The following is a 56360-nucleotide window of genomic DNA, read 5'->3' as shown; positions in this document are numbered from 1 at the left end:
CCCGACGGCAGTCTGCTCACCCCGCTGACCGGCTCGCGGTGAGGCGCGGGACGTAGCCCCGATCGCGTGGCCCGCATGTGATGCGACCACAGGTCGTCGCGACAAGATCCACACTCTCCAGACCGGATCTGGCGGCCTCCCGTCCCTCCGGTGACTTCAGCGGGAGGTTACATACCGTAAACAATGCTCTTGAAAGTAGAGCTTGAGCGCAGCACATTGTTCTGTGGAGCAATGAGGGGCACCGAGACGACGAGCCCATCGGCTTCAACGAGACGTCGTGTGCCGATCGTCGGCCGGGCGGGCACCTCAGTTCGCGCAGGATCTGGTGCGATGATACCGGGCATCGATTTCGGCGAGTTCCAGGAAGCGCTTGTCGCAGCGTTCAATCCTAGAGAATTGGAGATGATGGTCCGCGTTCGATTAAACGAACGGCTGGAAGACATTGTTACACCCGGTCCGAACAACTACGTGGCGTTTCAACTGATCGACTGGGCGGAGCGAAAGGGCGCGACGATCGTCGTCGATTTGGCTCGCGCTGCGTATCTTACGAAGCCTGACCACGAGAAGATACGACGCCTTTACGAGAAATTCGGCATGGCGCCGACGATGTCGGTACAGAACGCGGGCAAGTCCGTCACCGCGGCACCCGAGCGTGCCACCGCAAGCGGCCTCGAAGCGATCGTGCGTCCGCGACTTAAGACCTTCGATATGGGCGTGTGGCGGGGATGCATGGCACAGATCGAGGGCCAAGTTTGCCGCATTGAGTTTGACGGCAACGCGATGGGGACCGGCTTCTTGATCGGACCGGATCTCATCCTGACCAACTATCACGTGCTCGAGTCCGCGATCGAGGGGACGGCACGTCCGGCCGCGATCGCCTGCCATTTTGATTACAAGGTTCTCACCGATGGCTCGCGCTCGGAAGGAGTTGTCGTGCCGCTGCACGATTCAGATTGGCGCATCGACTTCGCGCGTTACAGCCAGGCCGAGGCCGAAGGTCAGCCGGACCGAGATCTTCCAGCGGTCGACGAACTCGATTTCGTACTCGCCCGCTTGGCGCGATCCATCGGCAACGAACCGATCGACAAGAACGCCGGCTCCGGTGCCCCGCGACGGCGCTGGATCGCAATGCCCAAGACACAGCCGCCACTTGAGATCGACATGCCGCTGCTGATAGCCCAACATCCGGACGGGAGCCCTTTGAAGCTCGCCGTGGACACGCAAGCTGTGCTCGGCGTGAACGGCAACGGCACACGGGTTCGCTATGCCACTAACAGCGACCGAGGCTCATCGGGGTCCCCGTGCTTCAATATGGAATGGTCGCTGGTTGCGATGCATCACATGGGCGACCCTGCCTGGGGCTCGCCGAAATTCAATCAGGGCATTCCGATTGGAATGATCCGCCAGCGGCTTGCAGGCAAGATCGAGTTCGAGGCGCCATGATGCGCTGGGTCCGCTTCGCTTCAAGTGAAAGGGCGTAGAGGCCATGGTCGAGACAGACGCTGCCGGCTCCGCGAAAGGGGCGGACTCTCTCTTGGACAAGAAGCTGCTCCATGGCATCTGCGATGCGTTCAACATGAACGATCTGAAGATCCTGGTTCGCACGACGATGGGCAAAGTCGTTTTCAATCGACTGTCCTGGGATCAGCCGAAACCGAACATCGTCCTCGATCTCCTGGATATGGTCGAAGGGGACGGCCGGCTTCTCGACCTGCTCAATGGCATCAAGAACTGGGAGGATCAACAGTCCAACGAGGCCCTTCAGAGGGTTGTCGACGAGCACCTCGATCGCATTTCCACCCCGGCCAGCGTCAAGACACTCAACACCGGGATCAATAGCCTGCGTCGGGAAGTCGAGGAGGACGCCGGGATACGCTCCGTCGTCGCCGCCTCGCGCAAAACGCTCGACCAGGTCAGCAGCAGAATCGACGCTCTTTTTCATTACAAGGAGCTGCACGATTGCCTGCACGACATCCAATTGCGACATTACCGCGAGATCATCGATTGTGCCAAGGAACTGGGGCGCGATCCGCAAGCATCGTTCGGGCTCCAACAACACGTCATCGACCTCGCGAAAATCTGCAGCCGCGTGCGCGAGGCGGCCGAACTGCTCCCGGAGGTCGGCGCCGATAGGACGCATGTGCGGGGCTGGATAGAGGAGCTCGAATCGGCGATTCCGAAATTGCGGAAGGCCGTTCGCGACGAGGATACGCACGATGTGATCACTGCGGTGTTCCCGTTTCGGAGCGTGATCGTCTCCGAACAGAGCAGGGTCAATGCATCGCTCAACCGATATGCCGAAGAACTCCCGTTGCGAGAGCTGAGCGAAATCCTCGCCAATGCTGTCGCCGCCAAGCCGGCAGGGGATGCGTCGGCTGCCGACCTTCAAGAGGCGATCGCATCTTTGAGGAACATCAAGTCGCAACTGAGTAGCCGGGTTGCGGAACACGACAAATGGCAGAGAATCGAGAAGGATTTCTGGGAGGCCGAAGACAACATCGAAAAGAACACACCGGAATCGCTCGACCTGTTCAAGGAATTCTGGCCGGCGATCAAGTCGCGCGTCGACGAGATCGCATCCACGCAGGCTGAAGCGGACTGGGCGAAGGATGCGAAGGAGTACGCCAGCCGGGTCGACGAGACGATCGCCAGCCACGTTACCAATTTCGGCACGCTGCGCAGAAATTTCAAACTATTCCGCGATACGGCGCTTCTTCACTTCTTCAATGTCGATCGAGATCTCAAGGCGCAGTGTGGAGACATCCTGAAGATCCGTGAGCCTTTGCGAGAACTGTCTGACAAGGTGTGAGTCATGTCGAAAGATCACCAAGTTGCGCCGGAAGCCTCAGGACCGGTGCCGTCAACATTCACCTCGCTAACCGAATTGCGCGCCGAACACATCGCGTTGATGCGCGCGGCCCGCGATCGAGAGAACGACCAAGATCTGCTTGCCGACGTCCATAAGTTCGTCGATCGGGCGCAGGCGGCGGGACGATGGATAGATTCGCCGGCCGACCGCGAGGCTGCCCAGAACATCATTACCTACTGGACGTCGTATCAGTTTTCGGCCGGCGATCGGGAGGCTCTCTCTGCCACGCTGCCCGCCCTCGCCCCCTTCGACCCATCGCACGCCCCGGACCTCACCAGCGCCGCTAATCCCTACATAGGGTTGAACCCGTTCGATGAAGGCGACGCAGGGCGCTTTTTCGGGCGCGAGGAGGCTGTCCGAAGACTTCTGGAGCAGCTTCGCGAACAGCGAACAGTGCTCGTCACCGGCCCGATGGGAAGCGGCAAGACATCGATTGTAATGGCCGGCGCCATCCCAAGGATGAAGTCGCAGATTGCCGGGGAAGGCAAGAGCCCGCTCGTTCTGGTCGTAGTTCCGAGAGCAGATCCGTTCGCCGCGTTGCTCACGAGCATATATGAGGCGGCTGCCAATCCCGCATTACCCAAACTCGAAACATGGATCACCGAGCAGAAGCAGAAGCTCGAACGTTCGCCAGAGCTTTTTGGCGCCTTGCTCGACGGCGTATTTCCGGGGCGCCCCGTTATCATGGTTGTCGATCAGCTCGAGCAGATCTTTACGATCTGCTCGGACGAGAAGACGAGGGAGGGCTTTGTTCAGGCACTGGTCGGAGCGCGTGGCCAGCCGGACCGGACCATCCTCATTATCGAGGAGCGGTACCAGCAACCGGCGCTTCAGCTCGCCGCGCTCAAGTCACTCGGGGAGAACCCGGCCGCGCGCTTCTCGCTTGCGCCGCCCAACGTTGCCGAAGTGCAGCACATCATCGAGAGCGCGGCCACCACGGTCGGGCTCAAGTTCGACGAGGGAATCGTCGAGGACCTCGCCAAGAGTGTTGCCGGCGATGCGGGCGCGCTGGCCATGCTGCAATTTGCCCTTGGAAGGCTGTGGGACCAGCGCGAGCGTAACCGCATCACCTGGGAAGCCTATCATAAGGTGGGCAAGCCGCGAGACGCTCTGATCCGTACGGCAGAAGCGATTTACGCCGGTCTGACGTCTGACGACCAGGCGGCCGCGAGGTGCGTCTTCCTGCAACTGGTGCAGCCCGATGTGGAGGGGTTCATCCGCCGCCGAGTGCGGCGGGACGTTCTGGTGCAGATCGCGCCTGCCGGTCGCGTCGACCATGTTCTGGAGCGATATGTGGATGCCGAGCTCATCCGGCGTAGTCCAGGCGTCGGCTGGGACGACGATCGCTTCGATCTGGCCCACAGCGCGCTGATCGACGGCTGGCCGCGATTGCGCGACTGGCTGCAGGACGAGCGGAACCGCTCCAAGGCGAAGCTGCAGCTCATCGCGACGGCGCAGCGCTGGCAGGCATCCGGCTTCGACGCCGGTTATCTGCTCTCCGGCGCCGCTCTGGACGACGCGGCGTCCTACATGGAGGGCGCGCCGGAGCTCAAGGAGCTCGTGGCGGCCAGTCGGGCCCACAACGAGCTGCAGGCGCGACGATATTCCCGCGCCAGGAACGCGGCGCTGATTGTCATGGCGACCTTGCTCGTTTTTGCGGTGTGGGAATGGCGAAAGGCGGATTTGGAGGAGCAATCCGCGCTGCGGAGCGCGAAAAGTGCATTTTCCGTCGTCGGGAGCGTGCTCGATGTAATTCAGGATCAGCTCAATACCGGCGCAATCCAGGTTTCGAGTGCTGAACGGCTGCTGCGCGGCGCCGAGAAGATCTTCGGTGCCGTCGAGAATCGGCCGGAAGTCATGGAGTATCGCGCCAAGCTGCTGACGAAGTTCTCGGATGTGTACCTGCTGGTTGGAGCACATGACGCTGCCTTAACACAAATCGAAGAGGCCAAAGACCTCGCTGACCAGCTCCTCGAGAACGACGCCGAGAACGACGAGTGGAAGAAGCTGCGTTATGAGGTTGCGTTCCGACTCGGAGACGCCTTCGAGGGCCGTGACCTGAAGCGATCCGCAGCGGAACTTGATTACGCGCTACGGATTGCGCAGCGGCTGGCTGACAGGAACCCCGCGGACGGCGCAGCGCGCCCAAGAATCGCATTCGTCGAGAACAAGATTGCGGACAGCCTCCTGAATACGGACTGGAAGGGGGCTCTGGATTGGTACCGGAAATCCCTTGCGATTGGCACCGCTCTCCTGGCTCAGGACCCGAACGATCCGGATGCCCAGAAGGCCGTGGCGGATGCTCGGACCCGGATCGGCGATGTCCTTGCTGCGCACGATCGTCCGAAGGAAGCTTTGGCGGAATACGAGCAGGCAATGACGATACGGGAAGCCCTGGTCCGCAGGGAGCCGAAAAACAACATCTATCGATCCAATTTGTCGAGGATCTACGAGCAGATCGGCCGAGTGCACAGGATGCAAGACCAGCTCGACGACGCACTGAAGTACTTCCAGATGGCAGTCGACCTCTCAGCCGGCCTCGCCCGCGACGATCCCGACAAGGTCGACTGGAAAATTCGCCTCGCCCGGCAATACGTCATCATCGGCGATTCGGTGGCAGAGCAGGACCCGGCGGGCGCGATTGAAAGATACCGCAGTGCTCTGGCAATTCGCGAGGAGATCACCGCAAAGGACCTCAATAAAGTGGCATGGACGCGCGACGTAGCCGACACGCACGATAGGCTTGGGGGCGCCTGGCGAAGGCAGCACGACTTCGTAAACGCGCTCAAGGAATATGATGCCGGTCTGCAAATCCGGCTGCAGCTCGCGGGAAGGTTTCCCGACGATAGCAGGCGTCAACTTGAGCTGGCGGAAGGCTACGAGCGCATCGGTGACGCCGCGCGCGAGCAGAGCGAGCCGGGAAAAGATGACCGCTCCCTGCAAGACGCCGTCGACGCCTATCGCAAGGGCCTCGTCGTCGTCAACGCACTCATAGCCAAAGACCCGAAGAGCGGGGCAGAGAAGGTGCGCGAAAGGTTCCAGGCGAAACTCTCGGCCCTTACAACAATCCGCTAGCGGTCACGCAATTGGAGGATTTGCGGTTGCTTCTGCACAGAAGTCCTAACTACGCGCGCCGCGGTCAGCGCAGGCCCTCATACACCATCAAGCCGCGGGCGAGCGCGAGCTTGCGCAGCGCGCGCGGCACGATCGGCTCGGCCGGCGGATGGATGTAGCGCCATGACACCATCTCCAGCGGTCCGAGCGCGCCTCGCGGCGTCTCGAACGGGGCGAGCAGGCCGGTCAGGCTGATCGGCTCGTGCGCGCGCGTCGCGAACGGCAGCAGCAGCAGCTCGAAATGCGCCGTCGTGCGATCCGGTCCCTGCGCCTTGACGCCGGCGATCGCCGGCAGCGTCTCCTCGCACACGACCATCGTGATCTCTTCGATCTCGCGGCGGCTGGCGGGCGCGAACTGCGCCGGGAAGCTCCTGTCCTTGACGTCGCCGCCGAGCAGGGCGCACAGCCGCGTGCCGGCCATGCGGAACGGAAAGCCGCTGTCGGCGTCGCAGGACAAGACGAAGATGTCGCCGAGCAGCTCGCGCACGGCCGACGGCTCGAAGTCGCAGCGCTCTGGCGCCTTGGCATGGCCGCGCCTGTCGTTCCAATAGGCGAAGAGCTCGCGATTGGACGGATGTTTCATCTCGGTGATCCCTCGCGCCCTCGACGTCACGGAGGACATTGCTGTCCCGCTTTCGTCCAGGCGCCTCCCTGGTTTGTTTTCGCAGGAGGGGCGGTGCAGCGTCCATGCCGATGGTGCGATCGTGCCGGCTTTCCCCCGGCCTTCCGCGCGTTAAGGTTAAATTAACGATGAGCTTGGCGGCCGCCGAGCGATCGTTAACAATGCGTTCATCAGATCGCGGCCGGACGGTGGAAGGTCCGCCGCGATACGGTGAGGTACACGCAGGCGGCGTCAAACAAGTCTGGTCGTCGCGACGGGGCGGGGTGGGGAAAACAACCTCGGGCGCTCCGGACGCGGCAAAGGCCGGCAAGTCTCGGAGGGAGGGTTTTCTCAGGACCCTCCCTCGTTCTTTTTGCGGATCCGCCGCCCTTTCTCCACCGCTGCCACCGCGCCGCACATCAACTCTGCCGCCGTGCGCTTGCACAGGCAGGCCAAAGCCGCCTATCTGACGGATCTGTTCCTCTCGTCGAAGGCGTGCGTTCCGTTGGATTCCTCCTCGTCAGACCTCACGCAGGATCCGCCGCTCCAGCAGGCGCGGGAGCCGATCCTCAATCTGCCGGGCGCACTGACCGCCTACATCCTGCTGATCGCGGTGATCCATCTGCGCGTGCTGTTGCCGGACGAGTGGAACGGCTGGATCATCGACCTGTTCGCCTTCGTCCCGAAACGATACGACCAGACCCTGATGGACGGGGCGTTTCCCGGCGGCACGCCGGCCAAGATCTGGACCTTCGTCAGCTATTCGCTGCTGCACGCCAATCTGGCGCATATCGGCTTCAACGTGCTGTGGCTGCTGCCATTCGGCAGCGCGCTCGCGCGCCGCTTCGGGGCGGCCCGGTTCTATCTGTTCATGGCGGTGACGGCGGCGGCCGGTGCGCTGGCGCATCTGCTCACCCACGAGCACGCGCTGGCGCCGATGATCGGCGCCTCGGCCTCGGTGTCCGGCACCATGGCGGCCGCGATGCGCTTTGCCTTCGTGAGCGGCAGCTTCCTGTCGTTCACTCGCGGCGATGCCGAGGCGGCGGCCAGGGTTCCGGCGTTGTCGCTGTCGCGTTCGCTGCGCAATCCGCGCGTCCTCGGCTTTCTGGCAGTGTGGTTCGGCGTCAACATCGTGTTCGGCATCGGCGGCATCACGCCCGGCGCCGAGGGCGCCGACGTCGCCTGGCAGGCTCATATCGGCGGCTTCATCGCCGGCCTGATCCTGTTTGCGCTGTTCGATCCCACCCCGCATGTGCGCGACGATGCTGCGCCTGCGTTACCGTCCGACGTGGTCGACCGTTAGTTGCCGCAATCCTGCGCTTGCGAGCGCGGGTGATTTCATTCATCATTTGCGTCCACTGCAACCGGAGCACGATTCCGGATGAACGAAAGCAGGCCATTTTGTGCCGCGCAGGCCAGCCTGCCGAGTGCAATGCAACCAAAGCGTGATCGGGAGGATTGGATCCGTTGCGTTGCCAGACTGTTGATTGAAGACTCGCTTGACTGACGATCGCTGGAAGCATCGGCCGCAACGACGCCTCGCTCAAGAAGGCACACCGGCCCCTGAAGGAGACGAGCAATGACAGTACGTGCGATCCTCGACATCAAGGGCCATCAGGTCGAGAGCGTCGAGTCCCAGACCACACTCGCCGAAGCCGCCAAGCGGCTCGCTGACCGCAAGATCGGCGCTGTGCTGGTGATGTCGGGCTCCCGGATGGAGGGCATCCTATCCGAGCGCGACATCGTCCGCGCGCTCGGCGAGCGCGGCGCCTCGGCGCTGACCGAGCCGGTGTCGAACGTGATGACGCGGCGGGTGGTGAGCTGCAAGCCGGCGGATACCGTCGCCTCGATCATGGAAGTGATGACGAACGGCAAGTTCCGCCATCTGCCGGTGATCGAGGGCGGCGTCGTCGTCGGCCTGATCTCGATCGGCGACGTCGTGAAGTGGCGCGTCCAGGAATACGAGACCGAGCAGGAAGCCCTGCGTCAGTACATCAAGACGGCGTAGTCGTCGCTCCGCCGCCGGTCGGCGTCACCGCGCCGGTCGCCTGGCCGATGGTCTCCTGGATCGAATCCAGCGCACGTTCGGCCGCCCTGGTGCCGAACGCGATGAGGTCGGCCGCGCGGTGGAAGTCGAACCAGCCGATCTGGCCGACGCGCGGCGAGATCAGAAGGTCCGGCGGATCGCCGGCGAGACGTGCGCGGGTGATGCGGTCCTGCATGATGTTGAAGGCATCGACCATCACCGATGAGATGCCCGGCCGGCCGCCGCCGCCGAAGAACTGCCGCTTCACCGCGCGCTCCGGCGAGAACAGCCTGCCGAAGCGGCGCTTGGGCGGCGCGCTCTCCATCACCGTCTCCGGCACCTCGACCGGCTGGCCATGCGAGTAGATCGTCGTCGAATGCGTGAACACGTCGCTGGACAGGTTGGCGGCGATCACGATCTCGGCGCCGAGCGCGCGCGCCGCCGACACCGGCACCGGGTTCACCATGGCGCCGTCGACCAGCCAGCGGTCGCCGATCAGGACCGGCGCGAAGATGCCGGGCAGGGCGTAGGAGGCGCGCATCGCATCGACCAGGCTGCCATGGGTCAGCCAGATCTCGTGACCGGTGCGGATTTCGGTCGCTACGGTTGCGACCTTCATCGGCAGCTCCTCGATGGTGACGCGGCCGAGCGAGGCTTCGAGCTGGGCGGCGAGCTTCTCGCCGCCGATCAGGCCGGAGCCGTTGAGGCGGATGTCGAGATAGCCGAGGATGTTGCGCATCTGCAGGCTGCGCGCCCATTCCTCCAGGGTATCGAGCTGGCCGGCCGCATAGGCACCGCCGACCACGGCCCCGATCGAGGTGCCGACCACGACGTCGGGCACGATGCCGTGCGCCATCAGGGTTCGGAGCACGCCGATATGGGCAAAGCCGCGCGCCGCACCGCCGCCGAGTGCCAAGCCGATGACCGGCTTGCGGATCGTCCCAAGACCGACATCGGAACCTTCGGTTCCGCTCGCACGGCGTCCTTTCAGAATATCCAGCACCGAGATCTCCACGCCTACGCATACTGTGTGCAATGAGTCGGCAACGGACTCATGACGCATGACAGTCTAGCACCAGCCTACCAGAAGCATCCTTTATGCCGGGTCGACGGAAGCATCGGATGCCGCTGATGTGAACGCTCTCCTGGACGGAACTGCGCGCTCCGGCCGCTCACCGCCGGAGAATGCGACCAAGTCGCGCGCCGCTCATGCGGTTCCTCGGGGACAGTTGAGTAGAGGCTTGAATTTGCCGCGTTTTCGGTCAAAAGCAGGACGATGACGACAGGTCGCGGGTTCACCAGATTCCGGCGCAGCGGGCGGCTATGGCTTGTGCTTGCCTTGTCGTGCCCGCTGACCGGACTCTCAATGTCGCCGGCCGCAGCGCAACTGTTCAGCGACAGGCCGCCGCCGGTTCCGCCGGCCTCGGTGCCCGATCCCGGGGCAGCGGTCAGCCTGGCACCACCCTCCGGCCCCATTCCGCCGCCGGCACCCCAGGCGCTGCCGGGACCGCCGGTCGCCGCGATTCCACCCGGCGCGCCGGCTGCGATCCCCCCGGTTGCCGCCCCGCCGGCCGCAGCCCCCAATCAGGGCGTGCTGTCGCTGTCGGCGCGGTTCGGCAAGGACCTGCCGAACATCAATGGCGGGCTGGTCTGGCGCGTGTTCGCCGACCGGCCGGACGAATCCGGCGCCTTCAAGATGCTGCGCGAGGATCGCGGCGCGACGCCGAACATCGTGCTGCCGCCCGGTACCTATGTCGTTCATGTCGCGCTCGGCCTCGTCAGCGCGGTCAGGTCGGTGAACCTGAAGCCGGAGACCGATCGCGAATCCTTCGTGCTGCCGGCCGGGGGCCTGCGTCTCGAGGGCAGGGTCGGCACCAGCAAGATCCCGCAGAACCAGATCTCGTTTGCCATCTACAAGGGCAGCCAGTTCGACGGCCGCGAGCGGGCGCCGCTGGTGCCGAACGTCGCCGCCGGCGACATGCTGATGCTGCCGGAGGGGACCTATTATATCGTCTCCAACTATGGCGACGCCAACTCGGTGGTGCGCTCCGACATCCGCGTCCAGGCCGGCAAGCTCACCGATGTCACGGTGACGCATCGCGCCGCGGTCATCACCTTGAAGCTCGTCTCCGACAAGGGCGGCGAGGCGCTCGCCAACACGGCCTGGTCGGTCATCAACCCCGGCGGCGACGTGATCAAGGAATCGATCGGCGCCTTCCCCAAGGTCGTGCTGTCCGAAGGCGACTACCGCGCCATCGCCAAGAACGAAGGCAAGGTGTTCGAGCGCTCCTTCAGCGTCGTCAACGGCGTCGACGGCGAGGTCGAGGTGCTGGCGCGGTAAGCGGCTCGCACGCGAAATGGCCCCGCAGAAGGACACCGACTCTCCCCGCCATCTATGAGAGCCAGTCTCCGGGAGAGCCGCATGCAGATATCCGACGTCATCCGCCATGCCATCGAGATCGGCGAGCGCAAGGGCTGGATCACGTTCGACGAGCTGAACGCACTTTGCCCGGGTAACACAGTCGAACCCGAGGACATCGAGCGGATCATGCAGGCGCTGAGCGACGCTGGCATCCGTTTGGAGGAGGAGTGATGCAAGAACAGCGTTTTTGGCAGGAGCGCGCCTGACCACGGGTGTCGTCCCGGCGAACGCCGGGACCCATACCGCGGATGCTATCGGGGGATGTCGCTGTCAGTGGCCCGCATCACCGCGGCCGGTGGCTATGGGGCCCGGCTCAAGGCCGGGACGACAGCGGTGATTGTCGAAGCAGTGGTGCGCGACACGACTCGCTAAGTCGTGCCGCATCTGCCCGTCGGGTTACTTTGTCGCAGTTATTAGTTCTTGTGTCGTCGGGCAAATCAGGTCGATCTTTCCGCGCATCCCGCCTCGAGATGAGGGGCGTATCGCGGTCGTCACGAGACGCGAGGCGGGGAGCGGTGGGCGTGGTGGATTGCAGCGCGAGTCTCTCGCGCCGACGAACAATTCGCTGCGCACGGTCAAGTCGCGCGGTCCTGATATCCCGATGCTGATATCAACTCACGTTGAGGCTTCGCTTCGCGTGGGGATGGTGGCCAGAAAGCCCGGCGCACCAGGGAGAACGCGAAGCAGCCGTTCAGCCATCGCGCAGGGAGGGCCGGGTTTCCGGCTGACCCGTGGTACCTGCCGCCTGCATTTTTTTCGCAGGCGGGCCACGGACCTCAGTCGAGGTCCGGCTCTCCCTGCGCCCTCTGTTCGAAGAGGGCGGTTCGATCAGCAAAACTCGGGCAGATATTGTCGCGAGATCGCAGGTTCACATCCGCATCTATGCCGTATCGGTATCGACCTCGCCGTTGCGACATAGGCGACGAACGTGAAGCGATGCTGTCACAGTCGCTAATGCGCGATAACCATGGAACCACTTAAAACTGTCACAATCGCTGCGCGCCACGCGCGAAGCCAATGCATTTACAGCTCGTTAAAGCCGCGTCTGCTTCAGATACCGCCGGGACCGACAGGGTGGCGATTGAGTGGGAATGATGAGTGCCGCGACGACCAAGGCGTTGACGACGATCAGCAGCGATCTGTTTGACGACATCCCGGTGCTCAGGCGCAAATGGCAGGCCGCGTTGAAGCCCGGCCAGCGCCTGCCGCGCTACGAGGACGTCATGCTGGGCAGCCTCGGCCGTCTCGCCGATCATATCGCGGTGCTCAACAATCGGGACGGCGGCCTGCAGATTTCGCGCAGCGGCCGCTATGTCCAGCAATGGCTGCAGGACGAACGCTGGGACGTCGCGGTCGAGGCCGTGTCGCCGGATTGCGCCACCGTGCTGGTGGAGGCCGCCAACTGCGCGCTCGCCAGCGGCCAGCCCTATCTCGCCCATGCGCATTGCGTGCGCGACGGCATGGTTCGCAGCTATGACGTCCTGGCGCTGCCGACCAACTCGCGGTGGGGCAGCACGCTGGTCGGGACCTATGTCAACGAGCGCGACGCGCAATATAATCTGCTCGATGCGATCTTCTCGACGACGGATGACGGCGTGGTCTCGCTCGCAACCATCCGCGACAGCGTCGGCATGCCCTGCGATTTTCAGGTCGTCCATCACAATCGCGCGGCGGCCGAGCTGCTCAGGCTGCCATCGGCGACGCTGCAATGGCATCGCCTGAAGCAGGGCGGCAACATGCTGTGCACGCCCGAGGTGATGGCGCGGCTGTTCGATGTCGTCACGCAGGGGCGAAGCGACCAGTTCGAGCTCGACAGCGAAGCCCGCAGTCTCAGGCTCGGCGCCCACGCCTTTGGCGACATCATCTCATTGACCATTGCCGATGTGACCGCGCTGAAGCGGCGCGAGGCGTCGTTCCGGCTGCTGTTCGACGCCAATCCGGTGCCGATGTGCATTCTCGACGCGAAGACCGCGCAGATCCTCAATGTCAACGATGCGATGGTCGGCCACTACGGCTACGGCCGGGCGGACCTCCTTTGCATGAACGTCTGGGATCTCTGGCCGCCGGGCGAATGGGAAAGCCTGGATGACGCGCTGTTGCGGCTTGCCGACGGTGACCTGTTTCATCGCGACTGGCGCCATCGCAAGGCCGATGGCAGCGAGATCGAGGTGCTGACCTATGGCCGAGAGATCACCTTCGATGGCCGCGACGGCGTGCTGGTCGCGATCGTCGATATCACCGAGCGCCGTCGCGCCGAGGCGCGCATCGCCTACATGGCGCACCATGACGGGCTGACCGGCCTGCCGAACCGCGAGTTCTTCCAGCAGCGCCTCACGCAGGAGCTCGACGGCGCCGGCGCGGCCGACCGGCGCATCGCGGTGATGTGCATCGACCTCGACCTGTTCAAGACCGTCAACGACTCCTTCGGTCATCCGATGGGCGACCGGCTGCTGCAGGCGGTCGCCGGCCGCCTGACGCAGCAGATGCATGGCGGCAAGCTGGCGGCGCGGCTCGGCGGCGACGAGTTCGCGGTGATCATCAGCCAGAGCAGCGCCAGCGACGCAAGCGAGTGCGCCGCCTGCCTGATCGCGGCGCTCGGCGCGCCCTATGACATCGACGGCAATGAGCTCGTGATCGGCGCCTCCATCGGCATCGCGCTGTCGCCGGGCGACGGCGCGAGCTGCGAGGAGCTGATGAAGAACGCCGACATGGCGCTGTATCGCGCCAAGCAGGACGGCGGCCGCGTGCATCGCTTCTTCGAAAAGGAGATGGACCGCCAGGCGCAGAAGCGGCGCGACATGGAGCACGATCTGCGCCGCGCCTTCGCGCATGGCGAGTTCGAGCTGCACTACCAGCCGCTGGTCGATGTCGCGACCAACGCCATCTCTGCCTTCGAATGCCTGCTGCGCTGGCGTCATCCCGACAAGGGCATGATCTCGCCGGCCGACTTCATCCCTGTGGCTGAGGACATTGGCCTGATCGTGCCGCTCGGCGAATGGGTGCTGCGCGAGGCCTGCCACGAGGCGGCACGATGGCCCGATGGCATCAAGGTGGCGGTGAACCTCTCCGCCGTGCAGTTCCGCAGCCGCAACCTGGTGCAGGTCGTGGTCCAGGCGCTGGCGCAGTCGGCGCTGGCGCCGGAGCGGCTCGAGCTGGAGATCACCGAGTCGATCCTGCTCGCGGAGACCGAGGCCAATCTGGCGACGCTGCATCAGCTGCGCCAGCTCGGCATCCGCATCTCGATGGATGATTTCGGCACCGGCTATTCCAGCCTGAGCTATCTGCGCAGCTTCCCGTTCGACAAGATCAAGATCGACCGCTCCTTCGTGAAGGATCTCGCGCAGCGCTCCGACTGCCTCGCCATCGTCCGGGCCATCTCCGGCCTCGGCAAGAGCCTCAACATCATCACCACCGCCGAGGGCGTCGAGACATCGGATCAGCTCGACTGGCTGCGCGCCGAAGGCTGCAACCAGGTCCAGGGCTTTCTGTTCAGCGCCGCAAAGCCGGCATCGGAGATCGCGGCGTTGCTGGCGCAGTTCGGCGCGCGGTCGTCGAAGGCAGCGTGATGGTTGACGAGTGCGCGGCGCGTAGCCCGGGCGAGCGGAGCGTCTCCGGGGAACACCGTCCCCGCATGTCGCTTCGCTCATGCGGGCTACGGACTGCGGGCTGCGTTGTCAGAACCGCGTCACGATCTCCGCCAGCGCCGGGCGTGGCCGGTCCTCGCTCGGCTTGGTCGGCTTGCCGATATGAATGAGCCCGGCGAGCTTCTCCTGCGGCTTCAGGCCGAGCCCGTTCATCACATCGCGATCGAACATGAACCAGCCGGACAGCCAGCAGCCGCCATAGCCGAGCGCGGTGGCCGCGGTCAGGATGTTCATCGCGCTGGCGCCGGCGGAGAGCTCCTGCTCATAGGCCGGCACCTTGGGATGCGGCCGGGTGAAGCTGACGAGGCCGATCACCAGCGGCGCCTCCATCAGGCGGTTCTTCTCGACCTCAAGCTCGGCCGCGCTCGCCTGCGGGTTGTTCTTGGCGAAGACGGACGCGATGACCTCACCGGCGCGGCGGCGGCCGTCGCCCTCGAACACGATGAAGCGCCACGGCGCGAGCTTGCCATGGTCGGGCACGCGGGCGCCGATGGTCAGGATGGTGTCGAGCTCGGCGGGCGAGGGGCCGGGGCCGCTCATCTCGCGCGGCTTCACGGAGCGGCGGGTCTTCAGCAGTTCAATCGCATCGGTCACGTCGTGATGTCTCGTTGGTTGCACGCGGGACAGATAGCATGCGCCTTCGCCTGCAACGAGACCACGGAACGGCGTTTTGATCGGTTCTACCGCGTGTTGCCGCAGCCGCAGGCGGCGCGCGCTCTGCTCAAGCTGCCGTGCAGCCGTGACGTGAATCCTGCAATCTTTCGCCTCACACGGCGGCCCCGGCCTGGTTGGCTGCGGCCATCGGTCCGCCGCCAGCCTCGGCCGTGGCAATTGTGGAAATTTGGGTGGATCGGTAAAAAGATGACGCTGGAGACCGCAGCTCGCGGCCGGCCGGGGCAGCAGACTTGCGGTGGGAATGACAGCGCTGACACCTTCAGTTGATGCCGTCGTGCGGCTGCGCCGCGAACCGGGTTTCGCCGCGGCGATGCGGGCGTCGACCGAGGCTGCCGTCAGGCTCTACCGGGGCGACCGCATCCTCAATGCGCTGCTGAGCGACCGGGCGCGGGCGCTGTTTCCACATGTCGCGCTGTACCTGCACTTCGCCGAGCAGCGCGATGGCGAGCTCGGCCTCACCGTCGGCGCCATGAAGGAGATGTGCGTCAGGCTCGGCCTGTGCAGCCGCGGCCGCTGCGAGGCGATGCTGGCGCTGATGCGCGCGGCCGGGCTGGTCGCGTCCGCCTCCAATCTCGACCGACGCCGGCGTCCGCTGGTGCCGACCGACCAGCTCATCGCGCTGCATCGCGAGCGGTGGGGCGTGCAGTTCGACGCGATGAGCGCGGTGCTGCCGGCCGCCGTGGCTTATCGGGCGGCGCTGAACGATCCGGCCTTCGTGAAGACCTTCGTGCTCGAGCTCGGCCGCCGCTTCATCGCCGGTGTGCGGGTGCTCGATGGCGCGCCGGAGCTGGAGCCGTTTGCCGAGCGCACCGCCGGCATGGTGATCCTGTTCAGCCTGGCCCAAGGGGGCGGGCCGGACCAGCCGTTCCCGCCCGATGGTCCCGTGCCGCTCTCCATCAATGGACTGGCGACGCGTTTTTCGGTGTCACGCAAGCACGTGCTGACCTTGCTGCGGGATGCGGAGGAGAAGGGCCTGCTCGTCCGCGGCACCGAGGCCATCACCATCCTGCCAAGGGGACGCGAGGCGATCGAGCGGATGCTCGCGACGATGTTCCTCTACATGGCCGAATGCGCCGAGGTGGCGCGGCAGGCGGCGGGCCGGGATGGGAGTGCGACGGATGCCGTGGCCACCCTGTCGGCATAGCAGCGCCCGTAGCCCGGGTGAGCGCAAGCGACACCCGGGGAAACCGTTCCCGCCTGTCGCTGCGCTCATGCGGGCTACGAACCGGGACAGCTCACGCCGCCTCGCGCTGACGGCGCCGCACGTCCGGCGGCGTCGCCTCGTCGACCAAAGCGGCGATCGCTTCCGCGGTCGGCATCACGGTCTGGCCGTCGCGGCCGAGCCGGCGGACGGAGACCGAATGCGTCTCGGCCTCCTTCTTGCCGACGACGAGCAGGGCCGGGATCTTCTGCAGCGAGTGCTCGCGGACCTTGTAGTTGATCTTCTCGTTGCGCAGGTCGATCTCGGCCCGCAGACCCGCGCGCCGCAACGCCGCCAGCACCTGCTTGGCGTATTCGTCGCCTTCCGAGGTGATGGTGGTGACGACCACCTGCGTCGGCGCCAGCCACAGCGGGAAGCTGCCGGCATAGTGCTCGATCAAGATGCCGATGAAGCGCTCCATCGAGCCGCAGATGGCGCGGTGGACCATCACCGGCGCCTTCTTGGCGCCGTCGGCATCGATGTAGAACGCGCCGAACCGCTCCGGCAGGTTGAAGTCGACCTGCGTGGTGCCGCACTGCCAGTCGCGGCCGATGGCATCGCGCAGCACATACTCGAACTTCGGCCCGTAGAACGCGCCTTCGCCCGGATTGATCTCGGTGCGGATGTGGTTGCTCTGCGCCTTGATCTCGTTCAGCACGGTCGCCATCACGCGCTCGGCGTGATCCCACATCTCGTCGGTGCCGACGCGCTTGTCCGGCCGGGTCGAGAGCTTCACCGTCAATTCGCCCTCGAAGCCGAAGTCCGAGTAGGTCGACAGGATCAGGTCGTTGATCTTCAGGCACTCGTCCGCGAGCTGGTCCTCGGTGCAGAACACATGCGCATCGTCCTGGGTGAAGCCGCGCACGCGCATCAGGCCGTGCATGGCGCCGGAGGCCTCGTAGCGATGCACGACGCCGAACTCGGCGAGCCGCAGCGGCAGGTCGCGGTAGCTCTTCAGGCCGTGCTTGAAGATCTGCACGTGACCCGGGCAGTTCATCGGCTTGAGCGCGAACCAGCGCTTGTCCTCGGCCTCGTCGCCGGCGGACTGCGCTGCGAACATGTTCTCGCGATACCAGTTCCAGTGACCGGAGGTCTCCCACAGCGACTTGTCGAGGATCTGCGGCGCGTTGACCTCGTCATACTCGCCGGCGAGACGCCGGCGCATATAGGCGATCAGCGCCTGGAAGATGCTCCAGCCTTTGGGATGCCAGAACACGACGCCCGGACCTTCCTCCTGGAAATGAAACAGGTCGAGCTCGCGGCCGAGCTTGCGGTGGTCGCGCTTCTCGGCCTCCTCGATCTGCTTGAGGTAGGCGTCGAGCTGCTCCTGCTTGGCGAAGGCGGTGCCGTAGATGCGGGTCAGCATCGGGTTGTTGGAATCGCCGCGCCAATACGCGCCCGCCACCTTCATCAATTTGAAGGCGTTGCCGATCTTCCCCGTCGAGGTCATGTGCGGACCACGGCACAGGTCGAACCAGTCGCCCTGGTAGTAGATCTTGATCGGCTCGTTGCCCGGAATGGCGTCGACCAGCTCGACCTTGAACGCCTCGCCCTTGTCGCGGAACACCTGCTTGGTCTTCTCGCGGTCCCACACCTCCTTGGTGAAGGGTTTGTCGCGGCCGATGATCTCGCGCATCTTCTTCTCGATCGCGGCGAAGTCTTCGGGCGTGAACGGCTCGTTGCGGAAGAAGTCGTAATAGAAGCCGTTCTCGATCACCGGACCGATCGTGACCTGGGTGCCCGGCCACAGCGATTGCACGGCCTCGGCGAGCACGTGCGCGCAATCGTGCCGGATCAATTCCAGCGCGCGCGGGTCGTCGCGGTCGACGAGCTCGAGCTTGGCGTCCTCGGTGATGGGATCGTCGAGGTCGACGAGGTCGCCGTTCAGCGCCATCGCGACGGTGCGCTTGGCGAGCGAGGGCGAGATGCCTTTGGCAATGTCGAGACCGGTGGTGCCCCTGGGATATTCACGCCGGGCGCCGTCTGGGAAGCTGATGGTGATCTTCTCGACCGGGGTGGCGGGCTTCAGGTTGCTGAGGCTGTATTGGAAATTGGACTTTTGCTGGTCGGACTTGGAATCAGGCGATTTCGGATCGGACATGGGTCACTCCTTGAGCTCACTCCTGCGAACGAGCGCAGGTAAGCGGGAGCAAGGGGTATAGCAGGGGATTTTCAGGCTGCAACCGGGAGAGGGACGGGAAAACCGCCCAATTGCGGCCGGTGGGGCGATGCGGAGATTGCCGCCGCGGGCCGGTATGATACAACTTCAAGTGTTCGGGGCGTGGGGACGCGTTTGGCGATGGAGTCTGCAGGGGAGGCGCCGCTCTCCGTTTGTCGGCGCGGCGGCATTCATGTTGGGGCCGCACTGATCATGTGCGTGCTGTCGAGCCTGTCGTCGCTCGCGGCCGTTCCGGCGGCAACAAGGCCCGCGGACCAGTCCAGATCCATGATCCAGCCGAGGCCTCCTTCGCAGCAAAAGGCTTTGCAGCCGAAGCCGGCGGCGCAGCCTAGGCCCCCGGCCAGACCTGCAACGGAGTCCAGGCCGGCCGCGCGCCGCGCCCCGTCGCCGCGGATCGCAGATGGCTCGGCGCCGATTGCGTTCGCGCTCGTCAAGGGCTCCTCGGACGCCTGTGGACATGGCTGTGACAGCTGGATCGCCGCCGAAGGCAAGATCGACGGCGGCGCCGCCGCGCGCTTCCGCAAGTTCATGAAGCAGATCGGCGAGCGCAGATTGCCGATCTACTTCAATTCTCCAGGCGGCAATCTGCAGCAGGCGCTCGCCATCGGCGACATGCTGCGCGAGCGCAAGGCCGCCGTGCGGGTGGGACGTACCACCTTGCGCGAGTGCGGCTTCGAGCCTCAGGAGGGCGAAGCTTGTAGCAAGCTGAAGCTGTCCGGACGCGAGCTGCATGGCGAGGTCTGGACGCGGGGGGCGACGTGCAATTCGGCCTGTCCCTACCTGCTGCTCGGCGCGCCCACGCGTGACATCGCAGCGGATGCGACGCTCGCGGTGCATTCGCCGCGCGTCATCCTGAACTTCACCGGCGGCGTGCCGACCCGCGAGATGCGGGCGCAGGCGATGCAGCAGGCGATGGCGCGGGCCGACAAGATGGTGCTCGACTACATCACCAAGCTCGGCGCGGATCCCGGTCTGCTGACGGTGGCGCGGTCTGTCCCGTTCGAGAGCATGCGCATCCTGACGCGGGAGGAGATTGCGCGGTTTGCGCTCGACAGGCGGCAGCGGGTCGAAAGTCCCTGGATGTTCGAGACCGCCAGCCGTGGGATTGCCTACAAGACCATTCTCGCCCGCAAGGACGGTGAGAGCACGTTCCAGACGACGCGCTTGCAGATGGTCTGCTTCGATCAGGACCGCTTCGAGCTCGACGTCGAGCGCATCGCGCCGTCCGGCTCGCCGCCAGGTCCGCTGGCGATGGCGAGCGGAGATCTGCGGCTCAATTTCCTCTCGCCGCCCCGGCGGTCGGGCGATCGCGAGACCTGGGGCGTGTTCCTGAATGCAAGCCAGGTGAAAACGCTGGCCTTGATGCCGTCGGCCGAGCTGAGCGATGCCCTGTTGACTGTCGCGCGTCGCAATGTCTCGACATTTCCGGTGAGCAGCGAAGGCCTGCAATCTGCCCTGAAGATGCTGACCGAGAGCTGCCCGCCGTCCAAGGCCACCGTCCGTCCGACGGGGACGCCGGTTCCGTGGACGCAGATTCCCTCGCCGCAGGCCTCGGCGGCGCAGCCCGTCCCCGCGCCCTGACGAGAATGGCGGCCAGGACGAAGGAGGCAGGACGAGAGAAAGTCATGGACGGCATGAGACATTTTCATGCAAATGCATGAAATTCTCTGCTATTGAGGCGCGATGACATCCACATCCGCTCCCGGGCGCTTTGCGCCGACCGCGCTCATGCTCGGCAATCTCGTCACCGGCTGCTCGGTGCTCGCGCCCGCCGGCCTGCTGCCGGAGCTCGCCTCGGATCTTGCTGTCGGCGTTCAGACGGCGGGGCTCCTGATCACCTTCGGCGCGGTGGTGCTCTGCATCTGCTCGCCCTTGACCGCCTGGCTGACGAGCCGCTTCGACCGCCGCCGTCTGCTCGCAGCGACGCTCTTGGTGCTCACGCTCGGCAATCTCGGCTCGGCGTTTGCGCCCGATTATGCGAGCCTGCTCGCGCTGCGCCTCGTGATGCTCGCGGTCGGCGCTCTCTATACCCCGCAGGCCGCCGGAACGGCGGCGCTGATCAGCCCGGTCGAGAGACGCGGCAGCACCATCGCCTATGTCTTCCTGGGCTGGTCGCTGGCGGCCGCCGTGGGGCTGCCCATGATCACCTTCATCGGCAGTCATTCCGGTTGGCGAGCCGCCTATCTCGCGGTCGGTGCGGCCGGCGCGGTCAGCTTCGTGCTGCTGACGTGGCGCCTGCCATCCGGCCTGAAGGGCGCGCCGGTCGCGTTGAAGACCTGGACCGAACTCGGCCGCAACCGCCTGGTGGTCCTGCTGCTCCTGGTCACGACCCTGCAGATGTCGGGACAGTTCGTGATCTTCACCTTCATGGGACCGCTGCTGAAGCGCCTGACTGGCGCCGACTCCAACCAGATCGGCCTGGTGTTCGCGATCTACGGCGCCTGCGGCTTTCTCGGCGTCGTCATCGCAACCCGGATCGTCGATGGCTGGGGAGCCTACCGGACGTCGCTCTTGTTCACCTGCCTGATGTTCGCCGGCGTGTCGGCCTGGACGCTGGCGGCAGGCACCTACGGCCTCATGGCGGTGGCGGTCGCCATCTGGGGGTTGGGGTTTGCGTCCACCAATTCGATGCAGCAGGTTCGGCTGGTGGCAGCCGCGCCGCCGCTCGCCTCGGCTTCGGTGTCGCTCAACACCTCCGTGCTCTATATCGGCCAAGCCATCGGCTCCGCGATCGGCGGCAGCCTGTTCGCGCGCGACCTGCTCGGCGCCGCCGGCTACGTCGCACTGATGTTCCTGACCCTGGCATTGCTGGCAATCCTGGCCAGCCGCCAGCGCGCGCGGATCGCGGTTCCGGCCTGAGCAGCGGGTTGACGCTTGGCAAAGCCGGCCCGACCGGATTAAAGGCCGATGTCGTGGGGGCTGCTGGGGCGTGGATTCTGCCACGGCCGGCGAGTAGCATCGACGGACGTCCTCGCGTGCCCACGGGTCGGATGAGAGAGATATGGCATGAAGAAGATGATGTTGAGCCTGGCTGCAGTGCTGCTGTGCACCCCTGCGCTGGCCCAGAGCGCGCCGATGGTCGGTGACCGACCGCTGGTGCAGGTCAAGCCGAAGGGGACGAAGACCGCCGCCGCAGCGCCGGCCAAGCCGCAATCGGCGGCCGCCAAGCTCCAGGCCTGCCTGGAGATCGATGACGGAACCAAGGAGCGCCTGAACTGCTACGACGCCGTCATTCCGCCAGCCGCCAAGCCGAAGGCGATGAAGGCCAAGGCGGTCGGCGACTGCAAGTTCACCAAGGAAGAGGACGAGCGGCTCGCCTGCTTCAACGGCTTCGTCGAGAAGCTGCCGAAGTCCTGAGGCGTTGCGGCGGCCGCTCTCTCAGCGGCTCGACACGCGGTTCGACATGTCCTGGGCTCCGGCCGCAATCCGGATCGGCGGCTGGGCGGCCGCCATCTTGACCAGCACATCCTTGATCGGGTTGCGAGTCCAGGCCTGCGTGACGTAGTCGCGATGGGTGATGCCCTCGTCGGTCTCGACGAAGACGACGCTGCCCGGGCGCAGCGGCCGGTCCATGTCTTCGGAGACTTCGATGCCGCGATTGCGCAGCATCGCCATCAGTTCCTGATCATGCCGCGCGGTATAGCGCGTGTAGGAGCTGATGAAAAAGCCGGAGCGGCTGCGCTCGATCCAGTTGGCGAACTTGTCGAGCTGGCCGTAGACCGCATCGAGCAGCACGACGCCGCGCACGCGGTCGCTGATGCCGCCGACCTCGAGGCTCCATGCCGTGGGGAGGAAGCCGCCGCTGTAGCCGACGATTACGATGGGCATGCCGGCGAAAGTCTTCGCGCTTGCCGGATCGCCGGTCAGGCGGGCGAGGCTGGCCGCGGCCTCGTCCATGAAGCGCTTGAAGCCGCCGGGCTGCCAGAACTTGCCGGCGCTCGAATCGGCGGCGTCGACGGCCATCTGCGGCGCGAGCAGCACCGCGTTGACGCCGGCCGCGGTGATCTGCTGCGGCACCAACTGGCGGTCGCGCACGTCGCGCTCCAGCGTGGCGCCGTTTCCATGGAAGAACACGACGATCACGCCCGGCTTGCGCACATCGAATTGTTCGGGGACGTGCACCAGCACACGGCTGTCGTTGTAGGTCTGGTCCTGCCAGTAGACGCGGCCGGAGAAGCTGCGGTGGCCGCGGCGCTCACCGCTGCTGACGTTCAGGAACGGTGCGTCGGACGCCGGATTGTTGCCGAAATAGGGAAAGGCCGACGACTTCATGCTGATGAGGGTCGTCAGTTCCTCACGCTGCGGCCGTCCCGGCCGCTGCGGCTCCAGCGATGCGATCTGAGAGGGCGCCGGCTTCGGGGCGAAGTCGGAGGGCGTGTGAAGCCGAAAACTCTCCTGCGCGGACGGGAAACGGTCGCTGAATTCAGGTGCCGGAAAACGATCGTCGAAGGTCAGCCCCTGGGCCGTCGACGCGTTGGCGGCCAACGCCTCGGGATTGGGGGCCTTGCCGCAATGCGTGAACGAAAGGCAGATCGCCAGCGCCAAAGCCGCGCGCCACCAGAGGCACCAACCTCTGCGCACAGACCTCAAGACGTTATGGTCTTCCCCGATCATCCGTCCCCAAAGACGAGTTCGAGCCGCAACACGGCTCTTCAACCAGCGGATCTCGTTCAACCTGCGCCGCCGAAATTGAGGTCGCGTTAAGGATCGTGTCCGGCCAACCCCGGGCGCACCGGGACACACCACGCGAACGTGTCGCGATTGTGGGACGCCTGGCGGCCCAATGCAATGTCGCAGCCCAGCCTGTCCGAAATCGGTTCATAAATACCCTTGATGAAGGTCATATTTAACGCCCGTTAACGATGTTTGAATGCTTCGGCGGGAACCTGGGCTGAAGCAGAGGAAGGGGCGCCGGGCGTCCTTCGACGAGATGGCTGCATCCGAGGCGGACGATCCCGGCCGGGGCCGGACAGACGGCGACCGGGTTCCATCTGTGTCGCTTCCGGTCGCGACTGCTATCGTCATCGCCGACATGATCGGGGTCGGCGTCTTCACCAGCCTCGGCTTCCAAGTCCGGGACATCCCGTCGGGCTTCTCCATTCTGGTGCTGTGGGCGGTCGGGGGATTGGTGTCGATCTGCGGGGCACTGTCCTATGCCGAACTCGGCACGATGTTTCCGCGCTCGAGCGGCGAGTACAATTTTCTCACGCGGGCGTTCCACCCGGCGATCGGCTTCATGGCCGGGTGGGTCTCGGCGACGGTGGGCTTCGCGGCGCCGGTGGCGCTCGCGGCCATGGCGTTCGGAGAATATGGTCGTGCCGTCATCCCGGGCGCTCCGCCGCTGCTGCTCGCCACCGGCGCTGTCTGGCTCGTGACAGCAGTGCAACTCGGCGGCATCAGGCAGTCGAGCCGTTTCCAGCTGTTGTCGACCGTGCTGAAGCTCGGGCTCATCACCGCCTTCCTGATCGCCGGCTACACCATCGCCACCCCGCAACCGGTGACGTTCCTGCCAACCGTGACCGATGTCGGTCACGTGACGAGCGCGGCGTTCGCGACCGGACTGGTGTTCGTGATGTACGCGTTCTCCGGCTGGAACGCGGCGACCTACATCATCGGCGAGTTGCATGCGCCGGAGCGGACCTTGCCGCGCGCGCTGCTGTTGGGCACGGTGATCGTTCTGGTGCTCTACATCGCGCTCAACGCGGTTTTCCTGCGAGCCGCACCGATGGACGCGCTCGCGGGCCAACTCCAGGTCGCGAGCATCGCGGGCAGTCATATCTTCGGCGAGACCGGCGGGCGCTTCGTGGCCGCGATGATCTGCATCGGACTGGTTCCTTCCATTGCCGCGATGATGTGGATCGGCCCGCGCGTGCTGATGACAATGGGCGAGGACATTCCGGCGCTGTCGGTGTTCGCGCGGCGCTCGCGCAACGGGGCGCCGGCATATGCCGTCCTGTTCCAGCTCACGGTGGCCACCCTGATGCTGTTCACGGAGAGCTTCGAGGCGGTGCTGGATCTCGTCCAGTTCTCGCTCTTGTCCTGCTCGTTTCTCGCTGTGCTCGGACTGTTCAAGCTGCGCATCGCGCAGCCCGAACTCACGCGACCCTACCGCGCCTGGGGCTATCCGGTCACGCCGTTGATCTTCCTCAGCGTGACCTTCTTCATGATGTACTATCTCGTCGCGACGCGGCCGTTGCAGGCAGGGCTCGGCGCAGGCGCAATGGCGTCGGGATTGCTGATCTATTGGCTCGCTCACGCGCGATCGCGCCGTATCACCGCAACGCTCGCATCGGGTTCGGATTGAAATGCTGTTGGCCTCGAGAGTCTGGTTCGCCGTCGCATGTCTGATCCTTGCCATGAGCTTCGAGGCTCGAGCTCAGACCATCACGCCGGACGATACGGCGCGGGTGCTGGCGGGCATGGCGCCAGCGGCGGGCTCGCCGCTCGTGCCCTTCGTGCAGGATCCGGCATGGCGGCGGCACGCGGCGTTCTTCGACAACGCCTTCAATCAGCTCGAGCAGCGACAATTGTCGAAGATCAGGGCCTGGGCGGATGCCAATCTGGCCGCGCCGCGGCCGGCGATGTTCTATTTCTTCTCGGGGCCGGATTTTCTCTATGCCGATGCCTTTCATCCGAAGGCAACGACCTATGTCCTGGTGGCGCTCGAGCCGACCGGCCCGATCCCGGACCTGACCAGATTGCCCCGAGGCAGCATCGGCCCGGCGCTGTCCTATGTCGAACGCTCGTTGCAATCGATCCTGAGTTTCTCCTTCTTTATCACCAAGGACATGAAGGTCGACTTGCGCGAAGGCGAACTCGAAGGGACCTTGCCAATTCTCTACGTCTTCCTGGCGCGCACCGGCAAGACGATCCGCGAGGCCAGTCTGATCTGGTTGGACGAGAATGGCGGATTGCACGGAAACAACGAGCCGCCGACGCGCAATGCGACCAAGGGCGCGCGCATCCTGTTTGCCGGCGCCGACGGGGTCGCGAAGACGCTCTACTACTTCTCCGCTGATCTCTCCGATTCCGGCGTGAAGGCCAGCGGGTTGTTCAAGTTCTGCGAGCCGCTGGGGCCGGGCGACAGTCTCCTGAAGAGCGCGTCTTATCTGTTGCATGAGAACGGCTTCGCACGGGTCCGCAGCTGGCTGCTGAAGAACAGCGCCACCGTCATCCAGGACGATTCCGGCATCCCGCTCGCGAGCTATGAGGCGCTGGCCTGGCGTTTCCTGCCGTTCGGGCGCTATGCGGGGCCGATCGACAAATTCCCAGACATGTACCAGAGGAGCTATGCGAGGCTGTTCGAGCGTGCGCAGCCGCTGGAATTCGGGATCGGCTATCGTTGGCGCACGCGTGAATCGAATGTCCTGCTCGCGGTGAGATCGCCTCCGGCCGACGCGACGGTCTCGGCCGAAGCGAGCGCCCCTGCAGAAACGGATTACCAGCCACCGCCGCGCGCCCGGCGCGTGCCGCGGCCGCTGGAGCCGGTTCCTCTCTATCCGCCGCCGCGGCGCGACGATTTCATCTTCTGGCCGAGATGGTAGGGGGTGAATATCACCAGTGCACGCTCTGGCTGGGCACGATGTAGGACGTCGTCGGCGGGGGCAGGGCGGTGCTGTCGGCAAGATAGCGCCAGGCACCGACAATGACGATCAACAAAGCGATGATGCAGAGTAGATCCACCTGGCGTGCGTCGTGGTGGCCGGCCTGATCTGGACCGATGCTCTTGCGGGAACGGTTGCTTCTGGGGCTGATTGTCCAGCGCATCGTTGTTTTCCTCCCGAAGGAAGCATCACATCAATGCAGGTCGAGGCAGCGCGGTTCCTGATGGGAGCGCCGGCTCGTGACGTAAGGATAATCGTAGCCCGAGATTTCGCCAGGGCCATGTGCTGCAGATCAATTGACGAGCGCGACGTCTGTTGCGCTGCACATCAGCCCGGGCCGTTGACGCCGCGCCATCGCGCGTAGCGCCAAGGCAGATACCAGTGAGCGCCTGTGGGAGCCGTTGTTGGGACGTTGTCGATGCCCGAGGTGCCAAAGGGCTGGCAGCGCAGCAGACGGGCGAGCGTCATCCACCCGCCCGCCCAGAGTCCGAAGCGTTCGATGGCCTCATCGGCATAGACCGAGCAGGTCGGCAGGTGCCGACAATTGTAGCCGACCAGCGGCGACAATGTGTGGCGGTACAGCCAGATCAGCGCGTGAGCAGCGCGCCGCGGGAGTCGGGCCAGCAGCGACCCGATGTGCGCAGAATGGCAGCCGATGTCAGAGCATGAGTGCTTCATGAGCGCGATGCCAGATGGATGTGCGAACTTTTGACCGGTTCCTCGGCAGGGAACCCGGCTCGCGTTCATTTGTGGTGATGTGATGCAACAATGGCCGGTTTTCAGCGGCGCCGCAGCACGCCGCAGCTGGACGGTCGGTGATTGCCCGGATACGTTTCCCGACAAGGATGTGACAGACTAATAACGGATTTGAGGCCAGGTTGTCAGGTCTTTCCGCGAGAAAACCGAGGAACTGCGTACCGAGCTTGACGAGGGGGACGGATTGCGCGTGAGATTGCTGCGGTCGCGTGAATTGCGCTGGATGCTACTTGGTGTTGCAGCGCTTGGTGTGGTGGTCGGTAGCGCGATCACCATCATGTCAAACACGGCGCGCGCCGGCGGCGCGCTCGAAGAGCGCAAACTCCCGATGCGGTTCGGTTGGGTCGCCTGCGAGCCGAATTGCGGCTGGGTCAGTGCAGTCGGGATCGTCACCGGCGATACGCCGAAGGATTTCGAGGATTTCGCGAGGGATCGCGACCTGACGGGGGCCACCCTGGTGCTCGACTCCAGCGGCGGCTCGGTCAACGACGCCATCACCTTGGGCCGCCGGTTCCGTGGGCTGAAGATGCGCACCACCGTCGGCATGACCCAGCGTCCGAGCCGCGCGGGTGACCGGCCGCGCGTCATGCCCGAGGCCTATTGCGAGTCGATGTGCGTGTTCCTGCTGCTGGCTGGAACCACGCGTTATGTTCCGGACACGGCCCATGTCCGCGTTCACCAGATCTGGATGGGAGACCGCGCCGACGACGCCAAGGCGGCGAGCTATACGGCGCAGGACCTGATGATCGTCGAGCGCGACATCGGGCGTCTCGCCAAATACACCTTCGAGATGGGCGGAGCGGGCGATCTGCTGTCGCTGGCGCTGAACGTGCCGCCCTGGGAGGACCTGCATGAGCTGTCACGCGCCGAGCTGCGGCTCACCAACGTCGTGACCACGGATCTGGTTGCCGAGGTGCTGCCGCCGAAGGGGGCCGTGCCGGTCGCCGAGCTCGCACCGAAGCCGCAGGCCAAGGACAAGCAGCAGGACCGCTTCTCCGTGGCGCTGGACCGCGACAAGGGGCAACTGTCGCGTACCGCCGAGGCTCTGCCGCCAGCGACGGTCGCCACGACGCCGCAGCAATAGGCATCGACGTCGCCGGGGCGAGCCGGACCTCCGCGTCCAATCATGAGCTTGCCGACGACCGCTCCCGCATGCCGGTGCGCTCATGCGGGCTATGGATCTGTCAGTCTGCACGCACGGGTGGGAAGCGGTGCCGCCTCAGCCCTGAGCCGCGGTCGGCTGCTCGCCGTTGGTCTTGGCCTCGATCTGGCCGATGGCATCCACCACGGCGTCGAACGTCAGCATCGTGGAGGCGTGGCGGGCCTTGTAGTCTCGCACCGGCTCAAGCAGGGCAATGTCGGCCCATTTGCCCTCCGGCGGCGCACCGTTCTCCTTCAGCATCCTCCGGACCGTCTCCCGCAGCTCGCGCAGCTCCGCGGCGCTGGAACCGACGACGTGGCGGGCCATGATCGAGGAGGAGGCCTGGCCGAGGGCGCAGGCCTTCACGTCATGGGCGAAGTCGGTCACCACGGGCCCGTCCATCTTGAGGTCGACCTTGACGGTCGAGCCGCACAGCTTGGAATGGGCGGTGGCAGTGGCGTCCGGGTGGTCCAGCCGTCCGAGCCGCGGAATGTTGCCGGCGAGCTCGATGATGCGCTTGTTGTAGATGTCGTTCAGCATGTGCCTGACGTCCCGGAATTACCGGCGTGGCGGCCTTGGCGGCCGGGTTTCATCGCCCTATATTGCGAGTATATGGAAACGATTGGCAGGAATTCCAGCCACATCCACAGGCGTCCGGCGCGAGAGGCGCCAAGCCTGCGTGTGGCACCTCTGCAGGTGACGCCCTCAAGGTGATGCTGTGCCGGTGACACTCCGGTCGGACCGCCGACCGGTCGAACGGAGTTGAGATGGACACTTTGATCAAGACGTTGCGTGCGAACAAGCCCGAGGGCAAGCCGTTAGACGCCAAGCTGACTGACGCTCGCGCTGCAGAGCTCGATCCCGCCGAGTTTCTCGCTGCCGCCGTGCGGCCCGACCGTGCCAGGCCGTCGCGGGCCGAGGCCGAGGCCGCAGTCTATACGCTGTTGAATTACATCGGCGAGGATCCGACCCGCGAGGGGCTGGTCGATACGCCGCGCCGGGTCGTCGAGGCCTATGACGAGCTGTACCAGGGCTATCACCAGTGCCCGGCCGAGGTGCTCGACCGCACCTTCGGCGAGACCGCCGGCTACGACGACTTCGTGCTGATTCGCGACATCGAGTTCACGTCGCAATGCGAGCATCACATGATGCCCTTCTACGGTCGCGCGCATATCGCCTATACGCCGGTCGAGCGGGTGGTCGGCCTGTCCAAGCTGGCGCGCCTGACCGACATCTTCGCCCGCCGCCTGCAGACCCAGGAGCATCTCACCGCCCAGATCGCGGCCGCGATCGACGAGGTGCTGAAGCCGCGCGGCGTCGCCGTCATGATCGAGGCCGAGCACACCTGCATGTCGGTGCGGGGCGTCGCCAAGCACGGCGCCATCACCTTCACCAGCCGCTTCACCGGCATGTTCAGGGACAATCCGGCCGAGCAGTCGCGCTTCCTGTCCATGGTGCGGTCGCCGCAACGGTAAGCCTGCCAACCCGTTGAGCAGAGAGTTTCGTGTCTTCATCCTCAGTTGAGCGCGAGGAGGGCTTGGCCTTCCTGCCCAAGTTCGACGCGGCCGGCCTCGTCACCTGTGTGACGACCGATGCCGTGAGCGGCGACGTGCTGATGGTCGCCCACATGAACGAGGAGGCCCTGCGCAAGACGGTGGCGACCGGCGAAGCCTGGTATTTCAGCCGCTCGCGCAATGCGTTGTGGCGCAAGGGTGAGAGCTCGGGCCAGACCCAGCGCGTGGTCGAGATGCGCACCGATTGCGACCAGGACGCGGTCTGGCTGCGCGTCGAGCAGGCCGGCGCGGCGTGCCACACCGGCCGCCGTTCCTGCTTCTATCGCAAGGTCGAGCGATCGGATGACGGCAGTGGCGCGCGGCTCGTGTTCGTCGATGCCGACAGGCTGTTCGATCCCGCCGAGGTCTATCGCAAGTAGGCCAGCGACCTGCGTCCTGACGTGCCCGGTCGTTCATTGGCCCGGTCGGGCCCTGCGAATTAACCCGCCATTAACCATATCCGCCGCATTTTGCCGGACGTTTCCGGCGCGTTCGTCTGCCAGCGAATCTGCAAACAGCGGGTCTTCCCATGTCGGTCGACGCATCCAACTCCTCGTCCACCGGTTTCCTTGATGGCGTCCGGGCGAAGGTCGCCGGCGCAATCAAGCAGGCCGCGGACAGCGTCGGCACCAGCTTCGAATATCTGTTGTCGACCGCCAAGATGGAGTCGGACTTCAATCCGACCGCCGGCGCCTCGACGTCATCAGCGCGCGGGCTCTACCAGTTCATCGACCAGACTTGGCTCGGCACCGTGAAGGAAGCCGGCGCCGATCTCGGCTATGGCCAATATGCCGACGCGATCACCCGGACATCGTCCGGCGACTACACGGTCAGCGATCCCGGAATGCGGCAGGCGATCATGAAGCTGCGCGACGACCCGCAGGCGTCGTCCGCGATGGCCGCTGCGCTCACGCAATCGAACAGCTTCCAGCTCGCCGGCAAGATCGGCCGTCGGCCGACCGATGCCGAGCTCTACATGGCGCACTTCATGGGTGTCGGCGGCGCCGCGAAGCTGATCACCAGCACCCAGGAGACGCCGAATGCGTCGGCCGCGCGGATGTTTCCCAGCGCCGCCGCGGCCAACCGGCCGATCTTCTACGATCGCGACGGACAAGCCCGCAGCGTGTCCCAGGTCTATGCGGTGCTGAACACGCGCTATGCCGGCGCCGCCAACTCCTCGGCGACGCGCGGGGCGCTCGCCCTTTATGGAGGGGCATCGGCGAACGTCGCGGCCAATGCGGCCGGCGGTGGTGCGCTGCCGACGACGGACACCGCCACCTTCCTGTCGATGTTTCCGGATGCGCGCGGCTCGTCGCAAGCCGCATCTTCGACGACGGCCGACGCATCGGCCGCCAACCGGCCGGCGGACCCGATGTTTCGCTCGCTATTCCAGGTTGACGGCCAGTCGAGCCAGGCGGTCTCGCCGACAGTGCGCGAATTGTGGGGCCGCTCATCGGTCGCTAGCGCGGCCTCGTCGGAGGGCGGCGGTAACGATGGCGGCGGCAATGGCCAGCGCAGACTCGACCTGTTCAGCGATCCCCACGGCACCTTTTCGGGCTGATGTGCCGGCTAAGGCGGTCCGCACTCGTCGCTGAACCATTGATCAAAAAGAACTATTTTCGACCTTCCGCCACGGCTTGCACTGCCGGCGGCGGCCGCATTTCGCCCGTTGGATTACGGCCAAATGAGACATTCAGAGGTAGCATAATATAGTTTTAATTTCCCTCCTTAACAAAACATCAACAAAACCAGCTACTTATGGTGAACGCTTTGTTAAGCGTCGTGGTTTATTTTCGGTGCTGTTGAGGCCCTCGTGGCCTTTGTCTGCAAGTTGCGTAAGCCGGAAAGACCATGATCGTTCGGCAGTTTCTCAGTTGGGTCAGAACCGCACCCGCCGGTGAGCGGGCAGAGGCCACCAGGGCGCTCGCGCGGGCGTGGTTGTTGTCGGATCTCTGCGATGAGGATCGCGGCGCCGCGGAGGGCGCGCTCCTCATGCTGCTGGACGATCCGTCGCCGTTGGTGCGTCAGGCGATGGCGGAGGTGTTCGCCCGCTCGGAGGAGGCGCCGGCCGCCATCGTCCAGGAGCTCGCCACGGACCAGGCTTCTGTCGCCGCCATCATCCTCGAACATTCGCCGCTGCTGATCGATGCCGACCTCGTCGACATCGTCGCGACCGGCAACTCCGACACACAATGCGCGATCGCGCGCCGCGTCGGCCTGCCGGCGCCGGTCTGCGCCGCGATCGCCGAAGTCGGAAGCGCCGCCGCCGCACTCGAGCTGATCGAGAACGCCTATGCCGAGCTAGCGCCGTTCTCCTGGGACCGCATCGTCGAGCGCCACGGCCATCTCGCCGCCATCCGCGAAGCGATGCTGGTCCTGGACGACCTGCCGGCCGCGACGCGGGCGGCGCTGGTCGACAAGCTCTCCGAGACACTGGCGCAGTTCGTCGTCGCCAGGAATTGGCTCAGTGCCGACAAAGCAGGGCGCATCACCAATGAGGCGCGCGACCGCTCGACCATTACCATCGCGGCGCGGTCGCGCGGCGAGGAGCTGCGCGGGCTGGTCCAGCATCTGCGTGCAACCTCGCAACTCACCGCGGGCCTGATCCTGCGCGCACTTCTCTCCGGCAACGTCGAATTGTTCGAGATCGCGCTGTCGGAGCTCGCCGACATGCCGCGGGCCCGGGTGTCGGCGCTGCTCAACGATCGCGGCCGCGCCAGCCTGCAGGGGCTGCTGCGCAAGGCGGGCATTCCCGACACCACCTTCGAGGCCTTCAGCATCGCGCTCGAAGTCTGCCGCGAGAACGGATTTGCCGACACCTTGAGCGGAGCAGCGATCCTGCGCCGCAAGATGGTGGAGCGCGTGCTCACCCATTGCGCCACCGACCGTGATGCCGCCGAGCCGTTGCTGATCCTGCTGCGCCGCTTCGCCACCGAATCCGCCCGCGACGAGGCCCGCGAGTTCTGCGACGAGGTGATGGCGGAGGATTTCGTGGCCGGGCTGGAGTTCGGACTGATCGCGGCGTGAGCCGCGTCCGCTGCCGTAGGGTGGGCAAAGGCGCGTCGCAGATATCGCCACGTTCGAGCGCGCGGTGGCGCCGTGCCCACCGACTTGCCGAGAGATTGCTGATCCATGGTGGGCACGCTGCCGCCGCTTTGCGGCGGCGGCTTTGCCCACCCTACGTGATCGCCATCCGATTACGGCTGATCGCTCGGCACCAGGCTCGGCGCCAGGATCGCTTCGAGATGCTCCGGCCGGTTGCGGTTGACCTGGAGCAGGTAGTCGTCGGCGACGCGGCGCAGCCGGCGGCTCAATTCGGCAGCGACGGTCGGGCTGTGGTACTTCGTATGGTCATGCACGATCGCCTGGATGGCGTTGACGTGATGCTCGAACAACTCGACGGGGACCTTTTCGAGATCCGGCGCGTGCTCGATGATCCGGCACAGGCTGTCGGCGACCTCGGCGGCCGCGGGATAGCCGAAGGTCGCGGCATCGCCCTTGATGTCGTGGGCGGCGCGGAACATCTCCTCGCAGGCGTCGTCGTCGAAGCCATTGTTCAGAACGGCACCGTAAGCCTTTGTCAGGCGATCGGCCTCGGTGTCCATCCACGACTTGAACTCGCCGGATAGCCCGGCAAGCGCGGCTTCCGCGCGCGCGATAGGATCGTCGAGATCCTTCTCCTCGGCGCGGCGCAGCACCTTCTTCAGCGGATTGGGCTGGGTGATGACGTGATGCGAGGTGTAGGTCTTGACCTGGATCGCCGAGGCCTTGTCTTTCGCCATCTCGATATCCCCTGATGATGCCGACCAACGCAAATCGACTCATTGCCCCGATTCATAGCCGAGGAATTGGGCGCTCTGGGCGTCGATCCCCGGATTGCGTTAACGCGGGCTCACTGCCGCGCTCCTAAACCGCGGAGCGCGCCTTATCCAGAAGTGACGGTTGCTGGAAGATCTCGGCCTCGCCGCCGATCCGACGCTCTGGCCCGATATAAGCGGTGTTGGTGTTGCGGCGCCGGTCCGGACCGAAGTAGGTCTTGGTCTTGATGAACGGACGCGGATTGGCAACCACGTTGAGGATGCGCTGATACAGTCCCTTCGCCGAGATCGGCTTGGCGAGGAATTCCGTCACTCCGGCATCGCGCGCGACGGTGACGCGGCGCTTCTCCGAATGTCCCGTCAGCATGATGATCGGCGCGTAGGGGTTGCCCTTGGCTTCGGGCTGCCGGATCATCTGCGCAAGCTCGAGCCCGTCGAAGATCGGCATCGCCCAGTCGGTGATGACGATGTCGGGGGAGAAATGAGTATACATCTCGAGTGCGGTCGCGCCGTCCTCGGCCTCGTTGACCTCGCGGGCGCCGAACGAATGCAGCAGCGTGCGCAGGATGCGGCGCATGTGCGGATTGTCGTCACAGACGAGAAAGCGCAGCTTGTTGAAGTCGATGCGGTACATTTGGCCGGCCTGAAAGGATCACCGGTGATGGCGGTATACCCGCATTAACCATACGGAGCCGCGGGTTAACAAAGCGTTGCCCGGGGCGGCGAAGGAGGAAAAAGGCGCGGAAAAGCGCCCGATGTTAGTAGCCGAACTGCTCGCTCAGGATCCGCTCTTCCAGGCTGTGGCCGGCGTCGAACAGCATCCGCATCGAGATCGTCTTGTCCGAGAGCACCTCGACTCGCTGGACGTTGCGGACCTCGTCATGATCCGCCACCGCCGCGACTGGGCGCTTGTCGCCTTCGAGCACCTCGATGATCACATAGGCCGTGTTCGGAAGCAGGGCGCCGCGCCAGCGCCGCGGCCGGAAGGCGCTGATCGGCGTCAGCGCCAGCAGCGCGGCGTTGATCGGCAGGATCGGGCCCTGCACCGAGAGATTATAGGCCGTGGAGCCGGCGGGCGTCGCCACCAGCACGCCGTCGGCGATCAGCTCCGGCATGCGCTCGCGCTCATCGATCAGGATGCGCAGCCGCGCGGTCTGCGCCGTCTGGCGAAACAGGTAGACCTCGTTGATGGCGTGGTGGATGTGAACGACGCCCGCGGCATCGGTCGCCCGCATCAGCAGCGGATGGATCACCGATTCCTGCGCCGCTTCGAGCCGTCCGTGCAGATCGATCGTGCTGAACTCGTTCATCAGGAAGCCGACCGTGCCGCGATGCATGCCGTAGATCGGCTTTCCCGAGCGCATGTGGTCGTGCAGCGTCTGCAGCATCAGGCCATCGCCGCCGAGCGCGACCACGACGTCCGCCAGGTCCGGATCGGAGTTGCCGTACAGCGCGGAGAGCTGCGTCAGTGCGGCCTGGGCTTCGGCACTCGGACTCGCGACGAAGGCGATCCGCTCATATCGCTTGGACGTGGTCATGCGTCGCAGGGCTCGCTGGTCGGTTGGCCGGTGACAGGCGCCGTGTCGTCTAGCCGACCTTGCCCGTGCTTGTCCATCGCGGCCGGTATCCCGGGGCAATGGGGCCGGGATGAGGCTGATATGGCCCGGAAGTGCGCGCACGCGCGGCCGTCATCGCCGCGTCATTTTTCCTGCAGGCTGCGCACGGGGTCCCAGGCCAAGGAGCCGGTCCCAAAGGTTGCTTTCACCCGCTCCGCGAAGAAGTGGCTTGGAGCATCGCTCGGTGCGCCCCGCGCGAAGCAGTCGACCGCTTGCGGCAGTTCGCCGGCGCGCCAATGCGCGAGGCCTGCGGCGTAGCCGGTGAGGAGAGCCTGTTCCTCCGGCGTGAGCTCGGCTGCGCGGCCATGCAGCTCGTAGATCTTCAACGACTGCTCGCGCCCCTTGACCCGGATGGTGTCGAGCTCGCGCCAGGCAAACTCGTTTCCGGCGAGCGTCACCGTGCTCTCGGAGGCAATGATCGTGGTGCCGTAGAACTTGTTGGCGCCCTCGAGCCGCGAGGCCACGTTCACGGCGTCGCTCATGACGGAATAGTTGAAGCGACGTTGCGAGCCGAAATTGCCGACCAGCGCGGCGCCGCTGTTGATGCCGATGCGCTGCGCCACCTTGATGCCCTGGAATGCCGTCGACATCAGGTTGAGCTCGGCGAGCTTCGCCTTGCAGTCGAGCGCCGCACGCGCCGCGCTGCGTGCATGGTCGGGATCGTCGAGCGGAGCGCCGAACACGGCGACCACGGAGTCGCCGATGTATTTGTCGACATAGCCGTCGTGGCTTTCGATGACGTCGGTCATGGCCGAGAGATATTCATTGGTGAGCGCCATGAGCTGCTCCGGCGTCATCTGCTCGGCGAGGCGCGAGAAGCCCTCGATGTCGGAGAAGAATACGGTGACCTCGCGGGTCTCGCCGCCGAGCTGCGGCAGCCGGCGCGAGGCCAGCATGCGGTCGATCTCGTGCGGTGCGAGATAATAGGAAAAGCTCTTCTGCAGCAGCCTGCGGTCCTTGTCGGTGACCATGAAGCGATAGCCGGTGGTCGCAGCCAGCGCGAGCACGCCGGCCGCGAGCGGCTCCGTCAAGGGCAGCGCGTAGGCATGGTCGAAGAAGGCGGTGGCGAGCGCGGTGTAGAGCAGCGCGAGCCCTGCCAGGATGGCCGCTGCAGCGGCGGGGCGCAGCAACCGGGCGAGCAGCGCAGCCAGCAGGGCGATGGTTGCGGCAATGGCGAAGATCGCTGGGCGTCCGAGCTCGGTGGCCGCGTCCTGCCGCACCAGATTGTTCACCGCCGTGGCGTGGATGTAGACGCCGGCAATGGTGCTGCGGGCGAATGTCTCGGTGATCCTGCGCTCGTCCAGCACGCAGCGCGGCCGGCGCGCGCCCTCGGCGCGGGTCGCGAAGCGCTTCGAGGTGAGCCGCCGATCCTCGATCCCGACGGTGCCGAGCAGGACGACCTTGCCGGCGAACTCGCGGCGGAAATAGTCCTTGTCGCCCTTGAGCGCGCAAGCGCGCAAATCGGCGAACGAGTACGTCGGGATATCCTGGGCGCCGCCCGAGAAATTCAGGGTCATGGTGCCCGGCACGCTGCCGGGCACCATGTACGCACCGAGTGCAATGCCATCAGCGGCAATGACCGGCGCGGTGCCGGTTGCGCGCCCCGCCAATTCCAGCGCCATGCTCGGAACTGCCTTGCCATCGACCGACAGCGTCAACGGATGGCGGCGGACGACATCATCGCTGTCGGTATAGGTGTTGAGCGGACGAAGGTTCTGCTGCTGGCGCACCGCGATGCGCTGGCCGGGCGCGGGCAGGATCGGCGGCTCGGCAAAAATCTCGCCCAGCACCACCTTGCCGCCGGCGGCCGCGGCAGCGAGCGCGCGCAGGAAGTCGCGATCGAAGCCGCGCGTCTTCTCGCCGAGAGTGCTGTCGCCGAGCGGAATCTCCGACTGCTCGATCGAAGTCTGGAACACGATGTCGAAGCCGACCACCTTGGCGCCGCCGTCGAGGACGGCCGTCAGCACGCGCCCGATCTCGCCGGTCCAGGTCAACAGCGGCGCGCCCTTGAAGGGGGGCGCCTGGTAGCTCTCCTCGTCGACCGCGATCACCACCGCCGGACTCGCTGCTGCATCGTGGCGGTTGCCGAAGGTCTCGAAGCGCAGCCATGTCAGCGCATCCAGCGACAGGCCGCGGCCGCGCTCGAAGAGGGGCGACACGAACAGGCCCGCGCACGCCAGCGCGATGGCGATGACGGCAAGCGCGTCGCGCGTCCGGCGTCCGATCGCCACCGACGAGAGCCTTCGGTCTCAGTTGAACCGGATCAATCGCCCGACCGCAGGGCCTGGGCCCGCCTTGGCCTGTGCGTCGACCTTGAACACGATGCGCAAGTTGGTGAAGCTCGCGACATAGGTGCCGCCGGGAGTAAGCGGGTGGCTGGTGCCGGCGAAATCGTAGAATCGCCCCTTGTACTGCCGGCCTGAGAGCTCGACCTGCTGGCGCTCGCCGGGCTGGTCGAGGCGTTCGACGGTCAGCGTGCCGCGCCCTTTGGCCTCGAAGATGGGCGACGCGCTGTAGATGATCGCCTGCGCCACCGGCGCGCTGTCCGGTCCGACGCTGCGCACGATCGTGGCCGCGACCTCGCTGGTCTCACGCGAGGTGGCCTGCGCATGGCTGGCGTCGCAATTGACGATGTCGCTCTTGAGCGTCGCGCCGTCGACCGTGCTTTCGCCGGGTCCGACGGTGACACTGCCGGAGCCGTTGACCGTCTCGCGCCGGCAGGATTTGAGGTAGCTCATCACCACGGCGCCATCCGGGCCGAGCTTGATCACCTGGCCGGGCGCGACATAGTCCATCAGCTCGGCGCCGGCCACATCCCCCTGGACGTCCTCGACCAGCGCCGCCGGCGGACCGGCCCAGGCCGCCGGCGGTCCAATCATGGCCGGTCCGGCGAGCCCGGTGAGGGCTGCGATGATGAGCGTCGGCAACTTCATGATGAACTCCGTGATCGCGATCGGCGGCGCGCCTCTTGGCCCAAACCTGGGTGTCCCAGTGGTGGGACGCCGGAGGCGATGGAGAGGTTCGAGCCCATAACACACCTTACGAAGAACGGGCACTGCTCCGGATGTGACCTGGATCACGGAAGAGTTGGTTGAGCTTGGTCCCAAGCCGCGGTTCATGCGTTTGTAAAGCAAGCGATAAAGGGTAGCGCGTTGCGCCAATCCATCGTCCAGGGAGTGAGTTGATGGCAGGTTCGAGATCGTCCGTCGTGTGGTCCCGTGTGATGGCCCTGACCTTGACGGCGCTGCTCGCCGGCCAAGCCGTATACGCGCAGGACGCGCCACCGGCGGCGCAGGACACCACGGCTCCCGGCGCGCACCGAACCGGATCGGCCGGCAATCGCGCCGCAAGCCCGCCGAGCTCGCCATCGGCAGCCGAGCAGCACAAGCTCCCGGCGGATTCCACCACGACCCAAAAGGTCGAGCTGCCCGATCGCACGCTGTCGTTCACGGCGACTGCCGGTTCGATCCGCCTGTTCGACGACAAGAGCGAGCCGCAGGCCGACATCGCCTACACCTCCTATCAGCTCGATGGTGCTGATCGCGCCAGCCGCCCGGTGACCTTCTTCTTCAACGGTGGGCCGGGTGCCTCGTCCGCCTATCTGCAGCTCGGCAATGCCGGTCCGTGGCGGATCGGAATCGATGCGGCCAGCGTGACGCCCTCGTCGAAGCCGGAGCTGATGCCCAATGCCGACACCTGGCTCGACTTTACCGATCTCGTGTTCATCGATCCTGTCGGGACCGGCTACAGCCGTTTCGTCGCGACCGGCGACGAGGTGCGCAAACGGTTCTTCTCGGTCGACGGCGACGTGCGCTCGCTGTCGCTCGTGGTGCGTCGCTGGCTGGAGAAGCACGACCGGCTCGCCTCGCCCAAATTCATCACGGCCGAGAGCTATGGCGGCATTCGCGGTCCGAAGATCGTCAACAACCTGCAGCATGACCAGGGCATCGGCATTAGCGGCCTGATCCTGCTGTCGCCGCTGATGGACTTTCGCGACTATTCCGGCTCGAGCCTGATGCAATATGTCGCGAGCCTGCCAAGCTATGCCGCCGTCGCGAAGCAGGTGAAGGGGCCGGTCACCCGCGCCGATCTTGCCGACGTCGAGCGCTACGCCAGCGGCGACTTCCTGCTCGACCTCGTCAAGGGCGAGGCCGATACGGAAGCGACCAACCGGCTCGCCGACAGGGTCGCGAGCCTCACCGGCATCGACCAGGCGGTCAGCCGCAGGCTGGCCGGCCGGTTCGACGTCTCGGAGTTTCGCCGCGAGTTCGACCGCAAGAACGGCCGCATCGCCGGACGCTATGACGGCTCGGTGCTGGGCATCGATCCCTATCCGGATTCGAGTCGTTCACGCAGCTCCGATCCATCCGGGGATGTGCTGACCGCGCCGCTGACCAGTGCCGCGGTTGAGCTGACGCGCAGGCTGAGCTGGCACCCCGACGGCTCCTACGAGCTGCTGAGCGGGGCTGTGAACCGGTCGTGGGATTTCGGCCGGAGCATCAGCCCGCCGGAGTCCACCGGCGAGCTCCGGCAGATCCTCGCGCTCGATCCCAAGCTGAAGCTGCTGGTCGGCCACGGCCTGTTCGATCTCGCCACACCGTATTACGGCTCGAAGATCCTGCTCGACCAATTGCCGGCCTTCGCGCGACCGCCGCGGGTCAAGCTCGTGGTCTATCCGGGCGGGCACATGTTCTATTCTCGCGACGATGCCCGGAAAGCGTTCCGCGGTGAGGCCGAGGCCATGATGAAGGAGGGCAGGGAGGAGGCCCGATGAGTGCAGCGACACCCGGGCTATGAGTCCTTCTTGCGCCGCCCCTTCGGATACTTCCGCTCCATCTCGGCCTTCACCACGCGCTCGGGCCGTATCCGTGCGCCGGCGAGCCAGATCTCGCCGACGCCGGACTTGGTGCGCACGCGCCTGACCGCCTCGCCATGGCTGGCATAGCCGGCCGCCTGCACGATGCGCCCGGTGTCGCGTCCGGTCACCTCGATGCGGGCGGCATCGAGGAACGGGTTGATGAACACCGGATTGGCGACCATGACCTGCTCGCCGAACGGGACGAGATCGACGGCGCCCCACAGCGTCCACCAGCGGCCGGTCCAATCGCGCGTCTTGCGCGACGGCGCGCCATGGGTGGCGAAGGCCTGCAGGATGAACTTGACGCCGTTGGCCCAGCCGGGCGCCCAGCCGTCGACGGCATTGGTCAATACGGTGATCGCAATTTCGCGCGCGGGAATGACCGACGTTCGCGAGATGTAGCCCTGGAAGCCGCCGCCATGGCCGAACCAGTCGAAGCCGGCCGTTGTCCCGCTCATGAGCGCCAGGCCGTAATAGGCCTCTTCGACGTCCTGGGGCACGCGCCATTGGCGGCGGATCATCTCGCGGCGGCTTGCGACCGACAGCAGGCTCTTCTTCGCATTCGGGGCAAGCTGGGCGAAGAAGCGGGCGGTGTCGGCCGCGGTCGCGACGATGCCGGCGGCCGCCATGATGGCGTGGGTCGGATTGTCGCCGGGAATCACGACCCGGCGGCCCACGGGCACGATGCGCGAATGCCCGCGCGCGAACGGGACACCCTTGCCGAGCAGCGTCATGTCGGGCGCGCTTTCGCGCAAGGCCAGCGGCGTCATGATCTCGCGCTGCAGCCAGGCCGGGTAGGGCTCGCCGGTGATCGCCTCGATGACCAGGCCGAGCAGGCCGTAGCCATGGTTGGAATATTTGAACCGGCTGTTGGGATCGATCGCCGGCGGCTGCTTCAGCTCGGCCAGCAGCTCGTCCTTGTCGAGATAGGATCGGCCGTCGGTGAACTGGCCGGAATCCTTGCCGTCGCGGATCAGGCCTGCCGTGTGCGACAGCAGCTGGTTCAATGTTGCTGCGGCGACATCCGGATGCAAATCCTTGACGTAGCCGCCGACCGGATCGTCCAGCTTCAACCGCTTCTGCTCGCGCAGGCGCATGATTCCGGCGGCGGTGAACGCCTTGGTGTGCGAGGCGATACGGAAGCGGTGCCGCGGCGTCAGCTTCTCGCCGCTGTCGAGATTGGCGTGGCCAAAGGCCGCCTCCAGGACGATCTCACCGCGATGGGCAATCGCAAGGATGCAGCCGGGTTGCTCCGAAACGGCGACCTGAAAGGCCAGCCAATCCTTGATGTATTCGAGTGCTGCGCCCAGCCAGGACTCCACGAGGCAATCTCCCGTTCAAAAGACGTGATGAAAATGGACTGCACGACATCCCATCCATAGCGGACGAAGGGCAGCGGACAAAGAAAATGGCGCAACCCCTTCGGGTTGCGCCACTGTCGAGATCGGATCTGGTCCGATCGCGTCTTAGTAGACGAGGCCGGTGCCCGGCTGCTTCTCGAGCGCGTCGGCCAGCGAGCGATATTCTGCGCTGTTGGTGCCGGCGAGCTGCGCCACCTTGTCGAGGTGGTACTTGGCCTGCTCGCGGTTGCCCTGTTCGAGCTGCCACAGGCCATAATACTGCCAGGTCCGCACGTGGTTCGGATCATCCGCCAGGGCCTGCTCGTAGTACTGCTTGGAGGCCTGGTAGTTGCCGAGCTTGCGGTAGGAGTAGCCGATCAGGTTGGCAACGTCGGCGACGTCCTCGCGGTTCAGCGCCTTGAGCTGCTGGATCGCGGTGGCGTAGTCGCCGCGATCGTAGATCGAGGTGTAGGCCGTGCGATAGGCCGCCAGGAACTTCGGATCTTCGATGCTCGAGCTCTTGTCCTTCTTCTTCTTGCCCGAATCCGACGCCGGCGGCGACGACGGGGTATCGCTGCCCGCGGCATAGGCCTTCGACAGAAGCAGCGGCCCGGAGGCCACGGCCATCGAGAACAGAGCCAGCGTGGCAATCCTGATCGCAGACTTTTTCATTCGTATCTCCCGAGTTGTCGATCCAACAGGTGACTGCGTACGGAGAAGAACTCCCGCAGCTGCGAAATATTCCCGGCCATTTGCGCGGATTTTGCGCCGCGATCGGTTCATTATACGGACGACATGATGACAGACCAGTCACCTCGATGACTATCCCTTCATGTCCATGAACTGAAAACACCACTTTACTTCAGGGGCGGTTCAGTGCCGGTTCCCTATCGTCGCCTCCATGATCACGAGCCCATCCAGACTGGATGGTGCCTCCAGATCTTCACATCACGGAGACGACCATGCTGAAGTCAATGTCTGTTGCTCTGCTCGCCGCGTCGATCCTGGCTGCGCCCGCGTTCGCTGCTGGTCCTGCAAAAACCGATACGTCCGCGAAGTCCAGCCAGACCACTGGCACCGCGAAGACCGATGTGAGCAAGACCGATGCGGCCAAGACCGACGCCACCAAGCCGGGCGCGACGCAGGCCGGCGACAAGGCCAACGAGATGAAGCCCACCGTCGGCAAGACGAAGACCAAGCCGCATGCCTCGCTTGTCCGCCACAAGCATCGCCACGTGGCGCATCTCAGCCATCACAACAAGGTGAGCTTCAAGCGCGTGACGCCGGCGACCCGCCGCGGCTGATCCGGCCAAGGTCACGCAGAGCCGATCTGGTCGTTGACCGCCGGAGCGCGCCAGAGCGCTCCGGCGGCAGCGGCTTGACGAAGGCGTGAGCCGGGACGGATTTCCCGGCCTCCGGCTTTGAGCTAGAACGGCCGCGGGATTGGCTTTCAAGAGTTGGGCGCCTTGGGGATGGGGAGAACGAGCTGGTGGCCGGCAATCGCGCTGGCGCTGCTGTTGGCGGGGTGCGCCAGCGGAGGTCCCGCCGCGTTCATGAGCGAGGACAATCGCGGCATCTCCTACACCGGCGATCGTGGCGTCGGCAGCCAGCCGTTTCCGGCCAACCACCGCAGCGAGATCCTGTCCTATCTCAGGACCTACCTGAACAATCCGGTCGGGGTGCGCGACGGCGTCATGGCGGAGCCGGTGCAACGGACGGTCGGTGGCCGGCTGCGCTATGTGAGCTGCCTCCGCTATGCGGCGCGCGAGTCCGACGGCAGCTACCGTCCGGCGCAGGAGCGCGCGGCGGTGTTCGTCGACGGCCGGTTCGATCGTCTGGTCGAGGATGCAGGCGAGCTCTGTGCCGGGTCGACCTACGCGCCATTCCCGGAGCTTGCCGGCCTCACGCGTTAGGCCGCGACGTCTTCGGCCGCCTGCCACGTCGTCGCAGCACCTTGCCAAGCGGCTTGCTCGATCACAAATCGGGGATGGCCCGAACGCTTTGCCGCCTCGCGGCGACCAAATATCGGGCACGGCGTCAGCTTCACGAAATATTCGGGAAGCCTATGGAACAAAAGGCCTTTGTTGCCCTCTGGTGACACCGCAGCAGCAATCACAGCTGTGTCACCGCCGCCGGGCAACCCAAATGCGGCCATGATGTTCGATAGATGTCGCAGACGAATAACGGGGACGTCCCATGAAGCGGTTTTTATTCAGTGCAGTGGCCCTGACCACATTGGCTGCCCCGGCTTTCGCCGCCGACATGCCTCCGCGCACCTACACCAAGGCGCCCGTCTACACGCCGCCCCAGGCGATCTACAACTGGACCGGCTTCTATCTCGGTGGTCACCTTGGTGGCGCCTTCGCGGGCAATAACAGCCTGGAAGGCAACAACGGCCGCTTCCTCGGCGGCGTGCAGGGCGGCTTCGACTACCAGTTTGCCCCGAACTGGGTGCTCGGCATCGAAGCCCAGTACAGCTGGATGGATCGCAACACGACCAATTTCGGCTTCCCGGGGGCTGCGGTCGTGACCTCGACCGGCGCCAACCAGCTCGGCTCGGTCACCGGCCGTCTGGGCTACACCTGGGGACCGGCCTTGCTCTATGCCAAGGGCGGCTACGCCTGGCGGGACGGTAACAATCTCGGGGTGAGCGTCGCCGGCGTGCCGACGGGTTTCACCACGTCGGGCAATACCAAGGATGGCTACACCGTCGGTGCCGGCCTCGAATACATGTTCGCACCGAACTGGTCGGCCAAGGCCGAGTATCAATATTACAATTTCGGCAATACGACCTTCACGGCTGGGCCGGCTCCGGTTGTGGGCAGCCGCTTCAACAGCGACGAGCATACGGTCAAGGTCGGCGTGAACTACCGCTTCGGCTGGGGCGGACCGGCCGCCAGCAAGTACTAAGCGAGGTCACCGAGCCCGCGGCCGGCGGCTTCCGGCGGGGACCGGATCACGCCTCACTTCCAACACGCCCGCGCCATTTGGTGCGGGTGTATTGCTGTCCGGCGGTTGGCCGTCGATGGTTTCGGGATCGCTCACGCAGTGCAAAAAAATTTTCAAACCTTCGTGAAACTTTCGCCATCAGTTGATATTATCAGTCCGCTGGTTTGATGGATCATCCCACATGCGTATCTTGGTGTCCGTGCTGTTGTTGTCGGCGGCTGTTTTGCCGTGCTCCGCCCAGACCGTTCTGAAGTCCGAACCGTTGATGCTGGCCCCCTACGAGGTGGCGCTGGTGCAAACCGCGTCCTGCCCGTCGGGCAAGGTTCTGAAGGTGACCGGTGCAATCCGCGGTGTCAGCCGCAAGCGCGCCTGTGTCGCCCTTCCGGCCGAGACGGTATCGCTGGCGACGGCGACGCCCTGAGAACGGGCTTCATGGCGACCTTCCAGCGGCAGCTCCGGCTGCTCGCTGATCGCGGGTCTGTCTGTCGAAAGATCTTTGATGAAAGCAAGCCGTCCGCGGGAGCGGACGGGCATAACGGCGTGCATCTCTTCTGCCGCGTGTGACCCCAGGGCGGGCTTCCGCCGCGGCCGGTCAGGATGCGAACGGGATGTTGAACTCCTGCTCGGCTTCGGCACGGTTCTGCCAGGGATCTTCCTCGGGCTCGGCGGCGCAGGGTCTGATCTCGTAATCATTGTCGAGCTGCAGATGCGCGGTCGATCGCGCATTGATCATCACGTCCACCACAAGCCCGCTCTGCCGCGCCAGCCGCCAGACATCCCCCTCGGTCGGATAGGCTTTGCTCAACTTGGCGTCGTTGCAAAATAGCGCGTAGGGCATTCCAAGCAGCTCCAGAGAAGCGAAGGATGAACCGAGAATGAACGGCACGTGTAGCGAGACACTGGCGCGCCTGGGGCAGGAAAGGGGCCTTTTCGGCGCGGCCGAGTCGTAAACGAGTCCTAAATTTTTGAAAAAAGAATCCGTGGGACTCCGGGGCTAGAATCGCCAGATGGTTAAGCTCATGGGAACCGATCTCCACATCTTTTGCGGGCGGATCCAGCTGACGCTCGCCTTTGGGCTGCTGCTCGCCTTCGTCGCCAATGTGGCGCTGCTGTGCGTCTGGCTGTGAGCGGGCGCGTCGATTGCGGGATTCGTTCTTCTGTGCACTCGCGGCCGTTGTGCACCTCTGGCGCGGCCGGCTTTAGTCCTCAGGGAGGGCGCTCCGTTCGGCCGATGCTTTCAGGCGTGCGAGTGTCGCGCTGAAATATTCCTGGCGCTCCCGGTTGAAGCGCTCCTGGTGGGCCCGGAAGCGAGCAACCCGGGCACGAATCTCTGCCTGCATGTCGCGCTGCAGATCGAGCTGCGAGGCGATGCTGGTGAAACGCTCCGGGGGGGCTGGGCTCAGGGCTGAGGACGAAGCCTCGGACGCGATGGAGTGGGGCGCACTCGGCCTTGCAGCCTCCGCGACCGCGCCGGGGATCTCGCCTTGCGCGTTGCCGCCGCGCCATGCCCCGATTTCGGCTCGGGCGGCGAGCACATGCTCCAAGGTGACATGCGTCGGTCGCTCGACCGCGGCCTGCTGCGGCGTAACGGGGGTGCCGGCTGGAACGGCAGGCAGCTCGAACTGGGCGAAGTCGGCCGGCTTTCCGGTGACCGACTGCACGAAGGCCATGGTCTGCGCGATCAGTGCATCACGCTCTTCCTTCCACGTCATGACGCTTGTCCCCCGATGCCTCAATTGCAACAAAAGCAGCTGACGAAATCAAGTTGAAGACCAGTGACTTCTGGGGATAAGCAGGAGTTCTAGATGAGATGTGACAACAATGTTGCCACAGTCTGAACTCGTTTCGTCCCCCACCCGCGGAAGGTGATAGCAGAAATTCAATCCCGCGCAGATGGTTCCTGAGGCGCGGCGGTTTTTTCCGGAGCTCTTCTTGACAGAGGAGGGTGGCTCGCCCCTATGACGGAGCCGCCTCGGTGTCGGGGCATCTTCCTGCTCGCAACCTTCGTGCGCCGCCCGGGCACTTCGCAGTCTTCGATGGACAACCCTTCACGCTCCGAGCGGTCGCGCAAGGCCGCGCTCACCGCCGCCCTTACCATCATCGCCCGCGATGGTCCGGGGCGGCTGACGCTCGACGCCATCGCCCGCGAGAGCGGGCTGAGCAAGGGCGGGCTGATGCACCAGTTCCCCAACAAGGAAGCGGTGCTCAAGGCTCTGCTGGAACAGCAATTCCTGCATTTCGACGAATTCGCCAGCAGGTACAGGGCTGAAGCCGGCAAAGCGGCTGATCAGCCCGAGCTCGCGACGCAGATCGCGATCTCGCGGGAGCTGATCGCCCAGCAATATTCGGTGGCGCAGGCCATGCTCGGCGCGCTCGCCCAGGAGCCGGGATTGCTGGCCGATGCCCGTGCCAAGGATGCCGAGAGAGTAGCCGAGATCCGCGGCGAGGCCGAGGACGCCGATCTCGCGGTCCTAAGATGGGCGGCGGCCCGTGGGCTTGCGTTGATGACGATGCTGCGCGTCTCGCCGCTGGAGCAGCCGGACCTGGACCGCCTGTTTGCCCGCCTGCTCGACGACCGCCAATGGACGGGGTTCGAGCACCGCGTCCCGTCCGACCGCTGATCTGCCTCGAAAGCCGCTTCTTCGGCAGGCGCCGGGTCGCATCCCACCGAGACGTTAACGCAATCTTCACCGAGCTTCTTTACAAACCGTCTGGTCGGTTTTATTGATTAGGCGCTGGTTGTGCTTCGCAACAAGCCGCGCAGGTGAGGAGAAAGGGAATGACGGTTCGACTCCGGGGGTCCGGCTTTGCGGCGATTGCCGCGGCGGGTCTTTGCGCCGGCTGCAATACGGTGACGCCGGTGGCCTATTCCGAGGTGGCCTCGGCGCGTTATCTGGCGCCGAATTCCGCCGACCCGTCGGGGCGGGTGCCCTACCGCTACGCAGCTGCCGCGGACTGGCGCAGCTATGACAAGGTGATGCTCGATCCGGTCGTGATCTATCGCGGCAGGGATCACCAGTTCGGCGACATGTCCGAGCAGGACAAGGCGAGGCTCGCCGCCTACATGCGGTCGCGCTTCCTGGAAAGTCTGTCGGCGCGCTTCCGGGTCGTGAGCCAGCGAGGGCCGGCCACGTTGCGCGTGCGGCTCACCCTGACCGGCGCCGTCGCCAACACGCCGGTGCTCGGCACCGCCTCGCGCTTCGATCTCGCCGGCGCCGTCTACAACGGTGTGCAAAGCGCCCGCGACGGCGAGGGGCTGCTGACCGGCTCGGTGTTCTACGCGGCCGAGATCTTCGATGCCGCGAGCGGGCGGCTGCTGAACGCTTTCGTCAGCAAGCAATATCCCTCTCCCTACGACATCAAGGCCAGCGTCGGCGCGCTCGCGGCCGCAGAAGCCGGGATCGACAAGGGGGCCGATGCCCTGGTCGCGCAGCTCCAGTGAACGGGCAGTGCAGACGCATGCGAAGGGGCCCCAGAAGGCGGCCCGCCGCGCAGCCGTCTTTCGCGTGCTTTCGCATCGAGGGCATCGGCAAATGTCCGGCAGCCATTGGCGACGTCAATCTCGCCGTACGAGCGCGTGGCTCGAGGCCGTGGAGACAACGGGGTCCCTGGACATGACATTGAGATTCGTTCTGCGCGTTGGCCTGCGCATCGTCGTCAGCCTGCTGCTGTCGATGGCGGAGGGCCGCGGTCACGCCGCCCCCGTCAGCGATCCGCTCGGCACATGGTTGACCGAGGACGGCCGCGCCCGCGTCCGCGTCGAGCGTTGTGGCGCCATGGCCGATCGCGTCTGCGGCTACATCGTCTGGATGAAGGAGACGGCGGATGCCAAGGGGCAGCCGTTCCGCGACCGGCTGAATCCGGATCCGGCCAGGCGCGGCCGTCTGCTGCTCGGCCACCAGATGCTGCTCGGCCTGAAGCTGAACGCCGACGGCCGCCACAGCGGCGAGGTCTACAACGCCGAGGACGGCAAGACCTATGCCGTCTCGATCTGGCGCGAGAGCCCGAAGATGCTGGCGGTCAAGGGCTGTCTGCTCGGGCTGTTCTGCGCGACGCAAGGCTGGGTGCTGGCGACGGATCAGGTGCCCGGCCAACTCATCGGGGCGACCGGCGAGGGCGGCGGGCCGTTGCCGGATCCAGAGTGGACTGCGCCCAAGCCGTCGTCGGCGACCGGCATCGCGAAGCCAGCGGTCAGGGCGAGGGCGAATTGACGCCTAAGGCCGGTGATAGCGATTGCTGCAGCAAATCCCAACTTCACGGAAGCTGGTGCCGGCTGAGGGGATTGAACCCCCGACCTTCGGTTTACAAAACCGCTGCTCTACCGCTGAGCTAAGCCGGCGAATGCACATTGGTGGCGAAGATCTCGTCCTCAGATTGCGACGAGGTCTCGCGAAGCGCGGTGTTCCTACCAGAGTTGATGCAGTCCGGCTACTCCCCGCGTGAGGGCCGCCTCTCCCATCAACCCAGCAAAAAGGGCGGCCGTTGGGCCGCCCCTGTCGGAGCCGATCATCGAAGCCGCTCCGGCGCGATCTTTACTGGCAGATGTGCATCAGCCCGTCGCTGCCCTTGAACATGGTGCCGGGGCGGCAGACCAGGCCGTTGCGGGTCGCGTAGCTGTTCCAGTCGCCATAGTAGCCGTTCGGGCCGCGATCATAGCTCGGTTGGCCGTAAGAGGGGCCGGGACTGTAGGCATAGGCATCCGCGGTCCGGAACGGCGCCGTGGCGATGGCGCCGGCGGTTCCGATGGCTGCGCCTGCGATGCCAGCGGCGGTGCCGACCGCTCCAGCGGCGACGTCAGCCGGCCAGAAGCCGCTGTTGCGGCGATCCCAGCCGTTGTTGTTCCATCCGGTATTCCAAGCGGCATCGGTGCGCTGCTGCATCATCGCCCCGTCCTGGCGGGCCATGTGCCGATGCTGCATCATTCCTTCCTGCTGGTGGTTCATATGCCGGTGGTGCATGTCGCGCGCCATGGCCGGGCCGGCGAGCGCCGTTGCGAGTACAGCAGCCCCAAGAATAGCAAATCGTGTCATGGAATACTCCGTCGTTGCGCCCCTCTTGCTAAGCGCAAGCTGGTCCCGTCGTTCCCGCCGCGCCGGGAATGTTTTGGAACGACATGAGGCCATTGCTTTGCGAGGCCGGAGCAGCGGTTGCGGTCCGGCTTGCTCCGACCCGAAGGCTGTTAGTCTCGCGGACAGGGCAGGCGGGGTTGATGCTGGCAGTATTGTCGCTCTCGGCTGATGATCAGCCATTAACCCTCGCGCTCGAACCCCAGCGGGGCTTTAACCCGGAATGGTGGCTCGCGCGTTAGTCTTACCAGCAGATTGATGTGCGCGTTTAACCCATCGGGGCGCGCGTTGCGGTATTGGTAGGATGGCAACCGGGGCGTGAATTCATGCGTATTACAACGGCTCTTGTGATTCTGATTGGAGCGTCTTCCGTCGCGCTCGCCAGCGAAGGCTTCGAGATCGTCATTCCGCAGCGGCCCGGCGTGCCCGTCGTCATCAACGGCATCGATGCGTCCTACGCCGTTGTCGAAGGCCAGTACGGTCTTGGCAGGGGCAACTACATGCAGCCGACGATCTATGGCGGCCGGCCGGTCGAGCCCGAGCCCCATGTCGGCCATTACTATCCGACTCTCGGAGCGAGGCCGGGCTATGGCCGCATGGAGATCGAGCCGCCGGCCGATCGCAAGCTGCCGAAGCCGGCCGAGAGCTATTCGCGCTCATGGGGTGCCCAGTCGCAGATGCAGCCGCCGGAGCCGGCGGTGCCGATGTATCCGCCTGCCGTCATCCTGGCTCCGCCTGATGGCGGCCCGCGCGGGTATTCTAATTCACCGCCGGCCTACCGCCGCTAGCGAGCAGCTCACCATCAACAGTCAAATCAAGCAAAAATAGATCAACAGGAGAGAGTTATGCGTGGAATAATTTCAGGAGTAGTCGCCATTGCCGGTCTGGCCGTCGCTGGCAGCGCGTCGGCCGCCGCCTGCGGCGCCTCCGCCTGCGCGCCGTGCGGCTACGCCACGCCGTGCGCGCCGCAGGTCGCCTATCAGCCGACGGTCACTTATCAGCCGACCGTGACCTACCAGCCCACGGTGACGTATCAGCCGCAATACTTCTATCAGCCCGGCTACACCTATGGCCACGGCTGCGGTGCCTGCGGCGCGAGCTATGAGCGGCTGCCCGAGCCGACGCGGCAGTACTACTATGTCAACCAAGGTCCGACCTACAGCGGTCCCGGCGCCTTCGCGCCGTATCCGGCCTATGAGGAGCAGGCGCTCCCGGTCTATCGCTATCACCACCGCCGGCATGCTTATGAGGCGACTCGCGTCGCCCCCGAAGTGGTATATGCCCAGCCCCGCCCCGCCTATCGCTGGGGCGCCTCGCCTTATTATCACGGCCAGCGTGTGCTGCGCCGCTACTACTGATCAGCCGCACCTTCGTTCACGCCAGCGCCCGCGCGCCGCATGCGCGCGGGCGCTTCGTCATTTCGGCATCAATCCGATGCGGGTCGCGCCGACATAGAGTGCGAGCACGGCGGCATTGGAGACGTTGAGGCTCTTGATGGCGCCGGGCATGTCGAGCCGTGCCACGACGCTGCAGGTCTCGCGCGTCAACTGCCGCAGGCCCTTGCCCTCGGCGCCCAGCACCAGCGCGAGTGGCTCGCGCAAGGCGACCGCCGCGATGTCCTCCTCGCCCGCGCTGTCCAGCCCCACTGTCTGAAAGCCGCGTTCGTTCAGCCGCGTCAGCGCGCGGGCGAGGTTCTGCACCGTGACGATCGGCACCAGCTCCAGCGCGCCGGAGGCGGACTTGGCCAGCACGCCGGTGGCCTCGGGGCTGTGGCGCCCGGTGGTGACGACGGCCTTCACGCCGAACGCCGCCGCCGAGCGCAGGATGGCGCCGACATTGTGCGGATCGGTGATCTGGTCGAGCACCAGGATCAGCCCCTCGGCCGCGAGCGTGTCGATGTCCGGCGAGGGCAGGGGATCGGCCTCCGCCAACAGGCCCTGGTGCACGGCGTCCGGACCGAGCCGCTGGTCGATCTGGCTGGGACGCACGATCTCGGGCGTCACCCTTGTCTCGATCCGCTCGTCGGCGAGCCGGCGGGCAGCGTTCTCGGTCAGGTAAAGCTTGCGAATCCTCCGCTTCGGATTGGCCAGCGCCAGGGTCACGGTGTGCCAGCCATAGAGAATGACGGGGCCATCCGAGTCCTGACCGCGCTCCCGCCACGGCTGGGGGCGCTCGAATCCGCGCGGTTTGCCGGAGAATTTACCGCCCGGACGGCGAAAAGGTGGCTTTCGGTCGCGTTCGCTCATGGCCCGAGCTTCTGTCACGGCTTGCGGATTCTGGCAATTTGGCACCGCTGAGACGGGAAAATTCGTCGTCCCTTGGTTGACTTCGAGGGGCGGGTTCGATCATAACGACCCCGGCCGCGCGCGCCCACTCATCCGGGCCCCGCGGTCTTACCGTCTCCATGGCGCTGATGGTCCCGACGCTGCTGTTCCGCGGCCGGCCCGAATTGCCGTCGATACGGGGGAGTGTCCCGAGTGGCAAAGGGAGCTGACTGTAAATCAGCCGCCTCATGGCTTCGCAGGTTCGAGTCCTGCCTCCCCCACCAATTTACTGCCTCTCAGCTCCATGAGATTTTGCAAGGATCGGGGACCCCCTGGGCATTGCCGCCGCATTCCCTGCAGATGGAGCGCCGAAATCAATGGGTCGCATCTGGGTCATGGCGAGATCCGGAAATCCAACGACCGATCGTGACCTCCATTGTATCCTTGGTTGTTCCTCGATCCCTCGGCGGCAATCGCTCACGGCTGCCATGACGACGCGCCAGAACCCAGGCTCCGGACAAGCCGGCTTGGCAACGGTGGGCTACTAATCGCTTGTTGCCGGTCCGCCCTCGCAGGGTGACGTTCCGGCTGCCACAGCCGAGTTAATGCCGCGAAAGCGATCGATATATTGAAGCAACCACGGAAAACGCGACATTCTCTGTCGCGAGATTTTCTTTATGAAACAAAAAATAGCTGGCTTTAAATCAACCGCGTCGGCTTCGCGCCATCCCCACCGCATTGATTTTGCTTCAGAATTCTGAATCTTTCGTCTCGAAGAATGTGGCGGAGCGTAGCTATTCTGCCACAACCGGGCGGTTTTTCGTCGCAACTGTGGCGAGTCGCGTTGCGAGCTGATCTCACGTTTGTTATCGGTTCCATATGTTCAAGAGCATATATACACCGATTTTGATATGTGTTGTGGGAATGAGCTTTAGCCCGGCATTGGGCGCTGAGCCGTTCACCATCCAGGACGCCATCAACCAGGCGGTGAAGACCAATCCCGGTGTCGGGGAGGCCGCCGCCAACCGGCGGGCCACCGAAGCCGAGCTTCGCCAGTCCCAGGGGACGCTGTTGCCGCAGGTCCGGCTCGATGCGAGCGCCGGGCCCGAGATGCTCAAGCAGTATGTTTCACCGGCGCCGGCCAATAATGGCCGCTACCTGCGCGGCCGCGAGGCCGGCGTGGTGGTCCGTCAGCTGCTGTTCGATGGCTTTTCCTCGATCAATGAAGTGTGGCGCCAGGCAGCGCGGGTCGATGCCGCCGCGTACCGCGTGCTGGAGCGAACCGAGCTGATCGGTCTCGATGCCGCCGAGGCCTATGTCGACGTGGTGCGCTACTCCAGGCTGGTCGCGCTGGCCGAGAAGAACCTCAAGGTTCATCTCGAGCTGCGCAGGAACGTGCTGGCCCGTTTCCAGGGCGGCCGGGCCGGCGAGGGCGACACCCAGCAGGCCGAGGAGCGGGTCGCTGCAGCGCAGGCCGTGCTCGAAGAATTCCGTCTCAGCCTGGAAGTGGCGCGGGCGAAGTATCGCAAGGTCGTCGGCGTCGAGCCCTATAACCTGCGTTTCCCGGGCCGGCTGTCCGACATGCCGAGAGACAAGGCGGAATCGCTCGACATCGCCTACAAGTTCAATCCGACCCTGCGCGCCGCCGCGGCGGATGTGACGGCTGCCAAGCGGGGCTTCGATGCGACGACCGGCACCTTCCTGCCGACGCTTTCGCTCGAAGGCCGCGCGACGACCGGCAAGGAATCGATCACCTACACCAATCGCTACGACGAGGTCAGCGGCAAGGTCGTTGCGTCCTGGGATATCTTCAACGGCGGTCAGAACAGCTGGCGCCGTGAGGAAGCCGCGCAGCGGATGATCCAGGAGCAGCAGAAGCACGCTCGGCTGCAGCGCGATGCGCTGGAGTCGATCGACAAGGCCTGGGCGGCCCGGATCATCACCGCCGATCGCGTCGCCGCCCTCGTGCGCGATGTCGAAGCGGCCCGTCGCACCTTCGTCGCCTACAACAAGGAATACGAACTCGGCCAGCGCACGCTGATCGATCTCCTGAACTCACAGAACCAGTACTTCAATGCCAACGTGTCGCTGGTGTCGGCGCGCGGTGTGGTTGTGTTCGCTGACTATCAGCTGCTCGCCGCGATGGGCCAGATGCTCAACTACCTGAAGACCGGGCATCCTCCGGAGACCGAGCCGGTGGACACGCCGAGCGGCTTCATCGGCTATAGCCTGGCGCCTGTTCGGCTGAGCGCGCCTGCGCCCGGACCGCAGCCGCTGAGCTCCGCCGGTCCGGTGCCGATGTTCGGCCTGCATGCTGGTACGCCGAAGCATCCTGCGCCGATTACCTTTGGCGATCGGTGGGCCTCGAGCGATCCTGAGGATACGACGCTGTTCGTCGCGTCCGGAAAGTACGGCGGATTCGCTCAGAGCCCCAACGGGCACGCGCCGAAATAGGTGAGACTAACAAAGCCGGTGCATGTCGCGCCGGCTTTTCACCATACGCATTTACTTTGCGCTGAGATTGTCGAGAAGCACCTGCAAAAATCTTGAAAAAGCCAAGTGTGAGCCAAAGAATTGGGCTAAGGCAAATTATTAGCAAGAAGCAATGGGTGCAGGTCCGCGCTGCTCGGTGGGCCAGATGGGTTTTCGAGGCGTCGTTGAATATTCGTCCGACAAGGTTCGAGCTCGAAGAGACGGCCCACGTGATGCCGCAGATGAGCGCAGCCGCAGCAGCAACTGATCCTCTCAGCGACAGTCTGCTTTACCTCGCAGCTCATCATGGCCGCGCCTTGAGCCGCAGCGCGCTGCTATCCGGACTGCCGCTCGACAGCGGCGTGCTCAGCATCGCGCTCTACGAGCGCGCCGCGCAGCGGGCCGGGCTCGAGGCGCAACTGGTCGAACGGCCGCTGAGCGAGATCCCCGCGCTGGTGCTGCCCTGCGTGCTGATGTTTCACGACGGCACCACGCGCATCCTGCTGACGATCGACGAGGCCGCCGGCCGCCTCACCATCGTCGATCCCTCGCGTCGTGAACAGCCGGCGATCGAGCGCTTCGAGGCGGTCGCGGCGCGATATGTCGGCTTTGCCTATCTGGTGCGGCCCGCCACAGTCGCCGATCCGCGCGTGGCGGCAGCCGGCGAGGTGCCGAAGACGCACTGGTTCTGGTCGGTGGTCAGCCGCTTCGGCGCCAATTACGGCCATGTCGCGATCGCCGCGTTCATCGTCAACATCCTGGCGCTGGCCGCGCCGCTGTTCACGATGAGCGTCTACGACCGCGTGATCCCGAACGGCGCGATCCCCTCATTGGTCGCACTCGGCATCGGCCTTCTCCTCGCCATCGGATTCGACTTCCTGCTCAAGGTGGTGCGCAGCCGCATCATCGACATGACAGGCAAGAAGATCGACGTGGTGCTTGCCGCCAACATCTTCGAGCACGTGATGTCGCTGAAGATGGACAAGCGGCCGCCATCGGTCGGCATCCTCGCCAACCAGCTGCGCGACTTTGATTCGGTTCGCGAGTTCTTCACCTCCGGCACCGTGGTGTCGGCGACCGACATGCTGTTCGCGGTCGTGTTCATCATCGTGCTGTTCATCATCGCGGGTCCCATCGCCTGGATTCCGCTGCTGATGCTGCCGGTGATGATCGCCGTCGGGCTGCTGATCCAGCGGCCGCTCGAACGCGCGATGCGGCAGATGCAGGCGCAGTCCGCCGCGCGTCACGGCATTCTGGTGGAATCGCTGAACGGAATGGAGACGGTCCGCGCGGTGGCCGGCGAGAGCCGGGTGCAGACGGTGTGGGAGCGCTCGGTGGCGGCGCAGGCGCGCTCCAGCGAGGACGTCCAGTTCTGGGCGTCGATGGCCATGACCGCGGCGAGCGTCGCCAGCCAGTTCTGCAGCCTGCTGCTGGTCGTGGTCGGCGTGTTCCTGATCCTCGACGGCAAGCTCTCGGTCGGCGCGCTGGTGGCGGCCAACATGCTGTCGGGTCGCGTGCTCGGTCCGATCGCAGGCATCGCCGGCCTGATGACGCGCTTCACCCAGACGACGTCGGCGCTGCGCTCGATCGACCGGCTGATGTCCCTGGACCGTGAGCGTCCGCCGGAAAAGATCTACGTCGCGCGTGAGATCAACCAGGGCCGCATCCAGTTCAAGAACGTCAGCTTCTCCTATCCGGGAAGCCAGACCAAGGCGCTCGACAACGTCTCCTTCGATATCAAGCCGGGCGAGAAGATCGGCATCATCGGTCGGGTCGGCTCGGGCAAGACCACCGTCGGCCGCCTCGCCACTGCGTTCTATCCGCCGACCGAAGGCAGCATCCTGATCGACGGGATCGACATCCAGCAGTACGACCCGGCCGATCTGCGCGCCGGCATCGGCTTCGTGCTGCAGGACACCGACCTGTTCTACGGCAAGCTGCGCGACAACATCACGCTCGGCCGCCCAGCGGCGACCGATGAGGAGGTGCTCGAGGCAGCGCGGCTCGCCGGCGTCGAAACCTTCATCGCCGGCCACCCGCAGGGCTATGAGATGATGATCGCCGAAGGCGGCCGCAGCCTGTCGGGCGGGCAGAAGCAGGCGATCGGGCTGGCGCGCGTCCTGATCCGCAAGCCGCGCGTGCTATTCCTCGACGAGCCGACTGCACATTTCGACGTCCGCAGCGAGGGCGAA

The 56360-nt window shown here is 65.2% G+C and carries 53 protein-coding genes and 2 tRNA genes (2 of these 55 cut by a window edge); 34 read left to right on the top strand and 21 right to left on the bottom strand.

Features of this window, described 5'->3' with window-relative positions:
* The 4 genes from QX039_RS16240 to QX039_RS16225 form a co-directional block, all read left to right on the top strand.
* On the top strand, positions 1-42 hold the 3' portion of the coding sequence (locus QX039_RS16240; RefSeq protein ID WP_315737498.1) for an MBL fold metallo-hydrolase. Its footprint begins 942 nt before the window's first position; 42 of the gene's 984 nt are visible here — the last part of the coding sequence; its start codon lies off the left edge, out of view; its stop codon occupies positions 40-42.
* Between the two features lie 237 nt (positions 43-279).
* Entirely contained in the window at positions 280-1443 is a 1164-nt protein-coding gene (locus QX039_RS16235; RefSeq protein WP_315737499.1) for a trypsin-like peptidase domain-containing protein, read from the top strand.
* A gap of 91 nt (positions 1444-1534) precedes the next feature.
* Positions 1535-2809, top strand: coding sequence for a hypothetical protein (locus tag QX039_RS16230; protein WP_315771090.1), 1275 nt, complete (start codon positions 1535-1537; stop codon positions 2807-2809).
* Positions 2810-2812: 3 nt separating this feature from the next.
* Positions 2813-5944, top strand: a complete 3132-nt coding sequence (locus QX039_RS16225; protein ID WP_315771091.1) for a tetratricopeptide repeat protein — start codon at positions 2813-2815, stop codon at positions 5942-5944.
* A 64-nt stretch (positions 5945-6008) separates the two neighbouring features.
* Here QX039_RS16225 and QX039_RS16220 read toward each other — a convergent pair whose 3' ends face one another.
* A complete protein-coding gene (locus QX039_RS16220; protein ID WP_315737502.1) occupies positions 6009-6566 on the bottom strand; it encodes a PAS domain-containing protein in 558 nt (185 codons plus the stop codon).
* Between the two features lie 523 nt (positions 6567-7089).
* Between QX039_RS16220 and QX039_RS16215 the strand changes: the two genes are divergently transcribed.
* Both QX039_RS16215 and QX039_RS16210 read left to right on the top strand, forming a co-directional pair.
* Complete coding sequence (locus QX039_RS16215) at positions 7090-7887, top strand: rhomboid family intramembrane serine protease (RefSeq protein WP_315771197.1); 798 nt, start codon at positions 7090-7092, stop codon at positions 7885-7887.
* 276 nt (positions 7888-8163) lie between these two features.
* Positions 8164-8592, top strand: coding sequence for a CBS domain-containing protein (locus QX039_RS16210; RefSeq protein WP_315737503.1), 429 nt, complete (start codon positions 8164-8166; stop codon positions 8590-8592).
* On the opposite strand, the gene QX039_RS16205 is transcribed toward QX039_RS16210, so the two are convergent.
* Complete coding sequence (locus QX039_RS16205) at positions 8579-9613, bottom strand: patatin-like phospholipase family protein (RefSeq protein WP_315737504.1); 1035 nt, start codon at positions 9611-9613, stop codon at positions 8579-8581. The genes QX039_RS16210 and QX039_RS16205 overlap by 14 nt on opposite strands.
* A 273-nt stretch (positions 9614-9886) precedes the next feature.
* On the opposite strand from QX039_RS16205, the gene QX039_RS16200 reads away from it, so the two are divergent.
* The 3 genes from QX039_RS16200 (at position 9887) to QX039_RS16190 (ending at position 14598) form a co-directional block, all read left to right on the top strand.
* Positions 9887-10951 carry a hypothetical protein gene (locus QX039_RS16200; RefSeq protein WP_315771093.1) on the top strand — a complete coding sequence of 355 codons (1065 nt, stop codon included), beginning with the start codon at positions 9887-9889 and terminating at the stop codon, positions 10949-10951.
* Positions 10952-11032: 81 nt separating this feature from the next.
* Complete coding sequence (locus tag QX039_RS16195) at positions 11033-11203, top strand: RNA polymerase sigma factor region1.1 domain-containing protein (protein ID WP_315771094.1); 171 nt, start codon at positions 11033-11035, stop codon at positions 11201-11203.
* Between the two features lie 923 nt (positions 11204-12126).
* Positions 12127-14598, top strand: coding sequence for a putative bifunctional diguanylate cyclase/phosphodiesterase (locus QX039_RS16190; protein ID WP_315771096.1), 2472 nt, complete (start codon positions 12127-12129; stop codon positions 14596-14598).
* Positions 14599-14706: 108 nt separating this feature from the next.
* On the opposite strand, the gene QX039_RS16185 is transcribed toward QX039_RS16190, so the two are convergent.
* Positions 14707-15270, bottom strand: a complete 564-nt coding sequence (locus tag QX039_RS16185; RefSeq protein WP_315771097.1) for a nitroreductase — start codon at positions 15268-15270, stop codon at positions 14707-14709.
* Between the two features lie 322 nt (positions 15271-15592).
* Here QX039_RS16185 and QX039_RS16180 point away from each other — a divergent pair, with 322 nt between their 5' ends.
* A complete protein-coding gene (locus tag QX039_RS16180) occupies positions 15593-16495 on the top strand; it encodes a hypothetical protein (RefSeq protein WP_409998847.1) in 903 nt (300 codons plus the stop codon).
* Between the two features lie 91 nt (positions 16496-16586).
* Here the strand turns inward: QX039_RS16180 and thrS are convergent, their stop codons facing one another.
* A complete protein-coding gene (thrS, locus tag QX039_RS16175; RefSeq protein WP_315737510.1) occupies positions 16587-18653 on the bottom strand; it encodes a threonine--tRNA ligase in 2067 nt (688 codons plus the stop codon).
* A 381-nt stretch (positions 18654-19034) separates the two neighbouring features.
* Here thrS and QX039_RS16170 point away from each other — a divergent pair, with 381 nt between their 5' ends.
* The 3 genes from QX039_RS16170 to QX039_RS16160 all read left to right on the top strand — a co-directional run bounded on the left by QX039_RS16170 (position 19035) and on the right by QX039_RS16160 (position 22088).
* Positions 19035-20312, top strand: coding sequence for a hypothetical protein (locus QX039_RS16170; protein ID WP_315737511.1), 1278 nt, complete (start codon positions 19035-19037; stop codon positions 20310-20312).
* Between the two features lie 102 nt (positions 20313-20414).
* Positions 20415-21590, top strand: a complete 1176-nt coding sequence (locus tag QX039_RS16165; protein WP_315737512.1) for an MFS transporter — start codon at positions 20415-20417, stop codon at positions 21588-21590.
* A gap of 147 nt (positions 21591-21737) precedes the next feature.
* A complete protein-coding gene (locus QX039_RS16160) occupies positions 21738-22088 on the top strand; it encodes a hypothetical protein (protein ID WP_315737513.1) in 351 nt (116 codons plus the stop codon).
* Positions 22089-22109: 21 nt separating this feature from the next.
* On the opposite strand, the gene QX039_RS16155 is transcribed toward QX039_RS16160, so the two are convergent.
* Entirely contained in the window at positions 22110-23345 is a 1236-nt protein-coding gene (locus QX039_RS16155) for an alpha/beta hydrolase (RefSeq protein WP_409998840.1), read from the bottom strand.
* Positions 23346-23661: 316 nt separating this feature from the next.
* On the opposite strand from QX039_RS16155, the gene QX039_RS16150 reads away from it, so the two are divergent.
* Positions 23662-25035: an APC family permease gene (locus QX039_RS16150; protein WP_315737728.1), complete on the top strand. Its 1374-nt coding sequence runs from the start codon at positions 23662-23664 to the stop codon at positions 25033-25035.
* 1 nt (position 25036) lies between these two features.
* A complete protein-coding gene (locus QX039_RS16145) occupies positions 25037-26275 on the top strand; it encodes a hypothetical protein (RefSeq protein ID WP_409998841.1) in 1239 nt (412 codons plus the stop codon).
* Between the two features lie 10 nt (positions 26276-26285).
* On the opposite strand, the gene QX039_RS16140 is transcribed toward QX039_RS16145, so the two are convergent.
* Together QX039_RS16140 and yidD are read right to left on the bottom strand one after the other, a co-directional pair.
* Positions 26286-26498: a hypothetical protein gene (locus QX039_RS16140; protein ID WP_315737515.1), complete on the bottom strand. Its 213-nt coding sequence runs from the start codon at positions 26496-26498 to the stop codon at positions 26286-26288.
* Between the two features lie 164 nt (positions 26499-26662).
* Positions 26663-27013, bottom strand: coding sequence for a membrane protein insertion efficiency factor YidD (gene yidD / locus QX039_RS16135; RefSeq protein ID WP_315737516.1), 351 nt, complete (start codon positions 27011-27013; stop codon positions 26663-26665).
* Between the two features lie 262 nt (positions 27014-27275).
* Between yidD and QX039_RS16130 the strand changes: the two genes are divergently transcribed.
* A complete protein-coding gene (locus QX039_RS16130) occupies positions 27276-28175 on the top strand; it encodes a hypothetical protein (protein ID WP_315737517.1) in 900 nt (299 codons plus the stop codon).
* A 135-nt stretch (positions 28176-28310) separates the two neighbouring features.
* Here the strand turns inward: QX039_RS16130 and QX039_RS16125 are convergent, their stop codons facing one another.
* A complete protein-coding gene (locus QX039_RS16125) occupies positions 28311-28772 on the bottom strand; it encodes an iron-sulfur cluster assembly scaffold protein (protein ID WP_315737518.1) in 462 nt (153 codons plus the stop codon).
* Positions 28773-28999: 227 nt separating this feature from the next.
* Between QX039_RS16125 and folE the strand changes: the two genes are divergently transcribed.
* The 4 genes from folE (at position 29000) to QX039_RS16105 (ending at position 32812) form a co-directional block, all read left to right on the top strand.
* Positions 29000-29707 carry a GTP cyclohydrolase I FolE gene (gene folE / locus QX039_RS16120; RefSeq protein ID WP_315737519.1) on the top strand — a complete coding sequence of 236 codons (708 nt, stop codon included), beginning with the start codon at positions 29000-29002 and terminating at the stop codon, positions 29705-29707.
* A gap of 29 nt (positions 29708-29736) precedes the next feature.
* A complete protein-coding gene (gene hisI, locus QX039_RS16115; protein WP_315737520.1) occupies positions 29737-30165 on the top strand; it encodes a phosphoribosyl-AMP cyclohydrolase in 429 nt (142 codons plus the stop codon).
* Positions 30166-30314: 149 nt separating this feature from the next.
* Positions 30315-31346 carry a lytic transglycosylase domain-containing protein gene (locus QX039_RS16110; RefSeq protein ID WP_315737521.1) on the top strand — a complete coding sequence of 344 codons (1032 nt, stop codon included), beginning with the start codon at positions 30315-30317 and terminating at the stop codon, positions 31344-31346.
* Between the two features lie 290 nt (positions 31347-31636).
* Positions 31637-32812: a DUF2336 domain-containing protein gene (locus QX039_RS16105; RefSeq protein ID WP_315737522.1), complete on the top strand. Its 1176-nt coding sequence runs from the start codon at positions 31637-31639 to the stop codon at positions 32810-32812.
* A 170-nt stretch (positions 32813-32982) separates the two neighbouring features.
* Here QX039_RS16105 and QX039_RS16100 read toward each other — a convergent pair whose 3' ends face one another.
* The 5 genes from QX039_RS16100 to QX039_RS16080 all read right to left on the bottom strand — a co-directional run bounded on the left by QX039_RS16100 (position 32983) and on the right by QX039_RS16080 (position 38152).
* Positions 32983-33567: an Hpt domain-containing protein gene (locus QX039_RS16100; protein WP_315737523.1), complete on the bottom strand. Its 585-nt coding sequence runs from the start codon at positions 33565-33567 to the stop codon at positions 32983-32985.
* 124 nt (positions 33568-33691) lie between these two features.
* Positions 33692-34237, bottom strand: a complete 546-nt coding sequence (locus tag QX039_RS16095) for a response regulator (protein ID WP_172107934.1) — start codon at positions 34235-34237, stop codon at positions 33692-33694.
* Positions 34238-34361: 124 nt separating this feature from the next.
* Positions 34362-35141 (bottom strand): NAD kinase, encoded by a 780-nt coding sequence (locus QX039_RS16090; protein WP_315714654.1) that lies wholly within the window; start codon positions 35139-35141, stop codon positions 34362-34364.
* Positions 35142-35302: 161 nt separating this feature from the next.
* Entirely contained in the window at positions 35303-37450 is a 2148-nt protein-coding gene (locus QX039_RS16085; RefSeq protein ID WP_315771100.1) for an adenylate/guanylate cyclase domain-containing protein, read from the bottom strand.
* A gap of 18 nt (positions 37451-37468) precedes the next feature.
* On the bottom strand, positions 37469-38152 hold the full coding sequence (locus QX039_RS16080; protein WP_315771101.1) for a hypothetical protein: 684 nt from the start codon (positions 38150-38152) through the stop codon (positions 37469-37471).
* Between the two features lie 251 nt (positions 38153-38403).
* Between QX039_RS16080 and QX039_RS16075 the strand changes: the two genes are divergently transcribed.
* Complete coding sequence (locus tag QX039_RS16075; protein WP_315771103.1) at positions 38404-39993, top strand: S10 family serine carboxypeptidase-like protein; 1590 nt, start codon at positions 38404-38406, stop codon at positions 39991-39993.
* 17 nt (positions 39994-40010) lie between these two features.
* On the opposite strand, the gene QX039_RS16070 is transcribed toward QX039_RS16075, so the two are convergent.
* Together QX039_RS16070 and QX039_RS16065 are read right to left on the bottom strand one after the other, a co-directional pair.
* A complete protein-coding gene (locus QX039_RS16070; protein ID WP_315771105.1) occupies positions 40011-41399 on the bottom strand; it encodes a serine hydrolase domain-containing protein in 1389 nt (462 codons plus the stop codon).
* A 144-nt stretch (positions 41400-41543) separates the two neighbouring features.
* Positions 41544-42089: a tetratricopeptide repeat protein gene (locus QX039_RS16065; RefSeq protein WP_315737528.1), complete on the bottom strand. Its 546-nt coding sequence runs from the start codon at positions 42087-42089 to the stop codon at positions 41544-41546.
* A gap of 290 nt (positions 42090-42379) precedes the next feature.
* Here QX039_RS16065 and QX039_RS16060 point away from each other — a divergent pair, with 290 nt between their 5' ends.
* Together QX039_RS16060 and QX039_RS16055 are read left to right on the top strand one after the other, a co-directional pair.
* Complete coding sequence (locus tag QX039_RS16060) at positions 42380-42721, top strand: hypothetical protein (RefSeq protein WP_315771107.1); 342 nt, start codon at positions 42380-42382, stop codon at positions 42719-42721.
* A 162-nt stretch (positions 42722-42883) separates the two neighbouring features.
* The gene (locus QX039_RS16055; protein WP_315754540.1) at positions 42884-43330 is read left to right on the top strand and encodes a hypothetical protein; all 447 of its coding nucleotides are present in this window, start codon (positions 42884-42886) and stop codon (positions 43328-43330) included.
* On the opposite strand, the gene QX039_RS16050 is transcribed toward QX039_RS16055, so the two are convergent.
* On the bottom strand, positions 43327-43572 hold the full coding sequence (locus tag QX039_RS16050) for a hypothetical protein (RefSeq protein WP_315771109.1): 246 nt from the start codon (positions 43570-43572) through the stop codon (positions 43327-43329). The genes QX039_RS16055 and QX039_RS16050 overlap by 4 nt on opposite strands.
* A gap of 41 nt (positions 43573-43613) precedes the next feature.
* Here QX039_RS16050 and QX039_RS16045 point away from each other — a divergent pair, with 41 nt between their 5' ends.
* Together QX039_RS16045 and QX039_RS16040 are read left to right on the top strand one after the other, a co-directional pair.
* Positions 43614-44327: a porin family protein gene (locus tag QX039_RS16045; RefSeq protein ID WP_315771111.1), complete on the top strand. Its 714-nt coding sequence runs from the start codon at positions 43614-43616 to the stop codon at positions 44325-44327.
* A gap of 220 nt (positions 44328-44547) precedes the next feature.
* The gene (locus tag QX039_RS16040; protein WP_315737532.1) at positions 44548-44787 is read left to right on the top strand and encodes a DUF6719 family protein; all 240 of its coding nucleotides are present in this window, start codon (positions 44548-44550) and stop codon (positions 44785-44787) included.
* 171 nt (positions 44788-44958) lie between these two features.
* Here the strand turns inward: QX039_RS16040 and QX039_RS16035 are convergent, their stop codons facing one another.
* On the bottom strand, positions 44959-45204 hold the full coding sequence (locus QX039_RS16035) for a hypothetical protein (RefSeq protein WP_315714645.1): 246 nt from the start codon (positions 45202-45204) through the stop codon (positions 44959-44961).
* A 181-nt stretch (positions 45205-45385) separates the two neighbouring features.
* On the opposite strand from QX039_RS16035, the gene QX039_RS16030 reads away from it, so the two are divergent.
* A complete protein-coding gene (locus tag QX039_RS16030) occupies positions 45386-45493 on the top strand; it encodes a glucose transporter (protein ID WP_315771113.1) in 108 nt (35 codons plus the stop codon).
* A gap of 72 nt (positions 45494-45565) precedes the next feature.
* Here the strand turns inward: QX039_RS16030 and QX039_RS16025 are convergent, their stop codons facing one another.
* A complete protein-coding gene (locus QX039_RS16025; RefSeq protein ID WP_315771115.1) occupies positions 45566-46078 on the bottom strand; it encodes a hypothetical protein in 513 nt (170 codons plus the stop codon).
* A 324-nt stretch (positions 46079-46402) separates the two neighbouring features.
* On the opposite strand from QX039_RS16025, the gene QX039_RS16020 reads away from it, so the two are divergent.
* The 3 genes from QX039_RS16020 (at position 46403) to QX039_RS16010 (ending at position 48577) form a co-directional block, all read left to right on the top strand.
* Positions 46403-46987, top strand: coding sequence for a TetR/AcrR family transcriptional regulator (locus QX039_RS16020; RefSeq protein ID WP_315780753.1), 585 nt, complete (start codon positions 46403-46405; stop codon positions 46985-46987).
* A 158-nt stretch (positions 46988-47145) separates the two neighbouring features.
* The gene (locus tag QX039_RS16015; RefSeq protein ID WP_315771119.1) at positions 47146-47808 is read left to right on the top strand and encodes a DUF3313 domain-containing protein; all 663 of its coding nucleotides are present in this window, start codon (positions 47146-47148) and stop codon (positions 47806-47808) included.
* Between the two features lie 172 nt (positions 47809-47980).
* The gene (locus tag QX039_RS16010; RefSeq protein ID WP_315771121.1) at positions 47981-48577 is read left to right on the top strand and encodes a DUF2147 domain-containing protein; all 597 of its coding nucleotides are present in this window, start codon (positions 47981-47983) and stop codon (positions 48575-48577) included.
* A gap of 53 nt (positions 48578-48630) precedes the next feature.
* Here the strand turns inward: QX039_RS16010 and QX039_RS16005 are convergent.
* Positions 48631-48705, bottom strand: a tRNA-Thr gene (locus tag QX039_RS16005).
* Positions 48706-48898: 193 nt separating this feature from the next.
* Positions 48899-49396, bottom strand: a complete 498-nt coding sequence (locus QX039_RS16000; RefSeq protein WP_315771123.1) for a hypothetical protein — start codon at positions 49394-49396, stop codon at positions 48899-48901.
* Positions 49397-49758: 362 nt separating this feature from the next.
* Between QX039_RS16000 and QX039_RS15995 the strand changes: the two genes are divergently transcribed.
* Both QX039_RS15995 and QX039_RS15990 read left to right on the top strand, forming a co-directional pair.
* A complete protein-coding gene (locus QX039_RS15995; RefSeq protein WP_315737538.1) occupies positions 49759-50220 on the top strand; it encodes a hypothetical protein in 462 nt (153 codons plus the stop codon).
* A 57-nt stretch (positions 50221-50277) separates the two neighbouring features.
* Positions 50278-50790: a hypothetical protein gene (locus QX039_RS15990; RefSeq protein ID WP_315771125.1), complete on the top strand. Its 513-nt coding sequence runs from the start codon at positions 50278-50280 to the stop codon at positions 50788-50790.
* Between the two features lie 57 nt (positions 50791-50847).
* Here QX039_RS15990 and rlmB read toward each other — a convergent pair whose 3' ends face one another.
* A complete protein-coding gene (gene rlmB / locus QX039_RS15985; protein WP_315771126.1) occupies positions 50848-51678 on the bottom strand; it encodes a 23S rRNA (guanosine(2251)-2'-O)-methyltransferase RlmB in 831 nt (276 codons plus the stop codon).
* A gap of 216 nt (positions 51679-51894) precedes the next feature.
* Here rlmB and QX039_RS15980 point away from each other — a divergent pair.
* The 3 genes from QX039_RS15980 to QX039_RS15970 all read left to right on the top strand — a co-directional run.
* A tRNA-Tyr gene (locus tag QX039_RS15980) sits at positions 51895-51980 on the top strand.
* Positions 51981-52620: 640 nt separating this feature from the next.
* Positions 52621-54150 carry a TolC family outer membrane protein gene (locus tag QX039_RS15975; protein WP_315771129.1) on the top strand — a complete coding sequence of 510 codons (1530 nt, stop codon included), beginning with the start codon at positions 52621-52623 and terminating at the stop codon, positions 54148-54150.
* Positions 54151-54401: 251 nt separating this feature from the next.
* On the top strand, positions 54402-56360 hold the 5' portion of the coding sequence (locus QX039_RS15970; RefSeq protein ID WP_315771199.1) for a type I secretion system permease/ATPase. The gene runs 225 nt beyond the window's last position; 1959 of the gene's 2184 nt are visible here — the first part of the coding sequence; its start codon is at positions 54402-54404; its stop codon lies beyond the right edge, outside the window.

This window comes from Bradyrhizobium sp. SZCCHNR1043 (assembly GCF_032489675.1).
GTDB lineage: Bacteria > Pseudomonadota > Alphaproteobacteria > Rhizobiales > Xanthobacteraceae > Bradyrhizobium.
This window is presented reverse-complemented; position numbering and strand designations above follow the sequence as displayed.

What these genes read in the sequence shown, in the direction of transcription:
- QX039_RS16225 (WP_315771091.1), top strand. Translation starts at nt 2,813, where the DNA reads ATGTCGAAAGATCACCAAGTTGCGCCGGAAGCCTCAGGACCGGTGCCG.
- QX039_RS16220 (WP_315737502.1), bottom strand. Translation starts at nt 6,566, where the DNA reads ATGAAACATCCGTCCAATCGCGAGCTCTTCGCCTATTGGAACGACAGG.
- QX039_RS16210 (WP_315737503.1), top strand. Translation starts at nt 8,164, where the DNA reads ATGACAGTACGTGCGATCCTCGACATCAAGGGCCATCAGGTCGAGAGC.
- QX039_RS16200 (WP_315771093.1), top strand. Translation starts at nt 9,887, where the DNA reads ATGACGACAGGTCGCGGGTTCACCAGATTCCGGCGCAGCGGGCGGCTA.
- QX039_RS16195 (WP_315771094.1), top strand. Translation starts at nt 11,033, where the DNA reads ATGCAGATATCCGACGTCATCCGCCATGCCATCGAGATCGGCGAGCGC.
- QX039_RS16190 (WP_315771096.1), top strand. Translation starts at nt 12,127, where the DNA reads ATGAGTGCCGCGACGACCAAGGCGTTGACGACGATCAGCAGCGATCTG.
- QX039_RS16180 (WP_409998847.1), top strand. Translation starts at nt 15,593, where the DNA reads ATGACAGCGCTGACACCTTCAGTTGATGCCGTCGTGCGGCTGCGCCGC.
- thrS (WP_315737510.1), bottom strand. Translation starts at nt 18,653, where the DNA reads ATGTCCGATCCGAAATCGCCTGATTCCAAGTCCGACCAGCAAAAGTCC.
- QX039_RS16165 (WP_315737512.1), top strand. Translation starts at nt 20,415, where the DNA reads ATGACATCCACATCCGCTCCCGGGCGCTTTGCGCCGACCGCGCTCATG.
- QX039_RS16160 (WP_315737513.1), top strand. Translation starts at nt 21,738, where the DNA reads ATGAAGAAGATGATGTTGAGCCTGGCTGCAGTGCTGCTGTGCACCCCT.
- QX039_RS16155 (WP_409998840.1), bottom strand. Translation starts at nt 23,345, where the DNA reads ATGATCGGGGAAGACCATAACGTCTTGAGGTCTGTGCGCAGAGGTTGG.
- QX039_RS16150 (WP_315737728.1), top strand. Translation starts at nt 23,662, where the DNA reads ATGGCTGCATCCGAGGCGGACGATCCCGGCCGGGGCCGGACAGACGGC.
- QX039_RS16145 (WP_409998841.1), top strand. Translation starts at nt 25,037, where the DNA reads ATGCTGTTGGCCTCGAGAGTCTGGTTCGCCGTCGCATGTCTGATCCTT.
- QX039_RS16140 (WP_315737515.1), bottom strand. Translation starts at nt 26,498, where the DNA reads ATGCGCTGGACAATCAGCCCCAGAAGCAACCGTTCCCGCAAGAGCATC.
- yidD (WP_315737516.1), bottom strand. Translation starts at nt 27,013, where the DNA reads ATGAAGCACTCATGCTCTGACATCGGCTGCCATTCTGCGCACATCGGG.
- QX039_RS16125 (WP_315737518.1), bottom strand. Translation starts at nt 28,772, where the DNA reads ATGCTGAACGACATCTACAACAAGCGCATCATCGAGCTCGCCGGCAAC.
- folE (WP_315737519.1), top strand. Translation starts at nt 29,000, where the DNA reads ATGGACACTTTGATCAAGACGTTGCGTGCGAACAAGCCCGAGGGCAAG.
- QX039_RS16110 (WP_315737521.1), top strand. Translation starts at nt 30,315, where the DNA reads ATGTCGGTCGACGCATCCAACTCCTCGTCCACCGGTTTCCTTGATGGC.
- QX039_RS16105 (WP_315737522.1), top strand. Translation starts at nt 31,637, where the DNA reads ATGATCGTTCGGCAGTTTCTCAGTTGGGTCAGAACCGCACCCGCCGGT.
- QX039_RS16100 (WP_315737523.1), bottom strand. Translation starts at nt 33,567, where the DNA reads ATGGCGAAAGACAAGGCCTCGGCGATCCAGGTCAAGACCTACACCTCG.
- QX039_RS16095 (WP_172107934.1), bottom strand. Translation starts at nt 34,237, where the DNA reads ATGTACCGCATCGACTTCAACAAGCTGCGCTTTCTCGTCTGTGACGAC.
- QX039_RS16090 (WP_315714654.1), bottom strand. Translation starts at nt 35,141, where the DNA reads ATGACCACGTCCAAGCGATATGAGCGGATCGCCTTCGTCGCGAGTCCG.
- QX039_RS16080 (WP_315771101.1), bottom strand. Translation starts at nt 38,152, where the DNA reads ATGAAGTTGCCGACGCTCATCATCGCAGCCCTCACCGGGCTCGCCGGA.
- QX039_RS16075 (WP_315771103.1), top strand. Translation starts at nt 38,404, where the DNA reads ATGGCAGGTTCGAGATCGTCCGTCGTGTGGTCCCGTGTGATGGCCCTG.
- QX039_RS16065 (WP_315737528.1), bottom strand. Translation starts at nt 42,089, where the DNA reads ATGAAAAAGTCTGCGATCAGGATTGCCACGCTGGCTCTGTTCTCGATG.
- QX039_RS16060 (WP_315771107.1), top strand. Translation starts at nt 42,380, where the DNA reads ATGCTGAAGTCAATGTCTGTTGCTCTGCTCGCCGCGTCGATCCTGGCT.
- QX039_RS16050 (WP_315771109.1), bottom strand. Translation starts at nt 43,572, where the DNA reads ATGGCCGCATTTGGGTTGCCCGGCGGCGGTGACACAGCTGTGATTGCT.
- QX039_RS16045 (WP_315771111.1), top strand. Translation starts at nt 43,614, where the DNA reads ATGAAGCGGTTTTTATTCAGTGCAGTGGCCCTGACCACATTGGCTGCC.
- QX039_RS16040 (WP_315737532.1), top strand. Translation starts at nt 44,548, where the DNA reads ATGCGTATCTTGGTGTCCGTGCTGTTGTTGTCGGCGGCTGTTTTGCCG.
- QX039_RS16035 (WP_315714645.1), bottom strand. Translation starts at nt 45,204, where the DNA reads ATGCCCTACGCGCTATTTTGCAACGACGCCAAGTTGAGCAAAGCCTAT.
- QX039_RS16030 (WP_315771113.1), top strand. Translation starts at nt 45,386, where the DNA reads ATGGGAACCGATCTCCACATCTTTTGCGGGCGGATCCAGCTGACGCTC.
- QX039_RS16025 (WP_315771115.1), bottom strand. Translation starts at nt 46,078, where the DNA reads ATGACGTGGAAGGAAGAGCGTGATGCACTGATCGCGCAGACCATGGCC.
- QX039_RS16020 (WP_315780753.1), top strand. Translation starts at nt 46,403, where the DNA reads ATGGACAACCCTTCACGCTCCGAGCGGTCGCGCAAGGCCGCGCTCACC.
- QX039_RS16015 (WP_315771119.1), top strand. Translation starts at nt 47,146, where the DNA reads ATGACGGTTCGACTCCGGGGGTCCGGCTTTGCGGCGATTGCCGCGGCG.
- QX039_RS16010 (WP_315771121.1), top strand. Translation starts at nt 47,981, where the DNA reads ATGACATTGAGATTCGTTCTGCGCGTTGGCCTGCGCATCGTCGTCAGC.
- QX039_RS16000 (WP_315771123.1), bottom strand. Translation starts at nt 49,396, where the DNA reads ATGACACGATTTGCTATTCTTGGGGCTGCTGTACTCGCAACGGCGCTC.
- QX039_RS15995 (WP_315737538.1), top strand. Translation starts at nt 49,759, where the DNA reads ATGCGTATTACAACGGCTCTTGTGATTCTGATTGGAGCGTCTTCCGTC.
- QX039_RS15990 (WP_315771125.1), top strand. Translation starts at nt 50,278, where the DNA reads ATGCGTGGAATAATTTCAGGAGTAGTCGCCATTGCCGGTCTGGCCGTC.
- rlmB (WP_315771126.1), bottom strand. Translation starts at nt 51,678, where the DNA reads ATGAGCGAACGCGACCGAAAGCCACCTTTTCGCCGTCCGGGCGGTAAA.
- QX039_RS15975 (WP_315771129.1), top strand. Translation starts at nt 52,621, where the DNA reads ATGAGCTTTAGCCCGGCATTGGGCGCTGAGCCGTTCACCATCCAGGAC.